Source organism: Algoriphagus locisalis (assembly GCF_900116615.1).
Lineage (GTDB): Bacteria > Bacteroidota > Bacteroidia > Cytophagales > Cyclobacteriaceae > Algoriphagus > Algoriphagus locisalis.
This window is the reverse complement of record NZ_FPBF01000003.1, coordinates 57,672-115,342: the sequence shown is the minus strand read 5'-3', so window position 1 is coordinate 115,342 and position 57,671 is coordinate 57,672. Positions and strand designations below refer to the sequence as shown.

Genomic DNA, 57,671 nt, shown 5'->3' with positions numbered 1-57,671 from the left:
TGGAATATACTACTGGAGGAGGCCGACTTCCAAGCTGGGCAATTGGGATGTCCATCTTTGCCACCTTTGTGAGTAGCATCAGCTTTTTGGCACTTCCTGGAAATGCCTTTCTGTCCAATTGGAACGGCTTTGTGTTTAGTCTTTCGATTCCCCTTGCGGCTTGGATAGCGGTGAAGTATTTCGTCCCACTGTACAGAAACCTCCAAAGTGAGTCAGCTTATTATTACCTGGAAACCCGCTTCGGGTCCTGGGCTAGGATCTATGCATCCATTTGCTACTTATTGACACAATTGGCTAGGATGGGTGCGATCATGTATTTACTGGCTTTGCCTATGAATGCACTTTTTGGATGGAGTATTCCCATGATTATCATGTGTACTGGCATAAGTGTGATGGTGTATGCCATGCTGGGAGGAATAGAGGCGGTGATTTGGACAGATGCTGTTCAGGGAATAGTGCTGATAGGAGGGGCTTTACTCTGTTTGGTTGTTATTTTATTTTCAATGCCTAATGGTCCCGGAGAAGTGATTACCATTGCTTTCGAAGCGGATAAATTCAACTTGGGAAGTTTCAATTTTAATTTTGTAGAATCGACTTTCTGGATGATTCTTGTTTATGGATTATTTATTAACCTTCAGAATTTCGGGATTGACCAAAGCTATATTCAGCGCTACATCACTGCCAAGACAGAAAAAGAAGCGGTGAAATCTACCTGGCTGGGAAGCTTGCTTTATGTCCCGGTTTCCTTGTTATTTTTCTTAATAGGCACTGCACTTTTTTCCTATTATCAAGCCTTTCCGGATTTGCTTCCAGCAGACCTGAAGTTGGCAGAAAATGCGGATAAAGTTTTCCCGTACTTTATAGTTTCTGGTTTGCCTTCTGGCGTAACTGGCATCTTGATTGCCTCGATTTTCGCAGCGGGAATGAGTACCGTATCGACCAGTATCAACAGTTCGGCGACTGTTTTCCTTTCAGATCATTATCGGAAATACATTCATAAAAATGCCACTGAGAAGCAATCCATGCGGGTATTGTTGATCAGTTCCTTTGTGATGGGCATTCTAAGTATCGTAGTTGCCTTAGCTTTCAATGGAGTTACCAGCGCCTTGGAGGCTTGGTGGGCACTTTCGTCTATTTTTAGCGGAGGAATTTTAGGTTTGTTTTTGCTCGGGTTCGTAGTGAAAAAAGCTTCGAGCAAAGCAGCGGCAATTGGAGTGCTTTTTGGCGTTTTGGTGATAGGCTGGATGAGTCTTTCTCCGATTATTTTAAATGGGACGAGTATTGAGGGATTCAAGAATGTTTTACATACCAACCTCACTATCGTGATGGGAACACTCACAATTTTTATTGTGGGATTTGTATTAACCTCACTATTCAAAAGCAAGTAATGCCCCTGATTTCAGCGCGATTTGAGTCGATCTCGCAATAGAATTTTTTCTCAATTCCCTTAAAATGAGAGTTGCTCTACTTGAATGAGTTGCTCGAAGGGATATACAGGTGGGCCAAATTGGTTGAAAATGGCTACATCAGCAGCATCCCGGCCTACGCCAAGCATGACATATCCACTTGGGGAGCCGGTTTGTGTAGCATCAAAAGTGTACCAACGATTGCCAATATAGGCCTCAAACCATGCATGCATATCCATTGGTTTCAACTTGTGTAAATATCCAACTACGATACGGGCTGGAATACTCAAGCCTCTGCATAGGGCAATTCCTAGATGCGCAAGGTCAGTACAGACACCAAACTTTCGTTCGTTTACCTGAATCGCTGACAGAGGCTGATTGTTGCTTCCTGGGATGTAGCTAATGTTTTCCCGAAGCCAATCCGTAATTGCTGCCACTTGATTATAGCCTAGTAATTGTCCCTGTGTGATAGACAAACTCATTTCATAAAAAAAGTCTGACTCGCAATACCGACTAGGAAGCAAATAACTCAAGACTGAGTCTGGTAGATTTTGGATTTCTACAAAAGGAGCATCGAAGCCCTGGTCCATATAATCTGATATAATTACATCAGACGAAGTATGAATAGAAAATAAGCCTGGCTGGGCGATCAGGCGCTGGCAGAGGTTACCATAAGTATCAGAGAACTCAAAAACAGGAGTATGTGGCGTAATCTTAAATTCCTCTCGTTCTACCCATTGTTGACCACCACTTCTTGGTCTCAGCATGAGAATAAACGGCGTCGGGTCGGGGATTTCAAACTTTATCGTACAGCTGGTTCGTAGGTTCATAGGTCAATTTATTGGCAGCCCTTACCGATAAGGCTAATTCTAATTTCATTTCCCGCAAACTCATGAACAGTCTGGTTTTTAACTTTTCCATTCTGGTAGCTCAGGGAATTGCTCGGTAGTTAGAAACTTTTCCGAACCAATCAAAGGCTTTCCTTATTTGATAACTTCTATTTAATAATCAGGCACAAAAAAGCTCCAGGAAATTAATCTAGGAGCTTTGTGTGGGACGGAAAGTGGATCATGTTCTGTTAGAAGTAACAGTTTCACTTATTCCTTAAAGTTTGATCTACTGCTTACTCACTGGCAACTAATCGAACGTCTAGTTCTACATCATCGTAGATGAGTTTGTCGGCTAGGTTTTCGAAGTAAGATCCTGAGCGGAACTTGATATCGTAGTGAGTTCGATCAAAAGTAAGTTTACCAGTTGCGATGATTTTGCCTCCTGCTGCCTCAACCTTTGCGGGAAAGGACACTGGTTTGGTGATGCCCTTAATCGTAAGATCTCCAGTGAGTTGGTAATCGGTGCCGTTACCGGTTTTCGCTTCCGTGATTGTAAAGGTTGAAGTGTTATGTTTTTCTACTGAGAAAAAATCATCTGATTTTAAGTGGTCACTCAATTTTTTGTTCATGCCTGGATCAGTGATATCCTCTACTGTGAGGCTAGTCATATCCATTTCGAAAGTACCCCCGAGGATTCTGTTGTTTTGGTAGTCCAGAGTCGCAGAAGTTATAGGTACTTTGCCATGATGCTGCCCCGTTACTTTTTTAGCTGTCCAGGTAATGGTGCTTTCTGAGGTGTTCACTGTGGCTACTTCAGGGCTGAAAGACAGAGCTGTAAATACTAAAGTGAATAGTAAGGTTAAGATTTTCATAACTGTTGAATTTGGTTGAGCGTGTGACGAATAGGATTTGTTTGAATGAAACTAAGACGGAATAAAATTAAGTATGGTTTTAAAATCACAAATTTCTTAATGGATTAATGAGTAAGTTCCGTTATATTATTGTTTTGATCGGATGTAAGGTCAAGTTGATATCCAGTTGTTCAAGTAAATCTCCTCATCGCAATTTTAGCTATGAAATCTCTTATAATTCTAACCTTTTGTCTTATGTCACATTCTACTTTTGCGCAGCTGCAGCCCATCAAATCCGGTGTTTACCATTGGGATGAGTTTGAGGTGAAAGAAAGTGAAGGGCGAATTTCAAGGCCTATTTTTGAGGGTACTTCCACCCATTTTTCTTACTTGGAAATGCATGCAACTACCCAGGCAGTAGGGTCAGCAGCTAGCACTGCTCACGCCAACGATGATATTGAAGAACTTGTCATTGTCAAGGAAGGGAAAATGGCAGTCAATATAAATGGGGAAAATACGATCCTGGGGCCAAATGGTGTGCTTTCTTTAATGCCTAAGCAAATGCATTCGTTGAAAAATGTTGGTGAAATCCCACTTACTTACTACGTGATTAGATTTCGATCTAAGAAACCCATGAATATCGAGAGAGGTACAGCTTCCGGTGGTACGCTGTTGGTTAATAGTGACTCAACTGTTTATAAGGCTACGAGCGTAGGAGGGGTTCGATCTTATTTTGATAGATCAACTTCCATGTGTGAGAGACTGGAGATGCATGTGACTACCTTGGATAGAAAAGTAGCAAGTCATGCCCCTCATACACATGTAGAAACTGAAATTATCCTAATGATCTCGGGAGAAACTGCTCAGCTGATTGATGGAAAAGAATATAGAGCCACAGCAGGAGATTTTTATCTCATGGAGTCAGGATCTCTGCATGGCATTCGTAATACCAGTGATGAGCCGACGACCTATTTTGCGTTTAAGTGGAAATAGGGTTTCCATAAAAATTACCCTTCCAAAGGGCTTTTTTTATGGTCGTGTGATTTGAGAGAGCGTCACTTCTGGGCTTAGAACCTCATTACTCCGATTGAGTGCTCTGTCTTGAATCTCTACGGCAACTTGTATTGTATCTCTTCTGAAAATGGATTCCCAACCAGAGGAAAGCATACCATACCTTATATTTCCTTCCACAGCTTGATCCACCTCGTTGGTTAATATTCTAGGAAAACGTCCATTAAACGTAGTGTAGAAAGGAGGATCCTCCCATTTGAATTCAGTGAACTGTCCGTTTCTTTTGATGTAAAATTTGATAAAAATATTGAATTGGTTAGGATTCTGTTTTACCCAGATGGTGTCATTTACGCGCTCATTTCCGACCAAAGGATTTACTTGCCAGTCAATAGGGTTGTAAGTAGGAGCATCCGGAGGTCTAGTACTATAAGTTATCAATTCTCCATTGGAATCCCGCTGGAAGTCCACGTTGTTGAAAGGAGGATCATCATCCGTCCCAGATAATCCCAGGTCACCCTCAGCATCCTGAAAATCAATCCCTACAATCAGGGAATCTGACCCATTAGTAGGTACGTATTCGATTGATTCAAAAGTGATTGTAGGTACTGAAGGGAAGTTATCCGGCGGATTAATGCAGGCAGAGGCCGAGATTAACAAAAAGAATATTCCTAAATAGCTTTTTAAACGCATAGGGCGAAAGTAAATTTACAACCAAAGTAAACCAATACTTTGGTTGGATGATGCAAAATATAAAACGATGCAGGATTTTAAAAGTTTTTCAAGTAGGTTAAGTAAATTGAAATCGGAGGATTTTGAAAAGCTTGCACTAGAACTTTTTCATTTCCAGTCTCGGTTTAATCCGATTTACAAGAAATACCTTTCCGCTCGTAAGTTAGCTACGCATTCCATCAGGTCATTAGATCAAATTCCTTTTTTACCCATCCGGTTTTTCAAGGATCATCAAGTGACTTCAGGTTCTGCCGATGATTACAGTGATTTTTTCTCCAGCTCAGGTACTACTGGTATGATCACAAGCCGTCATTACATCTGGTCTGAGGAGTGGTATCTTGCTCATACCCAACAGGTTTTTGAAAGGGCTTACGGTGCATTGAAAGATTTTCATGTTTTGGCGCTTTTGCCAGCTTATTTGGAGCGGAAGGGGAGTAGTCTGGTAAGCATGGCTGATCATTTTATAAAGGAGAGTAAGTCCGAGCATTCAGGTTTTTATCTATACAATCAGGATGAATTGATCTCAAAAATCGAAATGCTGGCTACTAGTCAGCGGAAGATTTTATTGCTCGGGGTGACTTTTGCATTACTGGATCTGGCAGAGTCAGGTAAAAAAATCAATCCTCCTTCAAATCTTATCGTTATGGAAACGGGAGGAATGAAGGGGAGGAGAAAGGAAATGATCCGCGAGGAAGTTCATGATATTCTCAAACCTTTCTTTGGTGTGGATGCTATTCATTCTGAATATGGGATGACTGAACTCATGTCTCAGGCCTACTCCAAAGGAGAGGGAAAATATACACTTCCGACTACGATGCGCGTTATCCTAAGGGATGTAAATGATCCGCTTTCACTTTCTCAGCGTTCTCAGGGAGGGATTAATGTGATTGACCTGGCAAATTTTCATTCCTGTGCTTTTATCGAAACTCAGGATTTAGGCAGATTTGATGAAAATGGAATGCTGGAAGTTCTGGGCAGATTTGACAATAGCGAGGTAAGAGGTTGTAATCTCTTGGTGCAGTAATTGCTATCTAATTAATAATTGAACATATTTGAAAGGATTAACTACTAAAAGATGAAAAAATTAGCCACAGCAGCATTATTAATCGGAATTTTAGCTTTGGGAGCTTGTGCTTCCAGTAAGCCATGTCCAGCTTATGCAAAAGCGACCACTATTCAGGACGCCAATAGCTAAAAAAAATACGCTGACTTAGTAGTCAGCGTATTTTTTTATGTCTTCAAGGCTTATTTCAGGTTCTCCTAAAATCACCAGTCTTTCCACCACATTTCTCAGTTCGCGGATGTTTCCTGTCCAAGGATATTCCTGCAGTTTTGCCAGAGCTGCTTTGCTGATACTTTTTGGGGCATCGCCATTTTCCTGAGATATATCATCCAAAAATTTATTTACCAGTAGAGGGATGTCTTCTTTTCTGTCTTTCAAGGCAGGAACTTGTATTAGGATTACACTCAGCCGGTGATAAAGGTCTTCCCTAAATCTATTTTCCTCGATTTCCTTTTTCAGGTCTTTGTTTGTCGCCGCCAACACACGTACATCCACTTTGATGTCTTTGTCAGAGCCTACCCGGTTAATCAGATTCTCCTGAAGAGCGCGAAGTACTTTTGATTGGGCAGAAAGTGACATATCTCCGATTTCATCCAAAAATAGTGTACCTCCCTGAGCCTGTTCGAACTTCCCCTGGCGCTGCTTGTGAGCTGAAGTAAATGCTCCTTTTTCGTGTCCAAATAGTTCACTTTCAATTAATTCAGATGGAATAGCTGCACAGTTTACCGCTACAAATGGCTGTGTGGATCTGTTACTTTTAGCATGCACCCAATGAGCGACAAGTTCTTTGCCTGTGCCATTCGGTCCTGTAATCAAAACCCGGGCATCGGTAGGAGCTACTTTCTCTATGGTATCCTTCACTTTATGAATAGCAGCGGATTCTCCCACCATGTCCAATTTCTTGGAAAGCTTTTTCTTGAGAACTTTGGTCTCTGTGACCAGGTTTTTTTTGTCCAGCGCATTTCGTACCGTCAGCAATAGACGGTTCAAATCCGGAGGTTTTGGGATAAAATCGAAAGCACCTTTTTTAGTCGCTTCAACCGCAGTCTCTATGCTACCGTGCGCTGAGATCATGATGAACTGGGGTGATTTGTCCAAGGTTTTGGCTTTTTCAAGGACTTCTATGCCGTCCATTTTTGGCATTTTTACATCGCAGAGAACCAGGTCGTAATCGTCCTCCTGTAATTTTGCCAATCCCTCTTCACCATCCTGAGCTTCTGTCACGGTGTATTTCTCGTATTCTAATATTTCTCGGAGCGTAGCTCGGATGACTTTCTCGTCATCGATGATCAGTATTTTCGACATAGGTTCAATATAATATGATTATCCGCAATGAGGTCAGTCACCTTAGATTCTTTGCTTATCTGGTCGGAAGACCGATGACCGAAGACCGAAGCGGCCTCAATTCTTAAGTTTAATATCCTATATTGCTTTTACCACCTTACTGGAAGTAAAGCGGATATACATAAAATAAAAAAGTGCAAGTCTATAAGCCGGGTTCTGTTTCCTTTTCTGTTTCCAGAATTAGTTTCTTGCCATTTATCTAGCCTCGACTTCACAATCGAGGTCCATCGATCTACCCATTCCGCATAAAAGCGAGCAACTTTTCTCGGAATTGAATCCGACGCGGAACCTATTTGATCTTTCAACCCATAAGGTTTGCCATGCCCCTGACATCACTGCCAGACCGGTGGGCTCTTACCCCACCTTTTCACCCTTACCCTTCGACAAGCTCAGGGCAGGCCCCGAAGTCGATTGGCGGTATATTCTCTGTTGCACTAGCTGTAAACTGACCGTCACCAGTCAGCCCCCTTCCCGTTAGGAAGTATGGCGCTCTATGTTGCCCGGACTTTCCTCCTTCCCACTATTACCATGAGACGACGACAAGACGACTTGCACGCTACAAAGTACGTCAATTTCTGGCGATCGGTTTAGGAAAAATTGTAGGAGGTTGGGAAGTTGGAGGTAGGAGGTTAATTATCTGCAACTTAACTAGTGATGATATTACATCGAGTTATTTGTAAATGATAAACCTGATTTATCGCCGAAATACCACGTTATTCTAGACATAAAATTGATATCTAAATTTTCTTAGGATCTTGAGATGTAATTTATTTTAAAAAATCGTTTCCAAATGAATAAAAGCAATCAAAGAAAGTTCAGAAGACTGATCCGGATGATCAACTGGTATCCTCCATTTCTATTTTCAGGGATTAAGGTGGTTGACTATGCAGATTATTTCTCCAGTTTCAAAACTAGGCTTAAACTCACCTGGTATAACCGAAATCTCCTTGGGACAGCTTTTGGAGGATCTCTTTATTCCATGTGCGATCCATTCTTCATGTTTATAGTTCTTATCCAGCTTGGCGAGGAGTACATCGTTTGGGATAAAACCGCAAGTATAGAATTTGTGAAGCCCGGCAAGGGGACGGTATATGCAGAATTCAAGCTTTCACCAGAGCAGATTTCTGATATAAAAGAAGTCGTAGATAGGGAGGGAAAAGCAGTCTTTGAATTTCCCTGTGAAGTAAAAGATGGGAATGGAAATCTCATTGCCAAGTTGCAGAAAGGGGTTTATGTGCGAAGAAAAGACTTGGTGAAGCCGTAAGCCTAGCGTTCGATTGCTTACCTTTGTGAGCTAACGAATAAGACCATGATTATAGTAGGGGATACCGTGCTTTCGGATGATATTAAGGAGAATTTTTTTGTCTGTGACCTTGAGGCATGCAAGGGTGCTTGCTGTGTGGAAGGTGATGCTGGAGCTCCTTTGGAAGATGAAGAGACCAAAATCATCGAAGAGATCTACCCAATTGTCAAAGATTACATCACCGAGGAAGGTCGGCAGGCAATAGCAAAGCAAGGGACTTGGGTATTCGATAAGGACGGCGACAAAGGAACTCCTACCATCGGTGACAATCGTGAATGCGCTTATGCTTTATACGATGATCGCGGTATTCTGAAATGCGGTATAGAGCAAGCCTACCTTGATGGTAAGATCACCTGGAAGAAACCGATCAGCTGCCACATGTATCCGATCCGGATTACGAAATACGATCAGTTTGATGCCTTGAATTACGATCGTTGGCATATCTGTGATCCAGCTTGTCAGTTAGGATCCAGTCTGAAGGTTCCGATCTACAAATTCCTCAAGGATGCACTCACCCGCAAATACGGAGAAGCTTGGTATGCGGAATTGGTAGAGGAGATTGAAGGACAGTAATTTGAAATTTGATGTTTGGGATTTGAAATTTTCAGAATCACACTTAATTCTGCTGCTTTTTTTGATGTTTCTAGGATCGTGTTCCAAAGAATATAAGAAAGTTGATGGGGTAATTTTGGACGTTAAGGCAGTAAATGGGCCGAAAGGAATTGGGTTCCGAAGCGTCTATAAATTTCAATATTTTGACTCTTTTCAACTGGATACAATAGAGGTTATGGATAAAAGAGTTTATCTTTTTCCAGGTGATTCCATTCAAATAGAAATTGACCCAATGGATAAACTTGATCACAGCGTCCTCAAAATACTATACCGGACACCTAGACATTACTAACAATTAGGGTGTTTTTATTGGTGGTGGTATTGGAGGTCCGGAGTTCTTGTTCTTTTCTCTTGGAGGCAAATTATCCACATCGTTTTCCTCAAATAGAGATACGGGTCTTGCTCTCTTTTCTATTATTTCCCCCTCTTTGGCAAAAAGGAAATAGTGGGGGAATTCCCCTTCCCAGTCAAACAACAAAGCGAACTGCTTCTGTAATATGTTGCCGGATTCACCCACTACCAAAAAGCAGTTTTCCTTTTTTAAATTGTATCTCTCTACAACATTGAGCCATTTTGTTTTATCGTTTTCGAAAAACAGCCAAATAGGCCGTACTTTTTTAGAGTTGTCCAAATGTCTTGTTTTTGCATAGACAGACATTTCTTCCAGGCAGGGCTTGCACCAGGATCCTGAAAAATCAAACAATAAATAGGGCTGGGCTGTCGTCTTAAAAAGCTCGTCAAAAGCAAGCTCTTTGTCATTCACATCAAACAACCGGGCTCCTCTAATTTCATTGTTTACATATCCCGATTTTTCAATTCCCCGATTGGAATCCTGATCCAGCTGAAGTGCATATTCCTTAAAAGCAGGATAGGTCAGTTTGTCAATAAGCCCTAGTTTTTGTTCTTCATTTAGCATTCCGTCATAAAAAAGATTGAGCTGTACATACTGCTTAACCGTATCATTACTGCCATTGAACCTTTCAAGAATAGCTTGTGCGTCAAGACCCATTTCTTTGAAAAAGTAAAAGATATTTCGGTAGTAGACTAAAGTCACGGGGTCATCATAATTCTCTTCTTGTAAACTAGCATATTCAAGCATATTCATCTCACTAGTTTCAATGGCACTTCTTATTGATTCGTTCTTGGTGTTGGTATAAAGAAGTGCAAGCCTGTACGCTAATCGTGCGAGAAGGCGGTCAGCACCATTTTTTTTTACCGTTTCAAAAGTAGAACTGTCACGTTTCAGAATGGGGTGATCTTTGTAAATCAGTGCTGTACAACTATCAGCCATGCTCCTCAGACTTTCTCTAGAGGTGAATTCAGTTATTTGGTCGGCCGTTTTCAGATCTTTGAGAGAACCGGCAATGCTTCCCAAATATTTCTCGAGCAAAAGACCAGCGTCTCCCTTCCATATAAAAAATACATTTCCATGATTAATGTTGATGGTATCCTTATAGCGCTCCTTTGTTTGTAGTAAGACCTCAAAGTCCATGTTTAGGCTGTCGCCCGGCTCAATATGCAATATATAATGCCCCAAGGTCAAATAAGTCGGCTTTTCTATAGTGGTTTTTATTACGGTTTTAAGATTCGTTGAAGTATCAATAGTATTTGGAGGGGGTGGGAGATAAAGCGGATCAAAAGCTAACGGATTACGCAGCCCAAGAGACAACAAATGCTCCCTGTCAGCATTCTTTTTGAGGTTAATTACAATTGTGGTGTTATAGACTTCCTTCTTTCCTTCTGAAAGCTCTCCGATATTCTGCGAAAAACATGAAGCAGACAAAATAAAAAGGACTGCAAGAATGGGGAGCGTTTTACAAAAATCAGGTTGCATATTTTTTGGGTTAAAGTGAGTGTACGTATGGTTAATAAAAAAGCAGTTAAAATAAATTCTTAATCATTTTAAGGAATTTATTAGTCCTAAAAAAATATTTTATGATTTTTTAGGATTCTTAGTTCTGTGGTAACCCATTGGATTACAGAAGTATTAATGACGTGAGTTTTCTAAAAGAAGAAACTGACCAGATCTAATACATCAGAAATAGTAATAATTGATTTGGGTGGACAGGCTTATCTTTTGTTTTTCTGAGTTCGAATGATTTTTAGAATTTCAGCTTTTAGGAATTTATAATCACGGATTCTGAATACTCTTTCACTTCTCTTTTTATAATCTCGAATCCTGATCCATGGATAGGTAGTCTTTAACCTTTTTGAAACCTTCTGGATCATAATGGAGACACAAATTAAATCTCCCACATTAATGAAAAAAGCCCATATCTAGGCTGCACCAAATAAGAATAGGTGCTGATTAGACTCTCACTAAAACTATCTCTGCGAATAGCGCGGGTATCCAGAATATTCCATACGGTAATTCGGAACTCCCATGGACTTGAATTTGCCTGATAGCTCAGAAAAGCATTGAAGAAATCAAAATCGCTCGTGGTCTGTGCAGCCTTATTCGTGTACGCATTGTATGTATAATCCGCATTCAATTTCAAACCCTTCCAAATATCCCAGTCCACTTCAATTTTTTGGGAGTGCGTATTAAAGGTGTTCTTGGCATTGGTAGAATTGTAGAAGTTCTGGTTCCAGGTATAACCCAAATCCACCTCTACAGTTTTCATAAACGTACTGGTGAATTTCATAAAGTAGGAATGTGCAAACTGGCTATTCTTAATCAGACTTTGATCCACAAAACTATTCGTGGTATAGGTATTCCAATTTCCTCCACCAGAGATTTTAAACGACTGAAACCGCTTATCTGCCTGCAAACTTCCAGTCAGTGTTTCATTGATAGGATCAATATTCTGAATACTTATGATTCTACTAATGCCCACAAAATTGGTTGTATTCACCAAGTCATGATGCTTTCTTGACCAGCTCAAGTTTCCGAAGAGATTGAGGGAAGAGAAGAAATCAAAGTGATTGTAGTTAAGGCTTTGAGTAAAGAACAACCCATTGTCTAATTGCCTGTTTCCTCTGAAAATCGAATTGTAATCCGACACCACCAATCCTTGCGCAAGCTTCTGAATATCCATAAAGTTTGCCTGGCTGCTGAATCTATAGGTTAACGAGCGATTCGATTTAATACTCCACTTGGCATACATACCTGGGAGAAGCAGGATTTTATCATTACTCAACTCATCTTCCATCTGCACATCCTTCCACGCATATCTGTGGAGATAAAGTGAAGGACTGATCACCACGGATTTCCATTTGGTCTTATAAGTCATCCCCAAATACAAATCCTGAAAATCAAAGCGGGAATCGTTATCAAACTCTCCAAGATCTACCTCATCAGTTGCATCTGCTTGCTCCAAACTTCCTACTAGCTCTTGTCGGGTATCTGTATATCCTAGACTCCAATTAATATGGTTGGTAGGGTTTAAGATGTGATAGTAATTAAAAGCTCCTTCTATCGTTCGGGTCTTGATATACTGATTTTGCAGAAACCTGTAAGACTCACTATCTACGACTGGCACCATTCCATTAAATGGTTTCTGATTTGTGGTTAAATCATAAAGAGGATTGGTGTATTTTTTCTCCCAATTCGCTTCCATGGAAAAGACTCTCTTGTCCGATGGGGCATGAAACCACTCTCCTTTTTGCTGAATCGTATAAGGCTGCCGACTTTGATAGCTTTTGATTTGCTGGCGAGTCTGCCCAAAATCAGAATCCTGAAAATTCTGGTTTGCTATATCAGCCAACTTCCCAAATACACTGTACTTCACATAAGTTTCCTCCTTAGGCGTAAAGGTCACTGCGTACTTCATCAGGCCAGATTTATTCTCCACGGTGCTAGCTGAAGTAAGCGTCTCCTGATTGTTTTCATCAGTTCTCAAATAGGTCCTTTGAGAAGATGAACCTAGTTTATTCCTGGAAGCAGAGCCAATCACAAATCCTGAATGTCTCCATTTATTATTCGGATTATAATTTAGATTCAGAGCAGCAAGCTCAGTTTTTAAGTCCAAAGCATTGTTCCGCTGAGCCATGGGAATCCCAAGATCATCAGAACTTACACTTAGCGAAGATCCTGACTTGCCAGCCAAACCTGCAAGTCCACCACTAAACCTAAAATAATCCTGTAGCGTAAAAGCCAGTTCCCCAACATTGTTGGCATCGGCGATCAGATTGAGATTGACTTTAGGAGAGTAGTAAAAAGCATTCGCATGACCTAAGTATCGCTCTTGAGGTCCAGCACCTGCAGTCAAATCACCAAATACCATATTCTTTTTACCATCTTTTAGCTGAATGTTCAATGCCAAGGTCTCGTCATTATCCAAGCCGCGAACCGGACTTACTTCATTGAAGTTTTTGAGCACCTGCACACGATCAACGGCATTTGCCGGTAAGTTTTTGGTTGCCAGTTTGGTATCACCATCAAAGAAATTCTTCCCGTCAACCATCACTTTGTCCACCTTTTTTCCCTGCACTTTCACCTCCCCATTATCATCCACTTCAAAACCTGGAAGCTTCTCCAACACATCCTTCAGCTTCCGTTCGGTGCCTGTAGTGAATGCATCAGTCTTGTAGGTCAGCGTATCACCTTTCATCGTGATCGGTAATTCTGTTACCACCTCCACCTGATCCAGCATGGTTTCATCCTGACTCAGGACCACCTTAATCTGCTCCTGATCAGACCATTCGGTAATCTTCAGTTCAAATTGTTTGTACCCTACAAAGGACACCCGTAGCAAATATTCAGACCCTGGTGTCAGTGCTATTTTGAAACGTCCCTCTCCATCTGAGATCGCAAAACCACCGATCTTTTGAGTAGTTTGATTCACCGCTACCACATTTGCATAAGCAATTGGCTGACTGAGACTATCGAGCACCTGTCCGATTAGGTTTTTGTTCTGGGAAAAAGAAGGGTGGGCAATCAGAAGAAAAAAACCGATCGCGAGCAAGCGCTTAAGAAATAGCATCTGGGGAGTATTAGGTAAGATTAATTGCCGATTTTGATCACCATCTCATTTCCACTTCCCGGCTTACCGGAATACCGTTTCATCATCTCCTGCATCTTTTCCTCCGAAAGTGCTTCATAGTCTTTACTGCTGATCATTTCACCCTTTTTAGGGATTTCTATTTCGACTGCCTCATTTGGATTCAAGACAATTCGCTCGGCGATATAAGTCATTCCTCTATTCTGCAGCTCTAGAATCAATCCTGGTAAACCCCAAAAATCATCTGGCCCATGACTTACAGGAATTTGCATGGTAAACCAAGCCGTTACATTCACGGTATCTTTGCTTGTTACCATCTCATCTTGCCCCATGGAGAATGTTTTGCTGTCGACAATTCTAGAATATATTGCCTTCTGACAGGTATAATCACCAATCTGCTTGCTTTCTCCAGTCAATTCCCAGTCATAAATGTTCAAACTATCTTTCACCAAAAACCCTTTCCCCATCAGGTCTTCTTCTTTGATGTAATTCTGTTCTGCCACATTCTTATAAAGAAGTCTATCCTGATTTCCTGTACTGATTACAATACTAGCTCCACCGGAAGAAGCTGTAGCAGGTCCAGCTCCGAGGCTTTCCACTTGCTTCCAGTTAGATTCAGTTTGGGAAAAAGAAAGCACATATTCACGTTCCATCTGCTTTTTCAATTGCTTCTGTAGATCAGCAATGACATCGGGAGCCATTTTGGAGCTATCCATTGAAATCTTGAAACTTGAAGAAGATTTGTAATAAGCTCTGCCGGTGAGACCTTGTGCAGTTGCGGTAAAAACAGAGCCCATCAGAGCAAAGGAGAGAAATAGTATTCGTATGTTCATAGCTGTAAATTTGTTGCTACAAACCAATAGAAAACGGCTCTGCTACTTAGTTAAGCACTGTTAACGTGTGTTAACATTCAGATTTATAACTTTCCTAGCATATACTTTAGCACCGTGAAAAAGCTACAATTCAAGCGAATAGGAATACTCATTGCCCTCACCCTAATGGTAAGTATAGGAGTGCAGGTCTATAGAAATATTACCCAGTTCAGGCAAAATGAGTCGGAACTAGCTACGGACATCCAACAAAGTTTAGACAATGCATTGGAAGTCTATTTCGCCGATTTAGCTAAGACAGATGTGATCACGCTGAGTGAGAGTAAGAGCTCAACTATTAGACTTAAAAATGCTTTAAAAGCAACTCCTGACAGCTCTGCAAATGATTTCTTTAAGAGAGTTGGGGAAAGTAAAATCCTCTTTAAAGCACTTGAAAAAATGGAAGCTGGGGACACTTCAACCGCAAACTGGTTCGGGGAATTTGATACCAGTAAGAATCTCAGGCTTCAAACTCACATAGATACGTTTGATACGATCGACCCAAAGGAAATTCACAGTATAAATATTTTCAGAGGACTGGATGCCGCGGATAGCATCAGCAATCTCAAAATGCTGACGAATCAAATTATCATTTCCATCACAAGGGATTCTCTGGATTTCGATAGAATCAGTACACTGGTAAAAGAGGAGTTGGAGAGAAAAGACATAGCAATAAACTACGGTTTGCTCCAATACGAGCACGACACGATTGCAGGTTCATTCAATTACCCTGCCTTGACCGAAATGCCGTTTTCCACGATTTCCAAATCTACATTCCTGCCTCGTGGACAAAAGCTGGAGATGTTCTTTGAAAATACAGCACTTACTGTCCTAAAGCGTGGAATGGTGGATATTTTGATGTCAATTATCTTTTTACTAATTATCTCTGGAGCTTTTTATTATCTCTACCAAACCATCAAAAACCAAAAGGAAATCGCCGAGATCAAAGAAGATCTGATCGGAAATATCACGCACGAATTCAAGACTCCTATTGCCACTACACTTTCTGCAATAGAAGGAATCGAGCAATTCAATCCTGAAAACAACCCTGAAAAGACCAAAAAATATCTTGGGATTTCCAAAGGGCAAATGCTAAAACTGAACGGGATGGTGGAGAAATTGCTGGAAACCGCCACCCTGAATTCTGAGCAGCTGATCTTGAAAAAGGAGGAAGTTGATCCAATTCCTGTCCTCAGGTCTTTGGTACAGAAGTTTCAAACCTTGACTCCCGAGAAGGAAATAGAACTTGTTATCCCTTCACATGTCACCCAGCTACTAGTAGATCCTTTCCATTTCGAAAATGTATTATCTAACCTGCTGGACAATGCGCTGAAATACGGAGGAGATCAGGTGAGAATCACACTTGATCAAGGCGCAACTACTCGCATTCGGATTTGGGATAATGGCGGGAACATCAGTCCAGATCAAAAAGAACGTGTTTTTGAGCAATTCTACAGAATTCCAAAAGGAAATCTTCATGACGTAAAGGGCTTCGGAATCGGGCTTTATTATGTGAAGAAAATCATTGAAAAACACGAGGGCAAAATAGAACTGGAATCATCTGCAAATAGTACTTCATTTATCACGATTTGGCCATGAGCAAAATAAAAATTCTATTGGCGGAAGATGAAATGGCTTTGGGTATGATCATTCAGGAAAGTCTGGAAAGCCGGGAGTTTCAAGTTACCCTTTGCCCTGATGGACTACAAGCCTGGGAAAGCTACCAAAAGGCTAAGCCAGATGTACTGGTATTGGACGTGATGATGCCCAAGAAAGATGGATTTACGCTTGCTGAGCAAATCCGAAAGATAGATCCCTACACTCCGATTATTTTTCTGACATCGAAATCCCAAACGGAGGATGTGCTGAAGGGATTTGGATTAGGTGCAAATGATTACGTACGTAAACCATTCAGCATGGAAGAATTGATCGTACGGATCAAAGCTCAACTCAATCGGCAGCAACTCCGCAAAAACCAATCAGACTGGGTTTCACTTGGGAAGTATGAATTTCATCCGACCAAGCAACTTTTGAGGCTAAATGAAAAGGAATGCCATCTTACCGCTCGGGAATCTCAACTCCTTAAAATCCTGCTGGAAAATGCCAATCAGATTACAGATAGAAGTTTGATCCTTACGCAGATTTGGGGATCGGACGATTTTTTCAATGCCCGCAGCATGGATGTTTTTATCACCAAGCTTCGCAAAAAACTACAGGAAGACTCCCAAATCCAGATCTTAAACGTGAGAGGTTTTGGGTATAAATTGGTGTGTTGAGTGTTTCAGGGTGGTAAAGTAAATCTGCCATTAGCCATATTCCATCAAGCTTCACCTCAACTTTAGGCTGTGTCCGTTAGATTTGGTTTTTGGGATGAGATAAAAATGCGGATGCGCCCCATTTCCGCTCCTCTCTTTAAACCTCAAATTTGGTGGCCGTCCGGAGTCAAGGCCTTTGTGATCTACTGGCAAAGAAGCGTATAATCAGATAATTTAAATTTAGAAAGAAAATAAGTCAATCTCTCAATCAAGCCTTTTCTATTGTCCATGGTTACTCACTATAACTATCAAAGCGCTTGGTAGATAGGAAATCTCTATAGATATTTTTTATTGTAACAAATATTACAGTAACTTGCATTACAATAAGTAAGCAATGAAATTTTACAATAGAGAAAAAGAACTAGCTGAACTGCAGCGAATCCGAGAAAAATCCACCCAAAGCGCACAAATGACTATTATGGTGGGAAGGAGAAGGATTGGTAAAACCAGTTTACTGAAAAAAGATAGTGAGGGTAAACCATCAGTGTATCTTTTTGTTGCCCGAAAAAACGAGGTTCTCCTCTGTCAAGAATTTGTAGAAACCATCAAAAACAGTCTTCAGGTCAATTTTTTCGGTGAGATCACTAAGTTCAAAGACCTTTTCGGATGGATAATGGAGCTTTCAGAAAGCCGGAATTTCACACTAATTATTGATGAATTTCAAGAATTCAAAACCGTCAATTCATCCATCTTCAGTGATATTCAGAATATTTGGGATTCCAAAAAATCAAGCAGTCAGATTAATCTGATTTTCTGTGGCTCAATTTATTCAATGATGAAGGATATCTTCGAAAATGCCAAAGAGCCTTTGTTCTCGCGAGCCACGGCACGCCTATACATCAAGCCATTTGATATCAATGTACTGAAAGAGATCTTGACTGATTATTTCCCAGGATACACTCCAGAAGATTTGCTGGCGTTCTATGCGTTTACCGGTGGAGTTGCAAAATATGTTGAAAGTCTGGTGGAAAGTAACGCCTTCACGAGAGACTCCATTCTCAATGAGATCTTCAAGGAAAATTCCCTATTCTTGGAAGAAGGTAAAAACGTCTTGATAGAAGAGTTTGGAAAGGACTATAGCACCTATTTTTCCATCCTTTCCCTTATCGCTTCATCCAAAACTTCACGTCCGGAGATCGAGTCAATTTTAGAAATGAGTGTTGGTGGTTTTTTGGATAAACTAGAAAATGATTTCAGCTTAATAAAAAAGATCAAACCTATTTTTGCTAAGCAAGGAAGTAGGCAAATCAAATATGAAATAACGGATAATTTTCTCCGATTCTGGTTCCGCTTTATCTACAAAAACCAAAGTGCAATAGAAATCGAAAACTATCAGTTTGTAAAAGACCTGGTGCTGCAAGGGTATTCTACGTTTGTGGGCAAAACCCTAGAACGATATTTCCAGCAAAAACTTCAGCTTAGTGGAGAATTTTCAGAAATAGGGACTTATTGGGGGAAAGGAAATCAGAATGAAATTGACATCATCGCTATCAATGAGCTAAACAAGCGGGCAGTTTTTGCAGAAGTAAAATTGAACAAGTCAAAAATCAATCTTGAATATCTACAAAACAAAGCATCCACTTTAGATCAAAAACTATCTGGATATACCAAGGAATTCCTCGCCCTGTCCCTTGAAGACATGTAAGTATTCCCTTCAAGGTACTTATGAACCACTACTTCTCAATTAACTTTCTTTAAGCTTTTTTAAATCCACAAATAAGACTTGGACAAAGGTTCCCAACGTTCTAAAGGAGAAGAAAATCTTAACCCCATAAAGATTTTGTGTGGAGAGAAGACGGAGGCAAAGACTGCTTGGGATCTTAGGAAAAGACCCCAAGCAGTCGCCTCTGCACCACGCAGTTTTTTAAAATCCTACTAACCAGTGTTGCAATCTGCTATTCGAGATTTGTAATCTCTAATTTCCAAGCAATTTACCGCTGTAAGAGATTTAAATTCTTGAATTCTATGGTATGGTGATAACACTCAGTTAAAAAGGCAACTTGACATCTAGCTTCAAAAATTTAAACTGCTCTTATTCAATAATATAGTTGCACTAAAACTGGGAATACATCAAGCCTCCTTAAAAAATCCAGTCATTTCTTAGAATTTCACAGAAAAAATCTTGAGTTTGATGGGTAAATGTACCATACCTAACACATAATGCGAATTATTCTCTTTTCTCTCATTTTTCTAGTCGGTAGTACGCTGACTTTTGCTCAGACTAAACTGGACACCAAAAAGCTAGATGACAAACTTAAAGCGCTTCAGGAAGCTACGATGACAGTTGGTTTTTCGGTAGCGGTAGTGCAGGGCAATGAGGTTATTTATTCCAAAGGGTTTGGGTACCGCGATTTGGAAAAAAAGATTGAAGCCGATGAAAACACGCTGTATGCTATTGGTTCCTCTTCCAAGGCTTTCACTGTGGCACTATTGGGGATTATGGAGGAAGAAAAGGGCTTGAAATTCTCAGATAGCCCAAAGAAATACCTTCCTGAACTGGAGTTTTATAACGATGAGCTCACTAATCAAGTGACTATTACGGATATGATCAGCCACCGTACCGGGCTCCCCAGACACGATATTTCCTGGTATTTATTTCCCTCGGAGGACAAGGACAGCTTGTTGATGCGCATAAAACACCAAGAGCCTTTCACCGGAGTCAGAAAGCAATGGTATTACAATAATTTCATGTATTTGGCACAAGGCCTCATCACGGAAAAACTCACGGGAAAAAGCTGGGAAGAAAATATCAAAGAGCGGTTTTTCAAGCCCTTGAATATGACTACTTCAAACGTCAGCATCAAAGAGCTGGAAGGGTTTAGCAATATTTCCAAGGGCTATACTTTGGAAGAATTCACCAACAATAAAGTAACTCCATATTATAATATCGCGGCGATCAGCCCAGCTGGAAGCATCAATAGCAGCGTGAAAGAAATGGCTAATTGGGTAAAGATTTGGCTAAATGGAGGGAAATTTGGGGAAGTTCAAGTTTTGCCGGAAAGCTATGTCGCCAGAGCTGTGAATCCCCTGATGCTGGTAGGTGGAGGTATTGCTGATAAAAAGTTTCCTGATCAGCACCTCAATAGCTACGGATATGCCTGGTTTACATCTTCTTACAAAGGACATTATAGACTGGAACATGGTGGGAATATCGATGGGTTTTCGGCTAACGTAGCCTTTTTTCCAACAGATAGCCTAGGGATTGTCGTTTTGACAAACCAAAATGGTTCTGCTTTGCCAAACCTAGTTCGAGATGCTATTTCAGATGAGCTCTTGGATTTGGAGAAAACCGACTGGGTGGGCTTTTACACAGATAGAATTGAAAAAATAAAGGAACAACAAAAAGAAGCAAAGGAGAAGCAGGAATCCAGTACCGTTCCCAACACCCAGCCTTCCCATGCATTAGTGGAATATACAGGAAAATACAATCATCCAGGCTACGGTACATTTCAAATTGAATTCAAAAACGACTCTTTGTGGGCTCAATTCCCAAGAGAAAGATTGTATTTGAAACATAGGCATTACGATGTTTTTGAGCCTTATTTGGTCAAAGAAAACGAGGTTGATACTCTTGCAGGGTTAGGTGTCAATTTTAATTTCCGCTCTGATGAATTTGGTGACATAGAATCCGCCAACGTGAAATTCGAACCCACGCTAGAACCGCTTACTTTCAAACGCACTCCTGCAGAAGCTAAAGTTTCTTTGGAAATGCTGGAAACTTATGTGGGTACCTATTCCCTTTCCGGAACAGACTTAAAAATCTCTCTGAAGGATGAAGCGTTAACATTGTTTGTCCCTGGTCAGCCTGAATATTCCCTTACACCCACTCAGGAAAATGAATTCATTGTCAAAGGATTACCGGGTTATAAGGTACGATTTGAGGAAAAGGAAGGCGTTTTGAATATGTTGCTTATCCAGCCGAACGGGACTTTTGCTGCCGTTAAAAAATAGATTTTCGATGACTTCAGTCACAGTTGTAGGATCAGGAATAGTTGGTTTGACATCAGCCATCATGCTTCAGGAATCAGGCTTTAGTGTGAAACTGATCTCTAAGGCTGGATTTGAAAAGAGTCTATCTTGGAAAGTTGGCGCCATTTGGTTTCCATTTGAGATCCAGCCCAAAGAAAAAACCAATCGCTGGGCGACGTTGGCTTATCAGCGATATGCAACTGATGTCATTGAAGGGAATGGCATCAAATTCATTCCATTTATCACCGCTTACACGGCAGAAAGCAACATAGATTGGACCAGCCAACTTCCTGCTGGTAAAGTCAGGCAAGCAACGCGAGAAGAACTTCCCAAAGGCATGGAAATGGCCTTTATTTCTCATGTTCCTCTAGCCGAACCACTTCTATACCTGCCGTATCTTTTTGAAAAATTCCTCCAAAGTGGAGGGGAATATAAGGAGCTGGAAATTTCTTCTTTAAAAGAATTAGCAGCTTTGGATAGCTGGGTGATCAATTGCACCGGTTTGGGTGCGAAGTCACTTTGCAATGACGATGATTTGCATCCTATGAGGGGACAAATCCTCCGATGTAATAAAATGAAGATCCCTTCCTTTGCCAACCCTACCAAAAGAGGTGCTCTCAGCTATGTGATCAACAGATCTGAGGATTCGGTAATCGGGGGAACTGATTATGAAAATGACTGGAACGAATCCATTGATCCAGCTGACACAGAATTAATCCTTAACAGATTGACAGAATCCGGTGTAACTGAAAATCCTGAGATTCTAGAAGTTATTGTAGGTTTGAGACCCAGAAGGAGTGCTGTCAGGTTTGAATTTGATTTAAACTACCCTAATGTATTCCATAACTATGGACATGGAGGAGCAGGGTTCACAGTGGCTTGGGGATGTGCGATGGAGCTTGCCGAAATTTTAGAAAAAAGGAATTAGATCGTTAAGTAAAGCCAAGGAAACAGAAGTTGGACCAAAGAAATAAACCCTATTAGAACATGGTCTAACAGGGTTTATTTCTCTTTGAATGTAAAATTCTAAACTTTATCTGGCACCTCAAAACCAGGTCTGTATTCTCTGGTAAGCATGGCGTCGGCTTCTGGATCGTTAACAAATTTCTCTGACTTAGGATCAAAATCAAGTACCCTTCCCAGCCTGTAAGCTATATTTCCTAAGTGTGCCAAACCAGAAGATAAGTGAGCGGTTTCAACCGGTCCATTCAAAATAGATTTATCATGCTTTCGGACAGCCTCAATGAAGTTGGTGAAGTGACCATCAGTCCCTCCGGCACCTCTGTCCATTCCTGAAGCAGCTTCACCGCCGTCATCACCGGATTTACCAGGTGTTCTGTCATTACCTAAGAAGGTCTTGTATTTATCGTAGCCATCTACTACCAGATAGCCTTTATCACCATAGAAGATGTTCCCAACAGTGGCTCCATCCTCAGCATTGGTGTACCATGGGCGCACTTCGAATTGAATAATTTTATTTTCCTCTGGGTAGTTATAGATAGAAGTCAGTACCTCAGGTACTTGCTTGCTGTCATTCCAGAGATACTTTCCGCCCATAGAGGTAATCTTGGTAGGAAAGCCTACATCAAGTCCCCACATGCAGAGATCAGTCTCATGAATTCCCTGATTCCCCACGTCCCCATTGCCATAATCCCAGTGCCAGTGCCAGTTGTAATGCACCAGATCTCGGGTAAATGGAACTTTTGGAGCTGGGCCTGTCCACAGGTCATAGTCCAATCCATCTGGCACAGGAGAAGTCCCCTTGATACCGATATCTCCACGCATTCTAAATACAAGCCCACGAGCCATGTAAACTCTGCCTATATAGCCATCTCTCATGAGTTCTATTGCCTCTTGGACGGCCGGCGAGCTTCTTAGCTGCACACCATGCTGGACGATGCGATCATATTTCTCTGCCGCTTCTATCATTCTACGACCTTCAGAGATGTTATGTGACCCAGGCTTTTCTACATAGACATCCTTGCCTGCCTGACAAGCCCAGATAGTCGCCAGCGCATGCCAGTGATTTGGGGTGGCAAGGCTTACCACATCGATATCCTTATTGTCAAATACTTTTTTGAGATCTTGCTCAATTCCAACGTCTTTACCGTATTTCTCCTTGAACGCTTTTTGGGCAGGGGTCAGCAGGTTCAAGTCTGGATCGCAAAGTGTCGTAATTTCCACATCTTTTTGAGCCATGAAACCTTGAATATGACTTTTTCCTCTACCATTTATGCCTAGCACAGCTGCATTGATGCGGTCATTAGCGCCAAAAGCTGAAGCTGGGATAAAGGTCGGCAAGACCATAGCTGCTGTGCCCGCTATTGCTGATTTTTTGATGAATGTTCTCCTCGATGATTCTTTACTCATTGTTAGATTTATTTTGGGGTTGTTATTAGTTCAATTTATTGAAAAAATGGTAACAATGCTCATAAACTTACACATATGGATATTTTTAAGCAATATTAAATAGGTGTATTACGCAAAATCCAAAAAATATATTGGTGGAGATAAGTAAAGTGAACGGTTTTTTTTTATGTTGTTAGTTAATGATTCTTGAGATCCTGTTCATTAATCTAATTCTCTTAATCCATTCAAAACCAATTAATTTTCGTAGGTAGTAATAAGTTGCACTAACCACCAAACCTAAGTCTCCATGAAAATCTATTTAAACACCGTTTTATTATTACTCACAACTCTTACCAGCGCTTGCTCACAAGAAAATCCCTCATCTTGCCCAAGTCAGCTTGGTGAGTTCATCGTCCAAGAAGCTTTCCCAAACCTTTCTTTTACCAGACCTGTAGATTTCCAACATGCAGGAGACAATTCCAACAGGATCTTTGTGGTTGAGCAGAGAGGAGTGATTTCTGTCTTTGAAAATAATGCCGCAGCTAGTGAGAAAACTGAATTCTTGGATATAGAAAGTAAAGTAGATGATTCAGGGAATGAGGAAGGATTATTGGGACTTGCATTCCATCCAGAATTCCAGAGTAATGGCTATTTCTATGTGAATTATACCGCAGGAAACCCAAATAGAACTGTAATCTCCCGCTTTTCAGTGATGTCTTCAGACCCCAATAAAGCTGATCCATCCAGTGAACTTGTCTTGTTGGAGTTTGAACAGCCCTATTCCAACCACAATGGAGGTCAAATTTCATTTGGCCCTGACGGTTTCCTTTATATCGCTACAGGTGATGGTGGAAGTGGCGGAGATCCTCAGGGCAATGGGCAAAACCGCAGTACTTTGTTAGGAAAGATCCTTAGAATAGACGTGAATCAGACAACTGGATCTAACAACTATTCAATACCTGCTGATAATCCTTTTGTAAATAATTCAGAAGGTTTTCGGGAAGAAATCTATGCGTATGGCTTGAGAAATCCATGGAGATTTAGCTTTGACTCATCCAACGGTCAGCTATGGGTAGGGGATGTGGGACAAAATAAATATGAAGAGATTGACATAGTTGAAAATGGTGGAAATTATGGATGGAATACCATGGAAGGTTTTCATTGTTTCAAACCTGCTGACTGTGATAAGACTGGGCTAGCGCTACCCGTTTGGGAATATGACCACTCCCAAGGTGATATTTCCGTCACAGGTGGATTTGTGTATCATGGTGATGCCATAGCAGAATTGGAAGGATTGTACATCTATGCTGATTTCGTTTCCGGAAGGATCTGGAGTTTGGACGTCAGCGATCCTTCTAACCCGATTAATACAGAATTGCTGAATGCAGATTTCCCGATTTCAGCATTTGGAGTGGATCAAAACCAAGAATTGTATATATGCGGCTTTGATGATAAAATTTACAAATTGGCGATTGAGTGAATCTTGAGTCGGAGAGCGTATGGGGGTAAAAGTGAAGTTGCCTCGACCTAAAAAAAAGTGAAGTGAAATTTAAATAGAAGTCAGTAAAATATTGAAATTCAGTGTGATATAATCTATTTGAAAGTCCATAGTTTTATACTTACGCTCAATCCTCAATTCTCAGGAGTTGGGTAAGTATATACTTTGAGTGTCAAACTTGTTTAGTTATTAAATTAAAGAATCAATAAATTATGAAAAAAATAGGCTTAATCGTAGCTGGTTTACTTATACTTGGAGCCATTCTTGTCCTTACTCTGGTCATGGAAATTATTGAGTTTTTCATGGGAGCCATTTTATTCGTTTTGGCTATAGTAGTATTGATTATTCTCTACAATAAGATAAAAGAGAAGGTTTCTTAGCAGACGATAGCACATGCGTTAGATCAGCAGAAAATCTGATATCACTTCTCATTCTCCTGCTCCTGCATTTCATTTTCATTTAATTCGGAAGGCAGATGTCCGAATTGCTCCTTGAAAAGCTTTCTGAAATATTTCACGCTGGTAAAACCGACTTCGTAAGCTGCCTGAGCCACCCCTAGTTTTTCTTCTTTGATGAGGGCAGCAGCCTTCTTTAATTTGACCGAGCGGGTGTACTGGTTGATGTTCTGGCCTGTGAGTGCTTTAAGTTTTCTGAAGAGAGAAGTTCTGCTCATTCCCATAGCCTGAGAGATCGTGTCCACATCAGTGACTTGCTCTGCTATTCCGCTTAGAATATGTGTCTCCAATTCTCTCAAAAAGGACTTTTCCCTACCAACAGCACTCTTTTCTGAGGGTGAAAGCTCTTCCTGCTGGGTGTTTTTTTCCAGAAAATAGGTGCGAAGGCGGATTTTTGCGTTTAAAAGGTTTCTGATTCTGGATTTTAGAATTTTACCTTCAAATGGCTTGGTAATATAATCATCAGCACCCTTTCCATATCCAGAAGTGATGCTCTCGGTATTGCTTTTGGCAGAAAGCAAGATCACAGGAATATGGGTTGTTCCTGGATTTTCCTTTAGGACTCCGCAGAGGTCAATTCCGTTTTTCTCTGGCATCATGATGTCCGAAATGATCAGATCAGGAATATACTGTTTGGCTTTTTCCAAGCCTTGATTTCCGTTCTCTGCAAAAATCAGATCATATTCATTTGCAAGTAGTGTCTCCATATACTCCAGAATCTGCGGATTGTCATCTATGACCAATATCACCTCTCGGTTTCCCTCTAGATCGAAACTGATGTTTGCATGCAACTTAGCATGCTGTGGCTCCGGAAGCCATTCACTTGCAGGCTCGACATGAAGTGAGCTCTGCTGATTTTCAGGCGCTCTCACTGGAATTCTGATCGCAAAGCAACATCCTTCTCCTGGCTGACTTTGAAGTTCTATGGAACCTTGATGGTCTTCGACAAGCCTTTTGGTGAGCGCCAAACCAATTCCTGTACCTTTTTCCTCAGTATTTGCACCGCTTTGGTAATACCAGTTAAATACATGTTGCTGATCTTCGTAAGGAATTCCAGGCCCATTGTCGCGAATACAGAGCTCAAACTCTCCGCTTAGTTCTTTGACCAGCACGGTTATCTGATCATTTGTCTGGCAGTATTTCAAGGCGTTGGAAAGCAGGTTGTTGAAAATGATATGAAGCTTTTGGATATCAACTGCTGCTATAAAATCAATTTTCGGCAAATCACTTTTGAGTCTGATGCCTTTGTGACGGGCTAGTGGCTGATACTGCTCTATCCACTGTTTGATAGGTTTGACGATTGGCTGGGATTTTATATTCAGCTCGTTGACACTGAGTTCTGCATTCCTGAATTCCAGAAGTTTAGAAATCATCTCATGCAGGTAGGTGGCATTTTTCTGGATTAGCTTCAGAATTTTGAGATGTTTTGCATTTTTTGTTTCAAGCAATAAATCTTCCACAGGAGCGATGATCAGCGTAAGTGGAGTTTTAAGCTCATGGGAAAATCCGGTGAAAAACTGTACGCGTTCTTCGTTCAGTTCATGTTCAAGATGCCTTTGTTTTTTTTCAAATAGAAGCGAGTTTTTCAACTTCAACCGTTCGGCATAGTAGCGCATTCCCGTCACCACCAAGGTCAGCAATAAAATAAGATATAGTAGATATGCTGGCCAGGTTTTCCAAAATGGAGGATGGATTGTGATTGCTATTTCATTTTCTGCTATGGTTTTGGTACCAGAACTTGCTCTGGCTTTGAGTGTATATTCCCCCGACGGAATGTTGCTGAGATTAGCTGTGCCGGTTTGATTTGTTTCTATCCATTGACTATGGAATGGCTCCAATTTATAAGCGTAGTTAACATCTTTTCCTAAGGGAAGTTTTAAGGCTACAAAATCAATAGATATCAAAGATTGATCGTGGGCTAAGTCGAGCTCAGGCAGATAAGGAAGTGCCTGGGTGAGCCTGAAGCCTTCTCCATCATTTATTACAGATGCTTTTTTATTCATCAATCGAAGGTCTGTGAAAATCAAGGGGTAGTTATTGGCTTGACTGTCTAGGGTTTTAGGATTGAAGGCATTGATACCCTTATTTCCACCCATGTACACTTCGCCAGATTGGGTGACCAGCGCTGCTCCGATGTTGAATTCTGCAAGTTGGATGTTATTGATCGAGTTGAGATTGCCCACCTCATCGGTCTTGGGGTCGAAAAAACTGATGCCTCTATAGGTGCCAAGCCAGATTTTTCCGTCTTTACCTTTGGCCATGCTGTTGATGGAATTGTTGCTGAGACCGCTTTCATCGGTAAAAAGAGCGAATGCTTTGCTTTCTGGGTTTAAGCGGATCAGGCCCTCATAGCGACTACCGGCGATTACCTCGCCATTTTCCAGCACTTCTATGGCAAACACTACTTCGACAGGAAAACCTGGGATGGTGTTTTCATTGAAGAGTTCCTGCTCGCCCGTCAGATAATTGTACCTGATAATCCCGTCACCGAAAGTTGCCAGCCAGAGATTGCCCAGGTCGTCTTCAGCTATGTCACGGATGTCTATTTTTCCCAGTTGCCTGACGTAATCAAAATCGTCGATGGGAGGATGGTAGCGATACAGTCCACCTCTGTTGGTACCCACCCATATCTGTCCGTTTTTTCCTTCAAAGATTTTACGCACATCATGTCCGTTTTCTTGGCTTCCCTGGAGGTAATGCTTGGATTTGCCTGTTTCCGTATCCAATAAATTCAACCCACCCTGGTAAGTCCCTACCCAAAGTCGGTCTTTACTGTCTTCCAAAAGGGAAATTATGTAATTGTTAGAGAGGCTGTTGGGATCTTCGGGATTATGCGCATAATGGCTGATTCGCTCGGTTCGTGGGTCAAAGTAATCCAAACCTCCGCCGTCTGTACCGATCCAGATTTTGCCGTTGTTTCCCTCTGCGAGCGATCCGATTCTATCGTGGGAAATCGTTTCTGTTTTGGAAAGGTGGCGTTGGATAAGTTTCACAGGTTCGCCCTGCGGATTTACAAAATTCAGTCCTGTACTGGTTCCGATCCACATATAGCCATCCTTGCTTAGCTTCAGGCTGGAGACAGTCCGGTTGAATATACTACTTCCATCTTGTTCAGGCTTAAACCATTTCAGTTCGATCGTTTGATCTTTCAAAAACTGGGCTGAATTCAGGATATTCAACCCACCGTTTCTAGTCCCGATCCAGAGATTTCCAAAAGGGCCTTTTTCAAAGCAAAGTACATTTCCATCACTCAAGCCAAGATTGGGTTGGTCGGAAGCCTGTAGCTTGAGCGTATCCGCCTCAGTGGTGATCACGCGAATTCCAGTATTTGATCCTACCCAGAGATTTCCCACTTCATCAGTGAAAAGCGAATTGATGTTTGCAGGAAAGGAGGGGGCTGAATCCTCCAGAGCCGTTAGTTTGTTACGTCGCAAATCTATTTTGTCAAGTCCTCGGTCAAAATGCCCTACCCAAAGAATGGAATCTCCCTGCATAGCCAAGGCTGAAATACGTGTGGAAGAAAGGGAATTTGGATCTAAAAGATGATGAGTAAATGAGGCGATGACGCTGTCGGCGTCCAGTACCTTTATGTCTCCATCGAAGGTGGTAATGATTTTATGTCCCTGCGGTCCTTTGATGATATTGCTGATTGAGTTTGGATTTAACCCTCTGAATAAGTCTGAATGAATGAAAGAATCAGCTTTTGGGTCATAGGTACTCAATCCTTTATTGGTGGCTAGTAGCAGGTGCTGGTTCTGATCTATTATCAACTGCTCTATGTAGTTTGCCATGGGACCTCCTGCTGGATTCCTGTTGCTTTTTCTATAAATCTGGAAGCCATGCCCATCGTATCGGTTCAGTCCGTCTATGGTTGCGATCCAAATGAATCCCAGGGAGTCCTGCTCAATTTGATTGATGTAATTATTGGACAAGCCATTTTGCACGTCAAGAAGGTAAAACGTCAGTTGATCCTGTCGGGTGAAAATGGAGCTGGAATCCAAACTTTGACCACTGCCGATCCGGCAAAAGCAAAGTAATAGCAAGGTTATAATAGTGGGTTTCATCTGTGCACAATCAATATAAAAGTCCTGAATAAAACCAGTGTTAATCCCGGGAATAGGCATTTGATCAATTTATACCCCCTTATTTGCTGATTTGTATCCCCTATCTCTTTCGGATTTTCCAGAACATTGTTTCGAAGACTCAGGAGTTTTTCTTCTAGCCTTCGGCTTTAATTAATTAACAAATAAACCTAAAAAACATGCTAACACAATTACCAGCCAGGGCATGGCTGTATTGTATGTCATTTTTACTAGTAATGACATGCACTGTGCCCAATGTATTTGGTCAGGAAAAAATCTCAGGCCAAATTCTGGATGAAACCGGCACCGGACTCCCAGGAGCTTCCGTTTTATTGAAAGGTACCACATCAGGTGCTGTCACGGATTTGGATGGCAATTTTACCTTGTCATTTGCCCCAACTGAAAATGCTACTTTAAGCATATCTTTTATTGGGTATGTAACTCAGGAGCGTGTTATTCAAAGCGGGGAAAGTAGAATCACTGTGCAACTTGTACCTGACGAGCAATCACTCAATGAAGTAGTGGTCGTAGGATATGGTGAGCAAAAGAAAGCCACCCTCACAGGATCTGTATCCCAAGTGGAAGGCAGGGATTTGAAAAACAGTCCACAACCCAATATTTCCAATTCACTTTCTGGTAGATTCTCAGGGATCATCGCCAACAACAGAGGGGGCGAACCTGGGTACGATGGTTCTAGTATTAGCATACGGGGCTTGGCTACTACAGGCAACAATGATGTGCTTGTCGTAGTGGATGGAGTTCCAGGTCAGATTGGCGGATTAGAGCGACTCAATCCAAATGACATAGAAAGTATTTCAGTTTTAAAGGATGCTTCTGCAGCGATCTATGGTTCCAGAGCTGCCAATGGTGTGATTCTAGTGACCACCAAGCGTGGTAAATCCGGTAAACCGGTGATTTCCTACAGCTTTAATCAAGGTTTTTCTTCACCGACAAGATTGCCGGAAATGGCTGATGCGGGTACTTATGGGCAGATCAGAAATGAAATTGCTTATTATAATAATCCGCAGGGTGGATTAAATCAGGTGTATTCGGAAGATGAGCTGGGGATGTTCAGAGACGGTTCCGATCCCCTGAACTATCCGAACACGGATTGGGCGGCTGCAGCTTTGGAGAATTTTGCTTTGCAAAGCCAGCATGACCTGAGCATCAGAGGGGGATCAGACAATGTGACCTACTTTTTGTCTTTAGGCAAAACTGGTCAGGATGGATTGTATAAAGATGGTGCTACTCGCTACGATCAATACAGCTTCCGCTCCAATGTGGATGCCGATATCACTGATAAACTGACTGTGGGACTATCCCTTTCCGGCAGAAAAGAAGATAGACAATACCCAACTTCAAGTGCCGGAAATATATTCCGTTCGATCTACAGAGCTTATCCTACGGTGGCGGCAGTGTATCCTAATGGCCTTCCATCTTCAGGAATCGAAAATTCCAATCCTGTGGTGATGGCAACAGATCAAGGTGGTTTGAATCAGAATCCCCGCTATATCTTTAACGGTATCCTAAGAGGTAAATATGAGTTTGGCTTCCTGGATGGTCTTTCAGCAGAAGGTTTCTTCTCAGTGGATGAAAGTTCTGACAGATCCAGAAACTTTAGTACTCCCTATACTTTGTACAATTATGACCGCACCTCAGGTGCTTACAACCCTGTGGTAGTAGGAGGAGGGCCAGATCAGCAGCCTTCGCTTTCTGAGACCCACTATTCTCAATCCATGGTCGTGTCCAATATCCGTTTGAACTTCAAACATTATTTTGGAAATCATTTTATCGATGCTTTTGCAGGCTATGAGCAGAGTGAAAATAGATCTCATACGCTGGGAGCTTCCAGACTTCATTTTCCTACTGCAGAAACGCCTGAATTGTCCCAAGGTGGAGCAGCTGCATCGGATTACGACAACTGGGGAAGTAGCTACAACTATACCAGGAAAAGTTACTTGAGTAGAATTGCTTACAACTACAATGAAAAATACTTGGCTGAGCTTCAGATGAGAGTGGACGGCTCGTCCAATTTCCCGGCGGATAGCCGATATGGATTTTTCCCTTCTCTTTCTGTAGGTTATAGGATTTCTGAAGAAGATTGGTTCAGAGAGAAGTTAGGCTTCTTTGATGACCTGAAATTCAGAGCTTCTTACGGTAAACTTGGAAATGATAATGTGGGACAGTTCCAGTATTTTGACAACTATTCTTTCAATAACCGCTATATCCTTGGTGATGAGGTAAACACGGGCATCGATCTCACTAGATTGGCCAATCCGAATATTACCTGGGAAGTTGCAACCAAAACAGATGTGGGCTTTAACGCCATCTGGCTTCAGAAATTCACTACTGAGTTCATTTATTTCCAGCAGGACAGAAGTAAAATTTTGACCATCCGAAATGCATCCATTCCGGGAACTTCAGGAATTGTAAATCCCTATGACGGTCAGTCCCTAGTGCCTGCCGAGAATATAGGCGAAGTGAAAAGCCATGGTTTTGAGTCCACGGTAGGCTATCGTCACGAAGGTAACTTCAGCTTTGGCGTAGCAGGAAACTTCACCTATGCCAAAAATGAAATTGTGTACATCGATGAGGCGGCTGGGGTTTTAGACTATCAGCGTCAGACAGGCAATCCAATGAATACTTACCTGCTCTACAATGCAATCGGTATTTTCAGAAGCCAGGAAGAATTGGACAGTACGCCACATGTACCCGGTGCAATGGTAGGAGACTTGATTTATGAAGATTTCAACGGAGACGGAGAGATCAATGCTGATGACATGACCCGGACGAAGTATGGTAATATTCCTCAGATTACGTTTGGAATGACTTTGAATGCAGCCTGGAAAAACTGGGATTTCTCAGCGGTGATTTCTGGACAGACGCAGGTGAACCAATACGTATTACCGGAATCCGGCACTGTGGGTAATTTCTATAGCAGCTGGGCGGACAACCGTTATTCTCCTACCAATACCGACGGAACTTTCCCAAGAGTAAGCGAGCGTGCGTCTTCCGCAGTAAGTGGTGGTTTGTATAGAAACAACTTCTGGTTGAACGATGCTTCTTTTGCCCGATTGAAGAATATACAGATTGGTTACAATGTGCCTCAGCCGGTGTTGGATAAGCTCTCAATCAGCAGCTTGAAGATTTATGCCAATGCATTCAACCTATTTACACTTACCGGAGTGAAAGATTATGATCCGGAAGGTTCCAGTGAAAGCGGACAGTTCTACCCGCAGCAGAAGATCATCAACCTTGGTGTAAACATTCAATTCTAAACCCGACCAAAATGACTACTAAAAATATATTTAAACCATTCCTGGGAATAGCGCTGAGTGGCCTGTTGCTGGGAGGATGTAATGAGGATTTTCTTGATGTGGTTCCCACAGACAGAGTTTCGGATGCATCAATTCTTTCGGATTCCACGCTTTTTGAAGCTTATGTGATCAATAGATACTTAGGGGTAAGATTGACAGATAAAGAGGGAGACGGAAACGTGCCTGGCTTTGGGCGTGGATTTGAATACGCGCTATGGAGCTCGCTAACCGATGAGTCTATTTACAATAACGATGACAATACCTGGTTTATACAGCAAGGCCAGCTTTCACCGCAAAATACAGGGATAGCAGGGACTTTCTGGGGAAGATCGTACAGAAGTATCCGTGAGGCAAACTATGCTTTGGCAAATATCGGCGAACTGGAAATGAGCCAGTCTGGAAAGGATTTGCTAATCGCAGAACTTAAATTTATCCGTGCATTCCGCTACTTTGATCTGATCAAAAATTATGGGGATGTGGTGTTGATGGGAGACAATGTAGCCCAGCTGGGGGATGATTTTACAGACCCATCTTTCTATGAGCGCGCTCCCAAAGAAGAAGCCATTGCTTATGTAATTCAGGAATTGGATGCCGCAGCGGCAGTGTTGCCACAGACCAACAGTGGATCCTGGCTGGAAGGACGTGCAACCAAAGGAGCTGCACTGGCGCTGAAGTCGCGCTTGTTACTTTATGCGGCAAGCCCACTGTACAACGATGGAGGCAGTGATGCACAGAAATGGCAAGAGGCGGCTCAGGCTGCCCAAGCTGTGATTGATCTGGGGCAGTATTCTCTTTACCAGCAAGGCTATGGAGAGTTGTTCTTAACTCCGCAAAGCAATTCGGAAATCATTTTCGCCAGGTATTACAATATCAATTCAAGACATACTGCCTTGGAAATCGCCAATGGACCAAATGGCTATGACGGTTGGGGAGGAAATGTTCCGCTTCAGAATCTAATTGACGATTATGAGATGATGGACGGGACTCCATTTGATTGGGAGGATGATACCCATGCGGCTGCTCCTTACGAAAACCGGGATCCTAGATTTTATGAGACTATTCTCTACAACGGAGCCCCATATAGAAACAGGGAGGTGGAGACATTTCTTCCTAATGGACGCGATAGTCAAGGTGGCCCTTCTAACTGGAATACCAGTAAGACTGGCTATTACTTAAGAAAATTCATAAATGAAGAGCTTCCGATTCAAAATCCTTGGGAAGTGGCAGGTACTCAAAACTGGATCTATTTCAGATATGCGGAAATCCTGCTCAACTATGCGGAAGCACAGAACGAAGCCGTAGGCCCAGATGCCAGTGTATATGATGCAATCAATTCGATCAGAAGCAGATCAGGTGTAGAAATGCCTGCCTTGCCTGCTGGTTTGAGTCAGGATGAAATGCGGGAAAGAATCCACCATGAGCGTAGAATTGAACTAGCCTTCGAGGAGCATAGATACTACGATGTGAGAAGGTGGATGACTGCAGATGAAGTGGAAAATACTCCTGCTTATGGGATGGAGATTGTAAAAGAAGCAGATGGTAGCTTGACCTACAACAGGAAGATTTCCCTGAACGGGAAGAAGTTTGAAACACAGAATTACTGGTTGCCTATTCCTAGGTCAGAAATTTTGGCCTCAAACAATCAACTGGAACAGAATCCTGGTTATTGATAAGTTAAAAGGGAAGCTTTTATGTTTCCCTTTTTTTAGAACTTTAGAAAATGAGAAGCTTAAATAGAATGATATACTCCAAGATTAAACTCCTTTTTTTTGTTGTCTGTGGCTTGCTGATGTCCTGTCAGAGTTCAGGTCAGGAACAAAAGCAGCAGGATCTGCCCGAAGAGGAAATAGTAACAATCAACGCGCTGAAGAATGAAACCTATCAATCCATCGAACACTTCGGTGCGTCAGATGCTTGGTCGGGACAGTTTGTTGGGCTTTGGCCTGATCAAAAGAAAAATGGGATAGCGGAGCTGTTGTTCAGCAAGGAGAATGATACCGATGGAAATCCCAAAGGAATTGGCCTTTCTATGTGGCGGTTTAATGTGGGGGCTGGCAGTGCACAGCAAGGTGAAGAGAGCGGAATCCGGGATGAGTGGAGAAGGGCAGAATCTTTTCTGGAAGCTGATGGAACCTATAATTGGGATCGTCAGGCGGGTCAGGTGTGGTTTGCCAGAGCCGCTCAGGAGTTTGGGGTAGGGAAGTTGCTGATTTTCCCAAACAGTCCTCCGGTGACTATGACCAAGACAGGAAAAGCTTATGCCAATAATGGGCAATCCAATTTGGCTGAAGAAAACTTTCAGGCTTTTGGTGAATACCTAACTCAGGTGATCATGGGACTTCAGCAAAAAGGGTTGAAGGTGGATTACGTCAGCCCGGTGAATGAACCCCAGTGGGATTGGTCCGACGGAGGTCAGGAAGGAACTCCTTTTTGGAATAATGAAATCTCCGGCATTGTAAAAGCGCTGGACAAGGCGCTGTCAGATGAAAACTTGACTACGAAAATAGATGTAGCCGAAGCAGGAAAAATCAATTACCTCTACGAGCAGGCAGATAAAGAGGGGAGAGGAAATCAGGTAGCAGATTTCTTTCAACCTGAATCTTCCAACTACATAGGAAATCTGACTCAGATCAGCCCGACGGTTTCTGCGCACAGCTATTTTACTACTTCTCCCTTTGAGTCGGCTGTTAATCAGCGGGAAAGGGTTGCTGCTGCTGTGAGTTCTGTTCAGGGTTTGAGCTACTGGATGAGCGAGTACTGCATCCTGGGAGACAATGGAGGAGAAATCAACGGAAATGGAAGAGATCTGGGGATAGATCCTGCGCTGTATATAGCTCGGGTGATCCACAATGACCTGACTGTTTCCAATGCTAGTGCCTGGCATTGGTGGCTGGCTATTTCTCCCTATGACTACAAGGACGGCTTGGTTTATATAGACAAACAGAAAGAAGATGGCAACTACTACGAAAGCAAAATGCTGTGGGCATTGGGTAACTACAGCAGATTTGTAAAGCCAGGATATCAACGGATAGGAGTGGAAGTGAATCAGAAAAAACTTCAGAATCCGGAGTTTTTGGTATCGGCTTACCAGGCAGATACCAAAGAAGAGATAGTGTATGTTGTGGTGAATTCGGGAATCAAGGATTTGAGGGTGGATTTGACTGTGGATGGACAAGCACCTTCCATAAATGATCATTATGTCACATCGAAAGATAGCAGTCTGGAGTCCTTTGGAGCCGAGACTTCTGCCAAAGGAGTTCTGATCCCTGCTCGATCAATAGTTACTGTGGTAGCACGAAATTGAGCTACATAGCCAAATGAAGGTAAGAAAACTACGGATTCATTTTAGGTTCTGCTGATTAACAGCTAATGAAACCACATATAGATTTAAGAAAATAGTAGATAGATGGGTAATGAAAAGTCCAAAATCATGTGGTTTTGGATTTTTTTTTTCACGCTCGGCCAGATACGAGACATAGAAAGCAAAGTCCGAAATGAGAAGCACTCCATCGATAGATGAATGCAAGTTGGGGTCAAAAGGCTTTTTGGTTTCAATTTTTTTTTTGAACCATCCGATTAATAAAACGGACTACTTTCAGACTCGGACAAAACTATATCGCCTGGACTCAGTCCAACGAGGTAAGAGCTCCATTATCGAGAATCTTGAGTATTGTCAATTTGATAGAAGCCCAAAAGGGAGAAATGGACGATTTAATGTTTTGGATCGACCAGTTAAGAGTTTCCAGTGATGAAATGGATGTTATCGTGAGGAAAATCACAGCCGAAAGTCAGCAAATCAAGATGGATGGACTTCCGGATGTAAGCTGATTGGTCTCAAATTAATTTAAGCTATGCACTTCGGTCCATTTCGTTTTAGTTTCTAAAAACGGTTACTTTTTAGGTATAGGTTTGATAAGCAGTCTTTTTTAGATTTGATTAAAAGCTAGTTTAATATTTCCTTAAAGGAAAAACAACTTCGTATTTTATGAACTATTAAATTTCATTTAAAGAAATAACAATGAAATTTTCCACTGAAATCAAGAATTAACTAGCTCATTTTGAATGAATTGAAGAATACCGATTCAGTTGGTTTTTTACGATCTATTTTTTTTCATTACTATTATTATGGGATGATTAGGTTAAAAAATTATAACTTGAGCTCTTAGTTTGTAGGAGGGTATTCAGGGCATTCTGAAAAAGACGGTTAGAATGTTATAGATCATCAGCTTTTCCTTAACATCATTAAGCTCTATGAAGAACTTTGTCATCTGTCTCGTGGCATTTTTGTATTGCAGTCATTTATCACATGCTCAATATTCACGGTTGCTTCATAAGAATCATTCCGAACAAAAAGAAATCTTATCCGATCTCTATTACAGTGCAAACCACGGTGGAATCACCCTCGATGGTCTCGCTGATACGCTTGCAGGGATGCGCCAGCTGGGCACCAGAGAAAAAGACCCCAATCTCCTTCAGGAAGCAGATTTGTTGGAGGCTTTTTACAAAGTGTTCAACCGCTATGAGCCTATCGACATGTTGATCAAAGTGCAGCAAAAGAGTGAAGAGAAAGGATTTCAATACATGGCTAGTAGAGCAGCCAATGCCATTTCGAATTTTTATTGGGAGGAAATGGAATTTGAGAAATCCATTCGCTGGCATCTGTTGCTGGAAGGGCTGATTCAGGATATGAGCATTGAGGAGTTTCCGGACAAGGCTATTTTTCTGCAACAGATCGGTAACGACTTTCTTTTTTTCGGAGATTATACCAAGGCCATTTCCTATTTCAGGCGGGTAGCCGAACTGCCTCTCGATGAGTTTTACATTTATGCCTACCGGCATACCTTCAACAACCTGGGGCTTTCCTACCGGGAGATCGGGAAGCTGGACAGTTCGGACTATTACTTCGAAAAGCTCCTGATTCATGCCGATACTACCTCAGATCAGTGGGTTGGAATAGCCTCTGGCAATCTGGGTTACAACCATTTTCTGAAAGGGGAACTTCAGGAGGCAATTCCTTTTCTGGAGAAGGATATTCTCCTCGCAGAGCAATTTGAAGATCTGGGACTGGCAGTGGGTTCCTGTATTCCTTTGGCTGAAATCTATATTCGACAAGTGGACCTGACCAAAGCCAGAAGCTATATCAATAAGGCTATAGAATACATTAATCGCTCCGGTCAGACGGATCGGTATGCGAAGCTGTATCCCGTCATGAGCAAATGGGAAGCAGCCATGAATCGACCCCAACTGGCTACCGCTTATCTTGATTCTGCACTGATTTACCAAAAGCGGGTCAATGAAAAATTCAGCGCACTGCAACTGATGCGCGCAAATCAGGAGGTAATGGCCAGCCGAAAGGATAAGGAGATTCAAACCCTCAATGATCAGGCGGAAAAGAACAAGGTGATCCGCAATTTTATCATCGGCGGTCTGGGTTTTCTTTTAATCGGGTTTGTGGTGGTCTATCGAGTGAGAGAGGAGCGCAACAAAGCCCAGCAAAAGCTGAAAACCATCGCACTGGACAAAGCAAACTTGGAACTGGAAAATGCGCAAAATCTTCTGAAAACTTATGTGCAAAAGATCAACAATAATTCCAAGATCATTCAGTCCCTGGAAGATTCTCCACCCTCGGAAGAGCAGCAAGGATTGATCGATGAACTGAAACTGAGTACCATTTTGACCGAAGCCGATTGGGATACTTTTCAGCGGCAGTTTGACAAAGTTTTTCCAAACCTGATCAAAGATTTGGTATCGAAATACCCCAATCTTTCTCCTGCTGAACTTCGCTTTTTATTGCTCACCAAGCTGGAAATGCCAACCGTCCAAATCGCCAATGCCTTGGGAGTTTCTCCAGCGTCACTCCGGGTAACTTGGTTTCGTATCCGAAAAAAACTGGATTTGCCCAAAGATTTTCCTTTTTCGAGTTTTTTCGAAAAGCACTTTTCTGAGCTCTGAGGCCATTTTTTTCATATTGTAACGCCGTTGTAACGCTTGTTTGAGCCTATTTTTTAGCTACAGGGTCTAAGTTTAACCTGTTAGTTTCCATTCTTCTCAAATGTCAAAACACAAACTCACCATTCTTTGGGCCATTTTTTTGGCCGCCCTGATCGGGGTTTTGGTGTACTGGTTTTTTGAGAGAAAGGAAAGGGTGATCAATGAAAATATCCAGCAATTAGAATCAGCAAGTGGGATCTCCGGAATAACTCATACATCCCAAATCCAGGTGATAGACGAGAGTCCGGAAATAGGTACGGAAGACATTCCTAGTGCTGGTTCTTCGCTGTCGGGTATTTTATCAATTTCAAAAAAGGGAATCCTTCGGGCCAAAATTCAAAAGGTCTAAACAAATCAATTCATGAATAAAACTATCAGGCATTTTCTCTTCATAGTTGGGCTACTTTTTGCCTTTACAGGTCAATTTTCTCAAGCTAAAGAGTCAGATGCGGTTCGCGACTTGCCTACTTTGGGTAGTTATGGCTCGCTAAGTCTAGTGACAGGAGAAAACAAAAGCCTCACGCCATCAGCAGCACCCACCAATGCGGCATCCATTACTGCATACACAAGTGGAGCTAATTCCACGAATTTTTCCGGTATGCTTACCGTGGATCCGACCACGGGTGTAGTATCTGTTACCAATGCCAAACCCGCTGGCACTTACACGGTGGAGGTTAAAGCCACAAGTTTAGAGGGAAGCTCCACCACAACATTTACCCTCACTGTATCCGATCCTGAAAGCAGTGATGGATGTTTTAGGCCAAATAATGACTACGTTACTGGCTCGGCTCCAAATTCTGTAGCCATCGGAGATTTTAACAGAGACGGCAAGCAAGATCTTGTGGTGGCAAACGTGAATTCAAATTCGATTAGCATCCTTTTAGGCAATGGTGCGGGAGGATTTGGAGCAAAAACCGATTATCCAACTAACGGGGCTCCTGTGTCTGTTGCGGTTGGGGATCTGACCGGTGATGGCGCACAGGATATTGTCTTGGTAACTAGCAGCAATAATTCAAGGGTCGTATATGTAGGTAGAGGAAACGGTGATTTTTATCCCCCAATTATATCTGCTACAGGAGATATCCCGATTTCAGTCGTTATTGGAGATTTCAATAGAGATGGCAAGCAGGACTTTGCTGTGGCTAATTTTTTTTCAAATTCGGTAAGCATCCATTTGAATATAGGCGCTCTCTCTTATTCTAAAACAGATTTCTCCACTGGTGAAAACCCTCTTTCAGTAACAATTGGTGATTTTAATAGAGATGGTTGGCAGGACCTTGCGACGGCCAATTCTAATTCAAACACAGTAAGCGTTTTGCTTGGCAATGGAGATGGTAGCTTCCAGGCAAAAGCAGATTTTGGTACTGATTCAAACCCACAGGCTGTAACAGTTGGTGATTTTAATAGTGATGGCTATCAGGATCTTGCAGTGGCAAATGGTGGCTCAAAAAGCACCAGCGTTTTATTGGGAGACGGAGCGGGAAGTTTTGGAGCAAAAACGGATTTTGGAACAGCTGTCAGCCCAAGGTTTGTATCAGTGGGTGATTTTAATGGAGACGGTAATCAGGACCTTGCAGTGACGAATGGTAGCTCAAACACTGTAAGTATTTTATTGGGCAATGGAACGGGTATCTTCGAAGGAAAAACTGATTTCGAAACTGGTACTGAACCAAGATCAGTAGCGGTGGGTGATTTCAACGGAGATGGTAAGCAAGACCTTGCTGTAGTTAATTTTACTTCAAACAATGTAAGTGTCCTCTTAGGGGTGGATCCGACTCCAACATTAGGTACCTATAGTTCATTGACTCTGCGGACCGGAGAGAATAAAATCCACACCCCATCAGCTGCTCCGACTAATACCGAATTACTCACAGCCTACACGACTGGAGCTAACGCCACAGATTTTACAGGAACGCTTACAGTGGATCCATTAACCGGTGTGGTATCAGTGACCAATGCAAAACCAGCGGGAACTTACACGGTGACGATTAAAGGCACCGATACAGAGGGAGCTTCTATTACCAGCACTTTCGAACTTACCGTAACCGAGCCTGTCAGTAGTACAGGAATCTTCGGACCAAAACGCGATTGGGGAACTGGAGATGTTCCTATTTCTACAGTGGTAGGTGATTTCAACAAAGATGGGAACCAGGATTTGGCGGTTGCCAATCTCAACTCCAATACGGTCAGTTTGATGTTAGGAAGGGGGACAGGATTTTTTGTTTCTAAAATCGATTTTGAGACGGGTTTATATCCGAGCTCTGTAACGGTAGGTGATTTCAACTCTGACGGCAAGCAGGACTTGGCAGTGACCAATACCGGTTCCAATACGGTTAGTATCTTATTGGGGAATGGAATGGAAAGTTTTGCCTCAAAAGTAGATTTCGAGACAGGAAATTCTCCTCGATACGTTTCAGTGGGAGATTTTGATCAAGATGGAAATCAAGATCTGGTAGTAGCCAATGGAGCTTCCGGTTCAGTGAGCATCCTGCTGGGAGATGGGAAAGGTGGTTTTGGAACAAAGACTGATTTTGAGGTAGGGAGTTATCCAGGATCCTTAACAGTGGGTGATTTCAATGGAGATAGCCTGCAAGATCTTGCAGTAGCCAATGAAGATGAAGGTTCAGTCAGTATCCTGCTGGGTGATGGTGTTGGTGGTTTCGCACCAAAATATGATCTGACGGGTATGTATTATCCCACTTCTATAGCGAAAGGAGATTTCAATGGAGATGGCAAACAGGACTTGGTAGTGACCTTGGGCAGTTCCAAAAAAGTAAGCGTCTTATTGGGCGATGGTATGGGTGATTTCATAGCTCAGGCAGATTTAATAACAGCCTCCTTTGCAAAGTTTAGTTCCGTAGGTGATTTCAATGGAGATGGAAATCAGGATTTGGCAGTAGCCAATTCGAGTACCAATAATGTCAGTGTCTTTTTGGGAGATGGAGAAGGTAATTTTGGACCAAAATCCGATTTCGGAACCAGCAACGCGTCAAATTCCCTTTCGGTAGGCGATTTCAATGGTGACGGGATGCAGGACTTGGCAGTTGCCAATGGCAATTCCAATACGGTCAGTTTCCTTCTTGGTACGATTCCTCCTACTTTGGGTAGCTATGGTTCACTGACTGTACAGACCGGGGAAAACAAAGTTCATACACCGTCGGTAGCTCCAACTAATACAGCAACAATCACTGCCTACACCAGTGGAGAAAACGCCACCAACTTTTCAGGAATACTCACAGTAGATCCGGTAACAGGTGTATTGTCTGTTACCAATGCAAAACAGGCAGGAACTTTTACCGTAACAGTACAAGCCACCAGTGAAGACGAAGTTTCTGTTACCAGCACTTTCGAGTTGACAGTAACTGATCCTGTCAATAGTTCAGGGGGTTTCGGACCAAAAGAGGATTACGGTGTAGGAGTAAGAGCAAGATCTGTTGCAATTGGAGATTTCAATGGTGATGGTAAGCAGGATCTTGCGGTTGCCAACGGGATTTCTGATTCTATTAGCATTCTATTAGGAAACGGCTCGGGAGAATTTGGTGCTAAAACCGATTTCGAGACTGGGGAACTCCCACATTCCGTAACGGTAGGTGATTTCAATGGAGATGGAAAGCAAGATATTGCTGTAGCTAACTATATCCCCGATAATGTAAGCATCCTTTTAGGTGACGGAGCAGGAAGTTTTGGAGCAAAAACCGATTTCCCTACTGGCACTGATCCGTTGTCTGTTTCCGTAGGTGATTTCAATGGAGATGGGAACCAGGACCTTGCGGTGGCTAACGCTGGCACCGATAATGTAAGCATCCTTTTAGGTGATGGAGCGGGTAGTTTTGGAGCAAAAACCGATTTCGGGATTTTAATTCTTCCATCTTTTGTAGCAGTGGGCGATTTTAATAGGGACGGCAACCAAGACCTTGCTGTGGCTGCTTTTTTAGGTAATGAAGTGAGTATTCTATTAGGAGATGGTAATGGAGGCTTTGGGCCAAAAACTGATTTCGAGACAGGGGTAGGACCTGCATTTGTATCAGTTGGCGATTTCAATGGAGATGGTAATCAAGACCTTGCTACGGCTAACCTTGACTCTAATACAGTAAGCATTCTTTTAGGAAATGGAGCAGGTGCCTTTGGGCCAAAAACTGATTTCGAGACAGGGGTAGAGCCAGGATTTGTGTCAGTTGGCGATTTCAATGGAGATGGTAATCAAGACCTTGCTACGGCTAACACTGACGCTAATACAGTAAGCATCCTTTCAGGAAATGGAGCAGGTGCCTTTGTGACAAAAACTGATTTCAGTACTGGTTCCCATCCAATATCAATAGCTGTTGGCAATTTCAATGGGGATGGTGTACAAGACCTTGCAGTGGTTGCTTTTGAAGAAAATGCCGTAAATATTCTATTGGGAGATAATACTCCAACCCTAGGTACTTATGCACCCTTTACGGTGCGGACCGGAGAAAATAAAATCCATAATCCTTCGGCTGTGCCGACAAATACTGCATCCATCACCGCCTATACCAGTGGCGACAATGCTACCAACTTTTTGGGAATACTCACAGTGGACCCGGCGACTGGCGCTGTGACGGTGACCAACGCCAAGCAGGCAGGAACTTATACTGTAACCGTCCAAGCCACCAATAGTAAGGGAGTTTCCGCTACTAAAACATTTGACCTCACCATCACAGATCCAGTAAGCAGTGCAGGAGAATTTTCAGAAAAATTAATAGCGGGACTGGGTTTTCCAAAAGACATAGTGGTTGGAGATTTCAATGGTGATGGAATTCAAGACCTCGCATTAGCTATTAGTAATCGTGGTGTTAGAATTATGCTTGGAGACGGGGAGGGAGGATTTACGGAAAAAACCGAATTAATCGGAGGATATCCGCCATATAGGCTTGCAATCGGCGATTTCAACGGAGATGGCATCCAAGATCTAATACATATACCTCAACGTGCAAATGGTGCATTTGTGAGATTGGGAGACGGTACGGGTAATTTCGGTCCTGTAATTTCAATTGGAAATATCCCAGATTCCTATTCAGTAGCAGTGGGTGATTTCAACGAAGACGGTAAGCAGGATTTTGCTGTTGCAATCACCAGAGCCATTAACATCTGGTTGGGTGATGGTAAAGGAGGCTTCGCGGACAATGGATATTTTATTACGGGTGAATATCCTTTTTCAGTATCCATAGGAGATTTCAACGGTGATGGCCGGCAGGATCTTGCCACGGCAAATAGTAATTCAGCTACAGTCAGTATTTTATTGGGTGATGGTACCGGGAGTTTTGGTGAGAAAACTGATTTTAATACTGGTTCAAAACCAGGTGACGTATCGATAGGAGATTTCAACAAAGACGGCAAGCAAGATCTTGCTGTAACCAATTATGGATCAAATACTGTCAGCATTTTAATAGGAAATGGTACTGGTGGTTTTGGGACAAAAACAGATTTTGGGACTGGCTTATCCCCAAATTCTGTATCAATAGGCGATTTCAATGGCGATGGAAAGCAAGACCTTGCAGTGACCAATTATGGATCAAATACTGTCAGCATTCTTTTAGGTGATGGAGCAGGTAGTTTCGGAGCAAAAACTGATTTCGGGACTGGAACAACTCCATATTCCGTATCGGTAGGCGATTTCAACGGGGACGGCGTGCAAGACATTTCTGTACCGAATTATACTACTTCCTCCAGTCCTTACCCGATCAGTATTTTAATGGGCTTGCGCACAATAACAGGCCTAACATTTGAAGATGCCAGCTTTGAATACGACGGCACCGAGAAGAGTTTATCCATTACCGGAGAGCTGCCTGAAGGTACAAATGTTGTCTACACTAACAACGGCAGAACGGATGTAGGAACACAAACGGTAACCGCTACGATCAGTGGGAATAATTATTCTACCCTGGTTCTGACTGCTAACCTTACGGTTTTTGAGTGTACCACCGAAGTGGACTTTGATGTGAGTGAGTTAACAGACTGTGCTAATTATTTAACGGTTTTCTTAACGGATCAATCATTAGACGCAGATAGTTGGTTCTGGGAATTTGGGGATGGACGTACTAGTTCTGCTCAACACCCGATCCATTCCTATACCTCGTTCGGAGACTTTACAGTAAGATTAACCGCATCCAATTCTGAAACAGGTTGCTCTTCCATTATGGAAAAAGTGATTTCATTTCAGCCCTTATCTGCTGACTTTACCGCAAATACCACGTTTGGCTGCGGGCCATTGACAGTGGACTTTGAAGATCTGTCCCAAGGAGCTACCACGTGGACTTGGGATTTTGGAGACGGCACCACTTCCACCGAACAGAATCCTTCACATACCTATCAATCTTCCGGAAGATTTACAGTGACACTCAGTGTTAATCGTGGATCTAGATGTACTGATACAAGAACCATTTCGAATTACATCCAGGTACTTGGCCCTGAAGTCGAGTTTACTTCAGATGAAACTGAAGGATGTGGGCCGCTTACTGTTTCATTCACGGATCAGACCAGTGCATCAGCTCCATTTATTTCCTTTGCCTGGGATTTTGGAGATGGGCAGACTTCCAATCAACAAAACCCTACCCATACCTATGCCAATGCTGGGATTTTCACAGTTTCGCTTACTGTCCGGGATTTGGATGGCTGTTCCAGGACATTGACAAAAGCTGATTTGATTCGGGTCGATGCATTAGATTTTGAATTCACAGACCTCAATGACGTCTCCTGTTTTGATGGAGCAGATGGAACAGTCACGGTGCAAGTTTCAGAGGGCACGGAGCCATATTCCTACCTGTGGTCAAATGAGCAGACTTCTGCTACAGCGACTGGTCTGAAAGAAGGAACTTATTCGGTGACCGTCACCGATGCCAATGGTTGCCAGAAGACCAAGGAGATCACGATTTCTGCTCCTGCACAGCCAACTCTTGAAACCGATCCCGCAAATCAAATTACTGCTACCACTGCGGTGCTTGGGGGAAGTCTTAGCTCTGGTTTGGATTGTGCACAGGAAGTCGGAGTGGTATATGGCTTGACTTCAGATCCAACGGTATCGGATACCAAGGTGACCATGGATCTTGATGGTGATTCATTTAGCAATACCATTTCAAACTTGGTTATCAATACCACTTATTTTGTCAGGTCCTACAGCATAAACCAAAACGGATACATTTCCTATGGGGGAAATCAATCCTTTACTACGCTTCGAAAAGTATTGGAGGTAAAAGTGGAGGAAAGTCAGAGTAAAGTCTTCGGAGAATCTGACCCAATACTACGCTTCACAGTCTCTGGATTTGAGGGTACAGATGATAAGTCGATTCTATCAGGTGAACTGAAAAGAGAGGTTGGTGAGGATGTCGGATTTTTCCCAATTAGGTTAGGAACCTTGGATGCAGGCCCGAACTACACCATTGAGTTCACTGGCGCTGACTTTGAAATTGGTCCAGCTACCATCAATGGATTAACCTTCGAGGCGCAAAGCTTTGTCTTTGATGGAACCGAAAAGTCGCTATCCATCCAAGGTATACTTCCGTCAGGAACGTCGGTAGTTTACACGAATAATGGTCGAACCGATGTCGGAACGCAAGAAGTGACGGCAACAATCACGGGCGACAATTACACCGAGTTAGTCCTTAAAGCCAATTTGACGATCAATCCAGCCAACATTTCTAACATCAGTTTCGAGGCGCAAAGTTTTGTCTTCGACGGAACTGAAAAGTCACTTGCAATTACCGGAACGCTTCCATCAGGCACTTCAGTTGCCTATATCAACAACGGCCGAACCGATGTAGGAACACAGGAAGTGACGGCGACGATTACAGGTTCCAACTTTACCACCTTGGTCTTAACAGCAGATCTGACGATTACACCAGCCGAGCTGGAAGGAATCACTTTTGCCGATGCGGTTTTTGTCTTTGACGGCACGGCGAAGTCATTGGCAATCGGAAGTACGCTACCTGCGGGAACTTCCGTGAGCTATGCCAATAACAGCAGAACTAACGTCGGAACCCAGGAAGTGACGGCGACGATTACAGGTTCCAATTTCACCACCTTGGTATTGACAGCAGATCTGACAATCACGCCAGCCGAGCTGGAAGGAATCACTTTTGCCGATGCGGGTTTTGTCTTTGACGGCACAGCTAAGTCATTGGCAATCGGAGGAACGCTACCTGAAGGAACTTCTGTGAGCTATGCCAATAACAGCAGAACTAACGTCGGTACTCAGGAGGTTACGGCTACGATTTCAGGTTCGAACTTTACCACCTTGGTATTGACAGCAGATCTGACAATCACGCCAGCCGAGCTGGAAGGAATCACTTTTGCCGATGCGAGTTTTGTCTTTGACGGCATTGCCAGGTCACTAGCAATCCAGGGAACCTTGCCAGATGGCACTTTAGTTGCCTATACCAATAACAGCAGAACTAACGTCGGAACTCAGGAAGTGACGGCGACGATAACAGGTTCCAATTTCACCACCTTGGTACTGACAGCAGATCTGACGATTACCCCAGCCGAGCTGGAAGGAATCACTTTTGCCGATGCGGGTTTTGTCTTTGACGGCACGGCTAAGTCGCTGGCAATCGGAGGAACGCTTCCTGCGGGAACTTCCGTGAGCTATGCCAATAACAGCAGAACTAATGTCGGAACCCAGGAAGTCACGGCAACGATTACAGGTTCCAACTTTACCACCTTGGTCTTGACAGCTGATCTGACGATTACCCCAGCCGAGCTGGAAGGAATCACTTTTGCCGATGCGGTTTTTGTCTTTGACGGCACGGCGAAGTCATTGGCAATCGGAGGAACGATACCTGAAGGAACTTCTGTGAGCTATGCCAATAACAGCAGAACTAACGTCGGAACGCAGGAAGTGACGGCGACTATATCAGGTTCCAATTTCACCACCTTGGTCTTGACAGCTGATCTGACAATCACGCCAGCAACGATCACGGGAATATCCTTTGCTGATGCGGTTTTTGTCTTTGACGGAACTAAAAAGTCTTTGGCAATCGGAGGAACGCTACCTGCGGGAACTTCCGTGAGCTATGCCAATAACAGCAGAACTAACGTCGGAACCCAGGAAGTGACAGCAACCATTTCAGGTTCCAACTTTACCACCTTGGTACTGACAGCTGATCTGACGATTACCCCAGCAACGATTACGGGAATCACCTTTGCTGATGCGGATTTTGTCTTTGACGGCACAGCTAAGTCACTGGTAATCGGAGGAACGCTACCAGCGGGAACTTCCGTGAGCTATGCCAATAACAGCAGAACTAACGTCGGAACGCAGGAAGTGACGGCGACTATATCAGGTTCCAATTTCACCACCTTGGTCTTGACAGCTGATCTGACAATCACGCCAGCCGAGCTGGAAGGAATCACTTTTGAGGATGAAACCTTTGTCTTTGACGGCACAGCCAAGTCTTTGGCGATTGGCGGAAAGCTTCCTTCGGGAACTTCTGTGAACTATACAAACAACTTCAGAACGAACGTCGGAACCCAGGAAGTGACAGCAACCATTTCAGGTTCCAACTTTACCACCTTGGTACTGACAGCTGATCTGACGATTACCCCAGCCGAGCTGGAAGGAATCACTTTTGGCGATGCGGTTTTTGTCTTTGACGGCACGGCGAAGTCATTGGCAATCGGAGGAACGATACCTGAAGGAACTTCTGTGAGCTATGCCAATAACAGCCGAACTAACGTCGGAACGCAGGAAGTGACGGCGACGATTACAGGATCCAATTTCACGACCTTGGTCTTGACAGCAGATCTGACAATCACGCCAGCCGAGCTGGAAGGAATCACTATTGCCGATGCGGTTTTTGTCTTTGACGGTACGCCGAAGTCTCTGGCAATCGGAGGAACGATACCTGAAGGAACTTCTGTGAGCTATGCCAATAACAGCAGAACTAACGTCGGAACGCAGGAAGTGACGGCGACGATCACGGGCAGCAACTTTACCACCCTGGTATTGACTGCTGATCTGACAGTAAGTCCTGCCGAACTGATCGTGAAAGCTGATGAAGGACAGTCTAAACTCTTTGGGGAGGATGATCCCGAATTGATCTTTACTGCCACTGGTTATGGAGCAGGAGATAATGAGTCCGTCTTTACTGGAGCTTTAGTACGAGAAGCAGGAGAGGCGGTTGGATTCTATGCGATTAGTCAGGGTAATCTGGACGCAGGAGAGAATTATGCTATCAGCTTTACCGGAGGTTCTTTTGAGATTATCACCAATGACAGTGATGAAGACGGCGTACCTGATGATGTGGAAGAAAAGGATGGAACTGATCTAAAAGATCCAACTGACTTTAAGGATAGCGATGGAGATGGTGTTCCTGATTTCGTGGAAAAGGAGGAGGGTACAGATCCAAATGATCTAACTGAATTTAGAGATTCCGATGGCGATGGTGTACCAGACTATGTGGAAGAAAGAGATGATACAGACCCAAATGATCCGGGAGACTTCCGAGATGAAGATGGAGATGGTGTACCTAGTTATACTGAAGATCAGGAAGGCACGAATCCAACTGACCCTCTGGATTACCGGGATGAGGACGGAGATGCTGTGCCAGATTATGTAGAAGATATTCAGGGGACAGACCCAACAGATGCAGGTGATTATGTGGATACGGATGGAGATGATGTACCAGACTATGTTGAAGAGCAGCAGGGTACTGATCCAGACAACGGTGAAGATTTCCTTGATGCTGATGAAGACGGTGTTCCTGATTATGTACAAGCCAGATCAGTTACTGAATTTGTGACACAAAGCCTGGAAGCTCTTTGGGGCATTGAATCTGGAGATCTGAAAGTTCCAACAGAAGCAATAGTCATCACCGCATCTGGAGAATTTATCAATCTGCCAGTGACCTGGAACCTGATGGAATATGATCCTATGGTTTCAGGGGCAAACGTCTATACCGGAATGGTAGAACTTCCTGCAGGAATATTCAATCCTAATGAACTTCAGCCAACACTTGAAATCACCGTATTGGCTAAGCCAGTACCACAGGATGTGGCCTTGAGCGCAAACAGTTTCATAGGAATTCCTGATCAATACTTCCAGCAGATAGGAGCCTTCACGGTGATTGACCCTACCGATAACGTCCATACGCTAAGTTTACCGGAAGGAGTTCAGGACAATAAATACTTCGAAGTACTGGATGGAATCCTGTTCTGGAGCAGTGACGAGCAGGCTCCGGGAAGAACAGAGTTTACCGTCTTACTACGGGTAGAAGATCGGGGCGGAAATGTTTTTGAAAAATCCTTCCAGATCACCAGAACACGCACGCCACTGGATCAACTGGATGTTCCGAACACCTTCACTCCAAACGGAGATGGGACAAACGACACATGGGGAGTAATAGCACTGAGATATTACATAGGAGTGAAGATCTCCATCATGTCAGTAGGCGGAGAACGGGTATTCTACACTGAGAATCCTGATAAGAAGTGGGATGGCATATTCAACGGCAATGAGATGCCGGTTGGAGCTTATCTGTATGTGATTGAAGTAGCTGAAACAGGTGAAATACGTAGAGGAATGCTGAATCTGTTGAGACATTAATTTAGACTTTAGACTCAAGAAGAAACAAGACATTAGATATAAGACTTAAGACACTAGATTAAGAATAGGAAAAGATTAAAGGAGACGGAATCTACAGGCTATTTCAGTCTCCAAATTTTCCAATTTATAAATTTTTAATTTTCCAATATTGATATGAAGAAGCACATTAAATACCTAGGCGCATTTATTTTTATCGTTGCATTCGCGGTGGAGAGCAATGCCCAGTCAAGAAAGTATATATCCAATTTTGACTTTTTCCAGAGCTATTACAATCCCGCCCTGACCGGCTATGAAGGCTCCACGGTGCGTGGTTTTGTCCGCAACCAGTGGTCTGGAGTGGAAGGAGCCCCTAAAACCTATTTCTTAAGTACTGAGCTGGACTTTGGGGAACTGGCGGGAGAGTCAGATCCTGCTTTGATGGGCAAGAATGCGGTTTCTGTTAATTTACTACACGATACCTATGGGGCTTTTCGGGAAACAGAACTTACGCTAGGGTATGCGAGTAGGATCAGACTATCAGAGACCCACAACCTAAGGCTGGGAGCTGGGCTGAATTACCAGTATATCCGCTTAGACGGCAATGCACTGACTACCGAGGAGCAGAACGATCCTACGTTGGGGCAATACATCGGGCAGTTTTCAAATATGAATGTGGTGGACTTCAACCTGGGAATAGCACTGACCCATGCCAACTATTATTTCTCCTATGGGATCCACCGGGTGAATGGCGGTAAAATCACTTCGGGTGATGAATTCATGGATGCCTACCCGGCAAGCTCCATTTTTCAGGCTGGCTACCGAAGTGCAGTGAGTGAAAATATCGCAGTGATTCTGAACGGGATGTACATTACCCAGAAGAATCAGGACGACAATATTGAATTCAACTTTAAGGCACTGTTGATGGATAGGCTATGGTTAGGAGTAGGACATAGGATTGATTATGCTACCAATGCCCAGATAGGCATCCTAACCAAGCGCTTGAGGATAGGCTACCTGTATGAGTTTCCCAATGCTACTAGCTATAACCTCCCGGGCAACACCCATGAGTTTACAGCGGTGTTCAATCTGTTCAGGGATAATGTGAGGACTGAGTCTCAGGAAGTGGTGATGTGGTAGGCTTATTGCAAATGGTTTGAAACTTTTATTATAATAACAGATCTCTTGTTTTTAAGCCAAAAGCCTAATTACTTGTGGGATTAGGCAACTGCTAGCCAGAAGTAAGATATCCTGTCTGGTGCAATAAGACACAACAAATAGCAATAAAATGCATCAAATAAGGTTTAATTACTTTAATAAAAAATTTTGATTTACAGAATGATAAGTCACTTTCTGTGCGTGAAATTTAAGCATTAAATTAGGTCACCGAATAATTCACATTTTTTTTGATATTTGTTGATATGAACTAAAGGCTAAAAAACAGAAAAGCCTGTAAATCAGTAGATTTGAAGGCTTTTGATTTCCCTTGAAACAGGTTTTGTCGGAGTGGCAGGATTCGAACCTAAGCCTGTAATATACTGATATACAATATTTTATCCGTTGTATTTTTCTTTAGGTCACCGAATAAGGCAAAATTATTTTTAAGTGTTGTAACTCATTAATTTACAGCAAGTTAATATATTTACCTGTATATTTAAGAAATAAATTCAAAAATAGTTAAAATCAGCCCCTCTTTAGAAGTTCTATAAACCAACAGATTTCAGTTAAATAGCTTTCCAACCTTCTTGTCTAGTTGAATTTCGTTGCCTAATTAAGATTGGGGGATTGGTTTTATTTGATGTCTTACCGGCTGGATCTGGCGAGATTTTAATCTTATGCGTAACGTGCAGTTTGTCAGAGGTGATTATTGTACGTTTTCTTGTACTAAGCAGTTTAAGCAACAGGTAATATAGTCTATTGTCTTTTATCTACTTTTCCAAATATTATTTTGTTTCAGAATTATGCCTGCACAATTGTTATCTGAATAAACTTGAATTCAAGGACTTAATTTATAAAAATGAAATGGGTTATTTAAATTTTAATAAAATTCAATTTTCAGCCTCCTTTTTTAAATTTAAGAAGGAGTAGTTCAATAATTTCAACCTATCTAAATAGGTTTCTTTGTAAATCTCCTTTGCTTCATCACTGAGAAAACTTCTTTGGGTGATTAACTCTACTTCTGGGCGATGCTTTGCTAACTCATTTAGAATTCGTCGTACTCTCGCTTCTAATAAGCCAATCCTTATTCCGAATTCAAAGAAATCATCATAAGCATGAAAACCATTGGCCTTATTACTTTTTGTGTAATAGTCATTTTCAAACAAACCATCTTTTAGGGCTAATTCAGGATCTTTGACATGAATCCTTGTATTCACTAGATCATAAGCTGGGCTCATGTGGTAATCGCCTTGTGGTGTTTCTAACAAACTGAAGTTCTTAAGATGTGCATCCCCATTTGAGAAGAGGAAGTTGAATACTACGAGCTTGAAGAATTCTTCAAGTGCAACTGGGTAAGCGGCAACATGTTTTTTAATTAACGTGGCTATCCCTTCGTAACTGTAGTTGTATTTAAATTCATTACCATCCGTTTCTTTCGTTTTATCTGCAAGCGTGGCGAAGTCTACCTTTCCCATTTTTTTTGCAGTCTCCGAATCAATATCAAATCGTTTGGTTATATATGCAGGTTCTCCCTTCTCAAAAAATATCATAGCGTTCTCAGCGACCTTTAACTTAAACACTTGCTTAGCTATCTGCATCGTCAAGTAGAAACCAGTATTACCATTATTATCACTGTTCATCAGCTTGCGGAGTAAGGTTTAAAGCACGTGTGGTAAATGAGAAGTTTTTTGAAAAACTAAAATCTTTTATCCCAAAGCCTGGGTTGAAGGAGGTATATGAAATGATATTCTCAGAGGTGAGTGGCACTGTCAATAAATCAAATCAGTTAGAGAAGAAAAGCTTATTAAAAAAGATGGAAGAGGAGCAGCTTAGAGTCACCAAAGCTCGGGATCTTTTATTGAAGGAAGACTTAGATCTTGAGGAATACAGGCAAGTAAAAAGATCTGGTGAAGAAAGATTTCTTGAATTGGAGACCCAACTGGAGAAGATCGAACCAAAACCCGATAATGAATTTGGAAAACTCTTTCAAAAAGCCTTTCAATTCGCTGGAAAGCTTGATTTTATTTTTTCGTCCTGTGACTTAAGTCAAAAAAGGCGTTTGACTGGTTCGATCTTCCCAGAAAACCTGACGTTCGACGGCGAAGAACATCGAACCACCAGAATAAATGAGGTATTGAGCTTTATTTACCTGATTAATAACGAATTAAAGAGCAAAAAAAATGGGCAAAACCATTCGAAAATGACTTTGCCCAGAGTGGTGGGCCCACCTGGGATCGAACCAGGCACCTACTGATTATGAGTCAGTTGCTCTAACCGAATGAGCTATAGGCCCTTTTCTTTAAAAACTTCCGGTTTTAGCTTGTATTCGACTTAAACCTTGGTTTTCGGTGTGCAATGTTACATATTTGAATGCAAATACACAACCCATATTTCGAATGAAAAATGCAACTGATGCAGACTTTTTAATTTTTGATTTAGGTAATGTCATCATCGATATAGATTATCAGAAGGCCCTTCAACGGATTAAATCGGAGGTTCCAACGGATATTCATAGCAAAGTGGATCAGTTTTATCTAACTGATTTTCACAAGGATTATGAGGTAGGTAAGATCAGTTCCGAGGCTTTCAGAAATGAGGTTCGCGCCTATTTTCAGCAGCACTGGAGTGATGAAAAAGTGGATGAATTATGGAATTGTTTACTCCTCAAAATCCCCGCAGAAAGACTGAAATTAATTTCAAAATTGAGAGAAAATTTTCAAGTCGGCTTGTTGAGCAACACAAATTTGATCCATATTAATGCTGTAAATAAAATTTTGCAGAATGACCATAACTTAGAAAACTTCGATCCTATTTTTGATTGGGTGTTTTTGAGCCATGAAATGGGACTGGCTAAACCTTCGCCTGAGATCTATGAAAAAATGCTCGTTGACCTAGGTACCTCTGGAGATCGGGTCGTATTTTTTGATGATCTTATTGCCAATGTGGAAGGTGCTCAAGAAGTAGGGATTCAGGCTGTGCATGTAACAGGGCCTGAAGTGATTTTCGACTATTTTGGGAATGTACAGTAAAAAAGAATACCTCCGTCACGGAATTCTATTTCTAGCAACTTTGATTACAACTACCCTAGCAGGAGCCGAATGGGTTTATTTGAAGTCAGTGCTAGGAGAGGGAGAGAGCCAACTTACCTGGGAGTATTTTTGGAAATCCATGGCTTTCTCGATTCCATTTATCGGGATTTTGCTTATACATGAGTTGGGACATTTCTTTACTGCGATCTACCATAAGGTAAAATGCACGCTGCCTTTCTTCATACCCGGGTGGTTAGGTTTTATCGGTATGCCATCCATAGGTACATTCGGAGCTATTATCCAGATGAAAGGCTTCGTGAACAGTAGAAAGAAGTTTTTCGATATCGGAGTGGCTGGGCCTCTTGCAGGTTTTGTAATTGCGCTTGCTGTTCTCATTTATGGCTTTTCTACGCTTCCCGAAGCTGATTTTATTTATTCCATACATCCAGAATATGCGGATCCTGATTTTCAGGGATTCGAGGATGGTGCTTTGGATTTCGAGTTAGGGAACAATTTGCTTTTTTGGGGGCTAGGGAAAGTGTTTGCTGACCCAGACCGCATGCCTGCCATGTCGGAGGTGATTCATTATCCCTATTTATTTGCCGGTTTTCTGGCCTTGTTTTTCACTGCGCTCAATCTGCTTCCTATTGGACAGCTAGACGGCGGTCATGTGATATTTGGCCTCTTTCCTAAACGTCATAAGGAGATCTCTCTGGTGGCTTTCGTACTCTTCATAGGTTATGCCGGACTCGGGATCATTAGCCCGTATTCTGCTATGGAGGATCTGATGCTGTGGATTCCCTTGTATATAGGATTTCTCTTTATTTGCTTTAGCAAATCGGGTCTAAGCTTACAAAATAGAATTGCCCTTGCCCTATCCATCGCCGCTTTGCAGTATTGCTTAGCCTATTTCAAACCTGAAATACAAGGCTATCAGGGATGGCTGTTTTACGGGTTTTTGTTGGGGAGAATTATGGGATTGAGGCACCCAGAGGTTTCTGGGTTGAAAGAATTGGACGGGAAGAGAAAGCTGCTAGGAATCATAGCTATCCTGGTTTTTATACTTTGCTTTTCACCCGAACCCTTTATTTTTGACTAAAAAAAACTCCCCGGAGGGAGTTAAAGTTAAAGATTGCGATAGGCTAATATGCCACCTGTAGTATTGCGGACTTGAGAAAATCCCTTTGACTCAAGAAATTTCTTAGCGTTCATACTTCTGGCTCCGGATCTACAGTGAACTACTATCTCAGTGTCTTTGTAGTCTTCTAATTCGTCCAGCCTAGTGGGTAAATCGGCTAGTGGGATATTTTTGGCACCCAAGTTATCATCTTCGTATTCCCATTCTTCGCGAACATCTAGAAATACGAATTTTTCATTCTTATCCAATCTGGATTTCAGGTCTTCTACTGTTATATCTTCCATATTCTTATTTAACTAAAATTCTATACGATTCCATGCCAGCTTCGGTAACTAGGTTGAGCACATAGATTCCCGGACGCTGTCCTATAAAATTAATGATTTCTCCTTTGGATGAAAGTTGACGCTCAAGAAAAATCTCTCTTCCAAAAGAGTCGAAAATTCTAGCTTCGCTAAATGTGCCTTCTAAATTCAATATAGACTCCACAGGATTAGGGTAAATTCGGATATTCCCCTCAGGAGCGACTACATCTTCAAATGGAGGCGATAGGCTAACATGCGGCCGGATCATCAAAGACCCCCGAACTTCCTCATTTTGAGCCCAAGCTCCAACGACGTTGTAATAAAGCTTGTCTCCACTGTCGTTCACCTTGTCTAAACCTACATGAATGAAGTCATTGGTAAACTGCGTGAATCCTACGTAAAAGTCCCCATCGACTCGGATGTTTGTATCCAAAGAGTAATACAGAAACTCCTGCCCAATTTCTTTCTCGGCAATCAGATCTTCTCTTCTGAAAATTGGAGGTTCATTCAGGTCTTTCCAAACATTGATATCTATCGCCTGATTGACTTGATTTGGGTTGGTGAAATTTATAGAAATCCCTTTAATGTAAACTTCTTGAGGACTGCTATAAAGCACTGCCAACTGTCCAGACCGTTGATTTACTCCTGCGGCATAATCAGCCGAGCCATTATCATAGGCAAAGTAGTCCAAAAGTGGGAGTGAGGTCTTTACTGTATCGTTAAGCTCATAATTGACTGTGGGGAAAAAAGTAGTATCTCCTGCAGTGACCTCGTAAAGCAACTCATCTCCAGAGGTGATGGAAGTAACGATTTCCAAGGTTGTCTCATTTGTCGGGACAGGAATTTCTTCAAATTCCCTACTTTCAAACGCTCTTCGCTCCAGTGCGTTTGGTACGGGGTTGAAAGGTGTATTGACATTAATAGGAGTAGTGCTCATGGTAGAAGAATCCCTGATCACAATGGAATACTCCATGGCTCTAAATCGATCTTCCAAATTGTAAAAGGTGTTTTTCACGGTGCTCCAGAGTCCGGATTGGTTGGCTTCTAAAAGTTCAAATGGATAAGCTCCATATTCACCAATTCTGAGTTCATTCGTTTGGGTAAGGCTTCTGTCTAGGTAATCCAGGTCTGTGCTACTTCTACCATCATTTAAATAGACGTAATCAATGATCCAGCTGTCAAAAGGACCGGATTGCCGTCCTTGAGATAAGAATCGAAACTGAAAAGCTGTATGTTGCCACTCCGGCAGAATCTGTAGTATTTCCTGGGTAAAGACTTCAGTGTCTATCCCTACACCACCAAGTTGACTCCAGATTGTAATCCAGCTGCCAGAAGCATCTAGAATTTGTAAGGTGAGTTGATCACTTTCGTCAGGAAGTTCTGCTCTACCTGCTGCCTGCCAAAAGAAACTTAGGTAAAGGCTTTCACGATCGTTGGTAGTAAGGGAGGTTAAGTCAAAGGGCTTTGAGGTCAGGTAATCTGTCTCTCCTTGATCTCGCTGGGTTAAGGAATAAGGCTTTCCATTTGTATCTACCCCATCAAAAAGGATCATCCCAATAGAAGGAGGGTTT

35 protein-coding genes, 1 tRNA gene and 1 other RNA gene (2 of these 37 cut by a window edge) are annotated in these 57,671 nt (G+C 42.4%); 23 read left to right on the top strand and 14 right to left on the bottom strand.

Annotated elements, in window-relative coordinates:
- Window positions 1-1,388, top strand: partial view of a sodium:solute symporter family protein gene (locus BM386_RS09445; RefSeq protein WP_091693036.1) — the 3' portion only. 97 nt of this gene lie to the left of the window's left edge; only the last 1,388 of its 1,485 coding nucleotides appear in the window; its start codon lies off the left edge, out of view; the stop codon is at window positions 1,386-1,388.
- A 59-nt stretch (window positions 1,389-1,447) separates the two neighbouring features.
- Here BM386_RS09445 and BM386_RS09440 read toward each other — a convergent pair whose 3' ends face one another.
- Window positions 1,448-2,236, bottom strand: coding sequence for a transglutaminase domain-containing protein (locus BM386_RS09440; RefSeq protein WP_091693035.1), 789 nt, complete (start codon window positions 2,234-2,236; stop codon window positions 1,448-1,450).
- Between the two features lie 293 nt (window positions 2,237-2,529).
- Window positions 2,530-3,108, bottom strand: a complete 579-nt coding sequence (locus BM386_RS09435) for a YceI family protein (protein ID WP_091693032.1) — start codon at window positions 3,106-3,108, stop codon at window positions 2,530-2,532.
- 234 nt (window positions 3,109-3,342) lie between these two features.
- On the opposite strand from BM386_RS09435, the gene BM386_RS09430 reads away from it, so the two are divergent.
- Window positions 3,343-4,080 (top strand): cupin domain-containing protein, encoded by a 738-nt coding sequence (locus BM386_RS09430; protein ID WP_170857070.1) that lies wholly within the window; start codon window positions 3,343-3,345, stop codon window positions 4,078-4,080.
- A gap of 36 nt (window positions 4,081-4,116) precedes the next feature.
- Here the strand turns inward: BM386_RS09430 and BM386_RS09425 are convergent, their stop codons facing one another.
- Window positions 4,117-4,788, bottom strand: coding sequence for a hypothetical protein (locus BM386_RS09425; protein ID WP_091693029.1), 672 nt, complete (start codon window positions 4,786-4,788; stop codon window positions 4,117-4,119).
- A gap of 67 nt (window positions 4,789-4,855) precedes the next feature.
- On the opposite strand from BM386_RS09425, the gene BM386_RS09420 reads away from it, so the two are divergent.
- Window positions 4,856-5,851 carry an acyl-CoA synthetase family protein gene (locus BM386_RS09420; protein ID WP_091693028.1) on the top strand — a complete coding sequence of 332 codons (996 nt, stop codon included), beginning with the start codon at window positions 4,856-4,858 and terminating at the stop codon, window positions 5,849-5,851.
- A gap of 186 nt (window positions 5,852-6,037) precedes the next feature.
- Here BM386_RS09420 and BM386_RS09415 read toward each other — a convergent pair whose 3' ends face one another.
- Together BM386_RS09415 and rnpB are read right to left on the bottom strand one after the other, a co-directional pair.
- Window positions 6,038-7,195, bottom strand: coding sequence for a sigma-54-dependent transcriptional regulator (locus tag BM386_RS09415; protein ID WP_091693026.1), 1,158 nt, complete (start codon window positions 7,193-7,195; stop codon window positions 6,038-6,040).
- A 168-nt stretch (window positions 7,196-7,363) separates the two neighbouring features.
- An RNA gene (rnpB, locus tag BM386_RS09410) (RNase P RNA component class A) lies at window positions 7,364-7,790 on the bottom strand.
- Window positions 7,791-8,024: 234 nt separating this feature from the next.
- Here rnpB and BM386_RS09405 point away from each other — a divergent pair.
- Both BM386_RS09405 and BM386_RS09400 read left to right on the top strand, forming a co-directional pair.
- Window positions 8,025-8,498, top strand: a complete 474-nt coding sequence (locus tag BM386_RS09405; protein ID WP_091693024.1) for a PaaI family thioesterase — start codon at window positions 8,025-8,027, stop codon at window positions 8,496-8,498.
- A 45-nt stretch (window positions 8,499-8,543) separates the two neighbouring features.
- Window positions 8,544-9,110, top strand: a complete 567-nt coding sequence (locus BM386_RS09400; RefSeq protein ID WP_091693023.1) for a DUF3109 family protein — start codon at window positions 8,544-8,546, stop codon at window positions 9,108-9,110.
- A 334-nt stretch (window positions 9,111-9,444) separates the two neighbouring features.
- On the opposite strand, the gene BM386_RS09390 is transcribed toward BM386_RS09400, so the two are convergent.
- The 3 genes from BM386_RS09390 to BM386_RS09380 all read right to left on the bottom strand — a co-directional run bounded on the left by BM386_RS09390 (window position 9,445) and on the right by BM386_RS09380 (window position 14,925).
- The gene (locus tag BM386_RS09390; protein ID WP_091693020.1) at window positions 9,445-10,983 is read right to left on the bottom strand and encodes a TlpA family protein disulfide reductase; all 1,539 of its coding nucleotides are present in this window, start codon (window positions 10,981-10,983) and stop codon (window positions 9,445-9,447) included.
- 409 nt (window positions 10,984-11,392) lie between these two features.
- Entirely contained in the window at window positions 11,393-14,074 is a 2,682-nt protein-coding gene (locus BM386_RS09385; protein ID WP_091693018.1) for a TonB-dependent receptor, read from the bottom strand.
- A 20-nt stretch (window positions 14,075-14,094) separates the two neighbouring features.
- Window positions 14,095-14,925, bottom strand: coding sequence for a GLPGLI family protein (locus BM386_RS09380; RefSeq protein ID WP_091693016.1), 831 nt, complete (start codon window positions 14,923-14,925; stop codon window positions 14,095-14,097).
- A gap of 114 nt (window positions 14,926-15,039) precedes the next feature.
- Between BM386_RS09380 and BM386_RS09375 the strand changes: the two genes are divergently transcribed.
- The 5 genes from BM386_RS09375 to BM386_RS09355 all read left to right on the top strand — a co-directional run bounded on the left by BM386_RS09375 (window position 15,040) and on the right by BM386_RS09355 (window position 22,173).
- Window positions 15,040-16,560 carry a sensor histidine kinase gene (locus BM386_RS09375; RefSeq protein ID WP_091693014.1) on the top strand — a complete coding sequence of 507 codons (1,521 nt, stop codon included), beginning with the start codon at window positions 15,040-15,042 and terminating at the stop codon, window positions 16,558-16,560.
- On the top strand, window positions 16,557-17,237 hold the full coding sequence (locus tag BM386_RS09370; protein ID WP_091693012.1) for a response regulator transcription factor: 681 nt from the start codon (window positions 16,557-16,559) through the stop codon (window positions 17,235-17,237). Before BM386_RS09375 ends, BM386_RS09370 begins: the two co-directional genes overlap by 4 nt.
- A gap of 373 nt (window positions 17,238-17,610) precedes the next feature.
- Window positions 17,611-18,921: an ATP-binding protein gene (locus tag BM386_RS09365; protein ID WP_091693011.1), complete on the top strand. Its 1,311-nt coding sequence runs from the start codon at window positions 17,611-17,613 to the stop codon at window positions 18,919-18,921.
- Between the two features lie 515 nt (window positions 18,922-19,436).
- Window positions 19,437-21,227 carry a serine hydrolase gene (locus tag BM386_RS09360; RefSeq protein WP_091693009.1) on the top strand — a complete coding sequence of 597 codons (1,791 nt, stop codon included), beginning with the start codon at window positions 19,437-19,439 and terminating at the stop codon, window positions 21,225-21,227.
- A gap of 7 nt (window positions 21,228-21,234) precedes the next feature.
- Complete coding sequence (locus BM386_RS09355) at window positions 21,235-22,173, top strand: FAD-dependent oxidoreductase (RefSeq protein WP_091693008.1); 939 nt, start codon at window positions 21,235-21,237, stop codon at window positions 22,171-22,173.
- A gap of 98 nt (window positions 22,174-22,271) precedes the next feature.
- Here the strand turns inward: BM386_RS09355 and BM386_RS09350 are convergent, their stop codons facing one another.
- Complete coding sequence (locus tag BM386_RS09350; protein WP_091693006.1) at window positions 22,272-23,615, bottom strand: Gfo/Idh/MocA family protein; 1,344 nt, start codon at window positions 23,613-23,615, stop codon at window positions 22,272-22,274.
- A 286-nt stretch (window positions 23,616-23,901) separates the two neighbouring features.
- Between BM386_RS09350 and BM386_RS09345 the strand changes: the two genes are divergently transcribed.
- The gene (locus tag BM386_RS09345) at window positions 23,902-25,074 is read left to right on the top strand and encodes a PQQ-dependent sugar dehydrogenase (RefSeq protein ID WP_091693005.1); all 1,173 of its coding nucleotides are present in this window, start codon (window positions 23,902-23,904) and stop codon (window positions 25,072-25,074) included.
- Window positions 25,075-25,304: 230 nt separating this feature from the next.
- The gene (locus BM386_RS23625; RefSeq protein WP_170857069.1) at window positions 25,305-25,472 is read left to right on the top strand and encodes a hypothetical protein; all 168 of its coding nucleotides are present in this window, start codon (window positions 25,305-25,307) and stop codon (window positions 25,470-25,472) included.
- A gap of 41 nt (window positions 25,473-25,513) precedes the next feature.
- Here the strand turns inward: BM386_RS23625 and BM386_RS09340 are convergent, their stop codons facing one another.
- Window positions 25,514-29,611 (bottom strand): two-component regulator propeller domain-containing protein, encoded by a 4,098-nt coding sequence (locus BM386_RS09340; protein WP_170857068.1) that lies wholly within the window; start codon window positions 29,609-29,611, stop codon window positions 25,514-25,516.
- Window positions 29,612-29,808: 197 nt separating this feature from the next.
- Here BM386_RS09340 and BM386_RS09335 point away from each other — a divergent pair, with 197 nt between their 5' ends.
- The 8 genes from BM386_RS09335 to BM386_RS09305 all read left to right on the top strand — a co-directional run bounded on the left by BM386_RS09335 (window position 29,809) and on the right by BM386_RS09305 (window position 51,613).
- On the top strand, window positions 29,809-32,907 hold the full coding sequence (locus BM386_RS09335) for a SusC/RagA family TonB-linked outer membrane protein (protein ID WP_091693002.1): 3,099 nt from the start codon (window positions 29,809-29,811) through the stop codon (window positions 32,905-32,907).
- A gap of 11 nt (window positions 32,908-32,918) precedes the next feature.
- Window positions 32,919-34,616 carry a RagB/SusD family nutrient uptake outer membrane protein gene (locus BM386_RS09330; protein ID WP_091693000.1) on the top strand — a complete coding sequence of 566 codons (1,698 nt, stop codon included), beginning with the start codon at window positions 32,919-32,921 and terminating at the stop codon, window positions 34,614-34,616.
- Window positions 34,617-34,684: 68 nt separating this feature from the next.
- Window positions 34,685-36,250, top strand: a complete 1,566-nt coding sequence (locus BM386_RS09325; protein WP_091692998.1) for a glycoside hydrolase — start codon at window positions 34,685-34,687, stop codon at window positions 36,248-36,250.
- Window positions 36,251-36,609: 359 nt separating this feature from the next.
- A complete protein-coding gene (locus BM386_RS23620) occupies window positions 36,610-36,774 on the top strand; it encodes a hypothetical protein (protein ID WP_170857067.1) in 165 nt (54 codons plus the stop codon).
- 423 nt (window positions 36,775-37,197) lie between these two features.
- Complete coding sequence (locus BM386_RS09320; RefSeq protein ID WP_139235880.1) at window positions 37,198-38,898, top strand: tetratricopeptide repeat protein; 1,701 nt, start codon at window positions 37,198-37,200, stop codon at window positions 38,896-38,898.
- 100 nt (window positions 38,899-38,998) lie between these two features.
- On the top strand, window positions 38,999-39,286 hold the full coding sequence (locus tag BM386_RS09315; RefSeq protein ID WP_091692994.1) for a hypothetical protein: 288 nt from the start codon (window positions 38,999-39,001) through the stop codon (window positions 39,284-39,286).
- A gap of 12 nt (window positions 39,287-39,298) precedes the next feature.
- On the top strand, window positions 39,299-50,497 hold the full coding sequence (locus BM386_RS09310) for an FG-GAP-like repeat-containing protein (RefSeq protein ID WP_091692993.1): 11,199 nt from the start codon (window positions 39,299-39,301) through the stop codon (window positions 50,495-50,497).
- A gap of 153 nt (window positions 50,498-50,650) precedes the next feature.
- A complete protein-coding gene (locus BM386_RS09305) occupies window positions 50,651-51,613 on the top strand; it encodes a PorP/SprF family type IX secretion system membrane protein (RefSeq protein WP_091692991.1) in 963 nt (320 codons plus the stop codon).
- Between the two features lie 908 nt (window positions 51,614-52,521).
- Here the strand turns inward: BM386_RS09305 and BM386_RS09300 are convergent.
- Window positions 52,522-53,271 (bottom strand): type II toxin-antitoxin system HipA family toxin, encoded by a 750-nt coding sequence (locus tag BM386_RS09300; RefSeq protein WP_091692990.1) that lies wholly within the window; start codon window positions 53,269-53,271, stop codon window positions 52,522-52,524.
- An 83-nt stretch (window positions 53,272-53,354) separates the two neighbouring features.
- Here BM386_RS09300 and BM386_RS09295 point away from each other — a divergent pair, with 83 nt between their 5' ends.
- Window positions 53,355-53,885 (top strand): hypothetical protein, encoded by a 531-nt coding sequence (locus BM386_RS09295; RefSeq protein WP_139235879.1) that lies wholly within the window; start codon window positions 53,355-53,357, stop codon window positions 53,883-53,885.
- Here the strand turns inward: BM386_RS09295 and BM386_RS09290 are convergent.
- Window positions 53,848-53,924: transfer RNA gene (locus BM386_RS09290), tRNA-Ile, on the bottom strand. The genes BM386_RS09295 and BM386_RS09290 overlap by 38 nt on opposite strands.
- Window positions 53,925-54,027: 103 nt before the next feature.
- Here BM386_RS09290 and BM386_RS09285 point away from each other — a divergent pair.
- Window positions 54,028-54,660 (top strand): HAD family hydrolase, encoded by a 633-nt coding sequence (locus BM386_RS09285; RefSeq protein WP_091692986.1) that lies wholly within the window; start codon window positions 54,028-54,030, stop codon window positions 54,658-54,660.
- A complete protein-coding gene (locus BM386_RS09280; protein WP_091692984.1) occupies window positions 54,650-55,759 on the top strand; it encodes a site-2 protease family protein in 1,110 nt (369 codons plus the stop codon). Before BM386_RS09285 ends, BM386_RS09280 begins: the two co-directional genes overlap by 11 nt.
- A 26-nt stretch (window positions 55,760-55,785) precedes the next feature.
- Here the strand turns inward: BM386_RS09280 and BM386_RS09275 are convergent, their stop codons facing one another.
- Complete coding sequence (locus BM386_RS09275) at window positions 55,786-56,082, bottom strand: rhodanese-like domain-containing protein (protein WP_091692982.1); 297 nt, start codon at window positions 56,080-56,082, stop codon at window positions 55,786-55,788.
- 4 nt (window positions 56,083-56,086) lie between these two features.
- A protein-coding gene (locus tag BM386_RS09270) for a T9SS type A sorting domain-containing protein (RefSeq protein WP_091692980.1) crosses the window boundary here: on the bottom strand, window positions 56,087-57,671 show its 3' portion. It continues 251 nt past the right edge of the window; 1,585 of the gene's 1,836 nt are visible here — the last part of the coding sequence; the start codon falls outside the window, past its right edge — the gene reads right to left on this strand; it ends in the stop codon at window positions 56,087-56,089.

Bases quoted from the DNA above. Each gene is read 5' to 3' on its own strand.
- BM386_RS09310 (WP_091692993.1), top strand. From the start codon at position 39,299: ATGAATAAAACTATCAGGCATTTTCTCTTCATAGTTGGGCTACTTTTT.
- BM386_RS09380 (WP_091693016.1), bottom strand. From the start codon at position 14,925: ATGAACATACGAATACTATTTCTCTCCTTTGCTCTGATGGGCTCTGTT.
- BM386_RS09365 (WP_091693011.1), top strand. From the start codon at position 17,611: ATGAAATTTTACAATAGAGAAAAAGAACTAGCTGAACTGCAGCGAATC.
- BM386_RS09345 (WP_091693005.1), top strand. From the start codon at position 23,902: ATGAAAATCTATTTAAACACCGTTTTATTATTACTCACAACTCTTACC.
- BM386_RS09415 (WP_091693026.1), bottom strand. From the start codon at position 7,195: ATGTCGAAAATACTGATCATCGATGACGAGAAAGTCATCCGAGCTACG.
- BM386_RS09305 (WP_091692991.1), top strand. From the start codon at position 50,651: ATGAAGAAGCACATTAAATACCTAGGCGCATTTATTTTTATCGTTGCA.
- BM386_RS23625 (WP_170857069.1), top strand. From the start codon at position 25,305: ATGAAAAAAATAGGCTTAATCGTAGCTGGTTTACTTATACTTGGAGCC.
- BM386_RS09340 (WP_170857068.1), bottom strand. From the start codon at position 29,611: ATGAAACCCACTATTATAACCTTGCTATTACTTTGCTTTTGCCGGATC.
- BM386_RS09425 (WP_091693029.1), bottom strand. From the start codon at position 4,788: ATGCGTTTAAAAAGCTATTTAGGAATATTCTTTTTGTTAATCTCGGCC.
- BM386_RS09330 (WP_091693000.1), top strand. From the start codon at position 32,919: ATGACTACTAAAAATATATTTAAACCATTCCTGGGAATAGCGCTGAGT.
- BM386_RS09300 (WP_091692990.1), bottom strand. From the start codon at position 53,271: ATGAACAGTGATAATAATGGTAATACTGGTTTCTACTTGACGATGCAG.
- BM386_RS09355 (WP_091693008.1), top strand. From the start codon at position 21,235: ATGACTTCAGTCACAGTTGTAGGATCAGGAATAGTTGGTTTGACATCA.
- BM386_RS09335 (WP_091693002.1), top strand. From the start codon at position 29,809: ATGCTAACACAATTACCAGCCAGGGCATGGCTGTATTGTATGTCATTT.
- BM386_RS09390 (WP_091693020.1), bottom strand. From the start codon at position 10,983: ATGCAACCTGATTTTTGTAAAACGCTCCCCATTCTTGCAGTCCTTTTT.
- BM386_RS09285 (WP_091692986.1), top strand. From the start codon at position 54,028: ATGAAAAATGCAACTGATGCAGACTTTTTAATTTTTGATTTAGGTAAT.
- BM386_RS09315 (WP_091692994.1), top strand. From the start codon at position 38,999: ATGTCAAAACACAAACTCACCATTCTTTGGGCCATTTTTTTGGCCGCC.
- BM386_RS09280 (WP_091692984.1), top strand. From the start codon at position 54,650: ATGTACAGTAAAAAAGAATACCTCCGTCACGGAATTCTATTTCTAGCA.
- BM386_RS09320 (WP_139235880.1), top strand. From the start codon at position 37,198: ATGAAGAACTTTGTCATCTGTCTCGTGGCATTTTTGTATTGCAGTCAT.
- BM386_RS09435 (WP_091693032.1), bottom strand. From the start codon at position 3,108: ATGAAAATCTTAACCTTACTATTCACTTTAGTATTTACAGCTCTGTCT.
- BM386_RS09325 (WP_091692998.1), top strand. From the start codon at position 34,685: ATGATATACTCCAAGATTAAACTCCTTTTTTTTGTTGTCTGTGGCTTG.
- BM386_RS09440 (WP_091693035.1), bottom strand. From the start codon at position 2,236: ATGAACCTACGAACCAGCTGTACGATAAAGTTTGAAATCCCCGACCCG.
- BM386_RS09405 (WP_091693024.1), top strand. From the start codon at position 8,025: ATGAATAAAAGCAATCAAAGAAAGTTCAGAAGACTGATCCGGATGATC.
- BM386_RS09430 (WP_170857070.1), top strand. From the start codon at position 3,343: ATGTCACATTCTACTTTTGCGCAGCTGCAGCCCATCAAATCCGGTGTT.
- BM386_RS09400 (WP_091693023.1), top strand. From the start codon at position 8,544: ATGATTATAGTAGGGGATACCGTGCTTTCGGATGATATTAAGGAGAAT.
- BM386_RS09420 (WP_091693028.1), top strand. From the start codon at position 4,856: ATGCAGGATTTTAAAAGTTTTTCAAGTAGGTTAAGTAAATTGAAATCG.
- BM386_RS09360 (WP_091693009.1), top strand. From the start codon at position 19,437: ATGCGAATTATTCTCTTTTCTCTCATTTTTCTAGTCGGTAGTACGCTG.
- BM386_RS09385 (WP_091693018.1), bottom strand. From the start codon at position 14,074: ATGCTATTTCTTAAGCGCTTGCTCGCGATCGGTTTTTTTCTTCTGATT.
- BM386_RS09370 (WP_091693012.1), top strand. From the start codon at position 16,557: ATGAGCAAAATAAAAATTCTATTGGCGGAAGATGAAATGGCTTTGGGT.
- BM386_RS09350 (WP_091693006.1), bottom strand. From the start codon at position 23,615: ATGAGTAAAGAATCATCGAGGAGAACATTCATCAAAAAATCAGCAATA.
- BM386_RS09275 (WP_091692982.1), bottom strand. From the start codon at position 56,082: ATGGAAGATATAACAGTAGAAGACCTGAAATCCAGATTGGATAAGAAT.